At 60.4% G+C, this 52,206-nt stretch carries 46 protein-coding genes, 3 tRNA genes and 2 pseudogenes; 17 read left to right on the forward strand and 34 right to left on the reverse strand.

Translation table 11 applies throughout. From position 1 onward, the window contains the following. Positions 1 to 141 precede the first annotated feature (141 nt). The 6 genes from HY696_04505 to HY696_04530 form a co-directional block, all read right to left on the reverse strand. Positions 142 to 1,095: a hypothetical protein gene (locus HY696_04505; protein ID MBI4237667.1), complete on the reverse strand. Its 954-nt coding sequence runs from the start codon at positions 1,093 to 1,095 to the stop codon at positions 142 to 144. A 94-nt stretch (positions 1,096 to 1,189) separates the two neighbouring features. After that, positions 1,190 to 1,696 (reverse strand): hypothetical protein, encoded by a 507-nt coding sequence (locus HY696_04510; GenBank protein MBI4237668.1) that lies wholly within the window; start codon positions 1,694 to 1,696, stop codon positions 1,190 to 1,192. Positions 1,697 to 1,959: 263 nt separating this feature from the next. Next, entirely contained in the window at positions 1,960 to 2,343 is a 384-nt protein-coding gene (locus HY696_04515) for a type II toxin-antitoxin system death-on-curing family toxin (protein MBI4237669.1), read from the reverse strand. Next, positions 2,340 to 2,549, reverse strand: coding sequence for a hypothetical protein (locus HY696_04520; GenBank protein ID MBI4237670.1), 210 nt, complete (start codon positions 2,547 to 2,549; stop codon positions 2,340 to 2,342). Before HY696_04520 ends, HY696_04515 begins: the two co-directional genes overlap by 4 nt. 86 nt (positions 2,550 to 2,635) lie before the next feature. Further along, on the reverse strand, positions 2,636 to 4,186 hold the full coding sequence (gene lnt / locus HY696_04525) for an apolipoprotein N-acyltransferase (protein MBI4237671.1): 1,551 nt from the start codon (positions 4,184 to 4,186) through the stop codon (positions 2,636 to 2,638). Continuing rightward, on the reverse strand, positions 4,135 to 4,695 hold the full coding sequence (locus HY696_04530) for a metal-dependent transcriptional regulator (protein MBI4237672.1): 561 nt from the start codon (positions 4,693 to 4,695) through the stop codon (positions 4,135 to 4,137). The genes lnt and HY696_04530 overlap by 52 nt, the downstream gene beginning before the upstream one ends. Positions 4,696 to 4,918: 223 nt before the next feature. On the opposite strand from HY696_04530, the gene HY696_04535 reads away from it, so the two are divergent. Then, entirely contained in the window at positions 4,919 to 5,245 is a 327-nt protein-coding gene (locus HY696_04535) for a nucleotidyltransferase domain-containing protein (GenBank protein ID MBI4237673.1), read from the forward strand. 232 nt (positions 5,246 to 5,477) lie between these two features. Beyond that, positions 5,478 to 7,142 (forward strand): glycosyltransferase family 4 protein, encoded by a 1,665-nt coding sequence (locus HY696_04540; GenBank protein MBI4237674.1) that lies wholly within the window; start codon positions 5,478 to 5,480, stop codon positions 7,140 to 7,142. Here the strand turns inward: HY696_04540 and HY696_04545 are convergent. Then, complete coding sequence (locus tag HY696_04545; protein ID MBI4237675.1) at positions 7,137 to 8,180, reverse strand: hypothetical protein; 1,044 nt, start codon at positions 8,178 to 8,180, stop codon at positions 7,137 to 7,139. The two genes, HY696_04540 and HY696_04545, sit on opposite strands and share 6 nt — an antisense overlap. A gap of 112 nt (positions 8,181 to 8,292) precedes the next feature. Between HY696_04545 and HY696_04550 the strand changes: the two genes are divergently transcribed. Beyond that, a complete protein-coding gene (locus HY696_04550; protein MBI4237676.1) occupies positions 8,293 to 8,910 on the forward strand; it encodes a hypothetical protein in 618 nt (205 codons plus the stop codon). Positions 8,911 to 8,965: 55 nt separating this feature from the next. On the opposite strand, the gene HY696_04555 is transcribed toward HY696_04550, so the two are convergent. The 3 genes from HY696_04555 to HY696_04565 all read right to left on the reverse strand — a co-directional run bounded on the left by HY696_04555 (position 8,966) and on the right by HY696_04565 (position 10,895). After that, positions 8,966 to 9,253, reverse strand: a complete 288-nt coding sequence (locus HY696_04555; protein MBI4237677.1) for a type II toxin-antitoxin system RelE/ParE family toxin — start codon at positions 9,251 to 9,253, stop codon at positions 8,966 to 8,968. Next, positions 9,250 to 9,477, reverse strand: a complete 228-nt coding sequence (locus tag HY696_04560) for a toxin-antitoxin system, antitoxin component (protein MBI4237678.1) — start codon at positions 9,475 to 9,477, stop codon at positions 9,250 to 9,252. Before HY696_04560 ends, HY696_04555 begins: the two co-directional genes overlap by 4 nt. A 311-nt stretch (positions 9,478 to 9,788) precedes the next feature. Further along, a complete protein-coding gene (locus HY696_04565) occupies positions 9,789 to 10,895 on the reverse strand; it encodes a glycosyltransferase (GenBank protein MBI4237679.1) in 1,107 nt (368 codons plus the stop codon). A 27-nt stretch (positions 10,896 to 10,922) separates the two neighbouring features. Between HY696_04565 and HY696_04570 the strand changes: the two genes are divergently transcribed. From HY696_04570 to HY696_04585, 4 genes are all read left to right on the forward strand, one after another. Continuing rightward, on the forward strand, positions 10,923 to 12,110 hold the full coding sequence (locus HY696_04570; protein MBI4237680.1) for a tRNA-dihydrouridine synthase: 1,188 nt from the start codon (positions 10,923 to 10,925) through the stop codon (positions 12,108 to 12,110). A 26-nt stretch (positions 12,111 to 12,136) separates the two neighbouring features. Continuing rightward, positions 12,137 to 12,757 carry a septum formation inhibitor Maf gene (maf, locus tag HY696_04575; GenBank protein MBI4237681.1) on the forward strand — a complete coding sequence of 207 codons (621 nt, stop codon included), beginning with the start codon at positions 12,137 to 12,139 and terminating at the stop codon, positions 12,755 to 12,757. 34 nt (positions 12,758 to 12,791) lie between these two features. After that, positions 12,792 to 13,856: an adenosyl-hopene transferase HpnH gene (gene hpnH, locus HY696_04580; GenBank protein MBI4237682.1), complete on the forward strand. Its 1,065-nt coding sequence runs from the start codon at positions 12,792 to 12,794 to the stop codon at positions 13,854 to 13,856. Between the two features lie 530 nt (positions 13,857 to 14,386). Continuing rightward, positions 14,387 to 15,058 (forward strand): hypothetical protein, encoded by a 672-nt coding sequence (locus HY696_04585; GenBank protein MBI4237683.1) that lies wholly within the window; start codon positions 14,387 to 14,389, stop codon positions 15,056 to 15,058. 77 nt (positions 15,059 to 15,135) lie between these two features. Here HY696_04585 and HY696_04590 read toward each other — a convergent pair whose 3' ends face one another. The 5 genes from HY696_04590 to HY696_04610 all read right to left on the reverse strand — a co-directional run bounded on the left by HY696_04590 (position 15,136) and on the right by HY696_04610 (position 20,217). After that, the gene (locus tag HY696_04590; protein MBI4237684.1) at positions 15,136 to 16,305 is read right to left on the reverse strand and encodes a pyridoxal phosphate-dependent aminotransferase; all 1,170 of its coding nucleotides are present in this window, start codon (positions 16,303 to 16,305) and stop codon (positions 15,136 to 15,138) included. Continuing rightward, positions 16,284 to 17,285, reverse strand: a complete 1,002-nt coding sequence (locus tag HY696_04595; GenBank protein ID MBI4237685.1) for a dipeptide ABC transporter ATP-binding protein — start codon at positions 17,283 to 17,285, stop codon at positions 16,284 to 16,286. The genes HY696_04590 and HY696_04595 overlap by 22 nt, the downstream gene beginning before the upstream one ends. Beyond that, positions 17,282 to 18,274 carry an ABC transporter ATP-binding protein gene (locus HY696_04600; protein MBI4237686.1) on the reverse strand — a complete coding sequence of 331 codons (993 nt, stop codon included), beginning with the start codon at positions 18,272 to 18,274 and terminating at the stop codon, positions 17,282 to 17,284. The genes HY696_04595 and HY696_04600 overlap by 4 nt, the downstream gene beginning before the upstream one ends. Positions 18,275 to 18,388: 114 nt before the next feature. Continuing rightward, entirely contained in the window at positions 18,389 to 19,303 is a 915-nt protein-coding gene (locus HY696_04605) for an ABC transporter permease (protein ID MBI4237687.1), read from the reverse strand. After that, positions 19,300 to 20,217 (reverse strand): ABC transporter permease subunit, encoded by a 918-nt coding sequence (locus HY696_04610; GenBank protein ID MBI4237688.1) that lies wholly within the window; start codon positions 20,215 to 20,217, stop codon positions 19,300 to 19,302. Before HY696_04610 ends, HY696_04605 begins: the two co-directional genes overlap by 4 nt. Before the next feature lie 80 nt (positions 20,218 to 20,297). Here HY696_04610 and HY696_04615 point away from each other — a divergent pair, with 80 nt between their 5' ends. The 3 genes from HY696_04615 to HY696_04625 all read left to right on the forward strand — a co-directional run bounded on the left by HY696_04615 (position 20,298) and on the right by HY696_04625 (position 24,821). After that, complete coding sequence (locus HY696_04615; protein MBI4237689.1) at positions 20,298 to 21,971, forward strand: peptide ABC transporter substrate-binding protein; 1,674 nt, start codon at positions 20,298 to 20,300, stop codon at positions 21,969 to 21,971. A gap of 50 nt (positions 21,972 to 22,021) precedes the next feature. Next, positions 22,022 to 23,665, forward strand: a complete 1,644-nt coding sequence (locus tag HY696_04620; protein MBI4237690.1) for a peptide ABC transporter substrate-binding protein — start codon at positions 22,022 to 22,024, stop codon at positions 23,663 to 23,665. Between the two features lie 241 nt (positions 23,666 to 23,906). Continuing rightward, positions 23,907 to 24,821, forward strand: coding sequence for a hypothetical protein (locus tag HY696_04625; protein MBI4237691.1), 915 nt, complete (start codon positions 23,907 to 23,909; stop codon positions 24,819 to 24,821). 14 nt (positions 24,822 to 24,835) lie between these two features. Here the strand turns inward: HY696_04625 and HY696_04630 are convergent, their stop codons facing one another. The 4 genes from HY696_04630 to HY696_04645 all read right to left on the reverse strand — a co-directional run bounded on the left by HY696_04630 (position 24,836) and on the right by HY696_04645 (position 27,628). After that, positions 24,836 to 25,648, reverse strand: coding sequence for a hypothetical protein (locus tag HY696_04630; GenBank protein MBI4237692.1), 813 nt, complete (start codon positions 25,646 to 25,648; stop codon positions 24,836 to 24,838). A 221-nt stretch (positions 25,649 to 25,869) separates the two neighbouring features. Beyond that, positions 25,870 to 25,942, reverse strand: a tRNA-Ala gene (locus tag HY696_04635). 67 nt (positions 25,943 to 26,009) lie between these two features. Beyond that, positions 26,010 to 26,552 (reverse strand): hypothetical protein, encoded by a 543-nt coding sequence (locus HY696_04640; GenBank protein ID MBI4237693.1) that lies wholly within the window; start codon positions 26,550 to 26,552, stop codon positions 26,010 to 26,012. 17 nt (positions 26,553 to 26,569) lie between these two features. Continuing rightward, the gene (locus HY696_04645; GenBank protein ID MBI4237694.1) at positions 26,570 to 27,628 is read right to left on the reverse strand and encodes an NAD(P)-dependent oxidoreductase; all 1,059 of its coding nucleotides are present in this window, start codon (positions 27,626 to 27,628) and stop codon (positions 26,570 to 26,572) included. Positions 27,629 to 27,769: 141 nt separating this feature from the next. Between HY696_04645 and HY696_04650 the strand changes: the two genes are divergently transcribed. After that, on the forward strand, positions 27,770 to 28,792 hold the full coding sequence (locus HY696_04650; GenBank protein MBI4237695.1) for a redoxin domain-containing protein: 1,023 nt from the start codon (positions 27,770 to 27,772) through the stop codon (positions 28,790 to 28,792). Here the strand turns inward: HY696_04650 and queG are convergent. The 5 genes from queG to HY696_04675 form a co-directional block, all read right to left on the reverse strand. After that, a complete protein-coding gene (gene queG / locus HY696_04655; GenBank protein MBI4237696.1) occupies positions 28,761 to 29,924 on the reverse strand; it encodes a tRNA epoxyqueuosine(34) reductase QueG in 1,164 nt (387 codons plus the stop codon). The genes HY696_04650 and queG overlap by 32 nt on opposite strands. Positions 29,925 to 29,995: 71 nt before the next feature. Next, the gene (locus HY696_04660; GenBank protein ID MBI4237697.1) at positions 29,996 to 31,072 is read right to left on the reverse strand and encodes an FAD-binding oxidoreductase; all 1,077 of its coding nucleotides are present in this window, start codon (positions 31,070 to 31,072) and stop codon (positions 29,996 to 29,998) included. 145 nt (positions 31,073 to 31,217) lie between these two features. Next, entirely contained in the window at positions 31,218 to 33,803 is a 2,586-nt protein-coding gene (locus HY696_04665; GenBank protein ID MBI4237698.1) for a thrombospondin type 3 repeat-containing protein, read from the reverse strand. After that, a complete protein-coding gene (locus HY696_04670) occupies positions 33,800 to 35,209 on the reverse strand; it encodes a hypothetical protein (GenBank protein ID MBI4237699.1) in 1,410 nt (469 codons plus the stop codon). Before HY696_04670 ends, HY696_04665 begins: the two co-directional genes overlap by 4 nt. Before the next feature lie 12 nt (positions 35,210 to 35,221). Next, entirely contained in the window at positions 35,222 to 35,875 is a 654-nt protein-coding gene (locus HY696_04675) for a hypothetical protein (protein MBI4237700.1), read from the reverse strand. A 203-nt stretch (positions 35,876 to 36,078) separates the two neighbouring features. Between HY696_04675 and HY696_04680 the strand changes: the two genes are divergently transcribed. Continuing rightward, a complete protein-coding gene (locus HY696_04680) occupies positions 36,079 to 38,655 on the forward strand; it encodes a hypothetical protein (GenBank protein ID MBI4237701.1) in 2,577 nt (858 codons plus the stop codon). Positions 38,656 to 38,673: 18 nt separating this feature from the next. Here HY696_04680 and HY696_04685 read toward each other — a convergent pair whose 3' ends face one another. The 5 genes from HY696_04685 to HY696_04705 are packed head-to-tail and all read right to left on the reverse strand — an operon-like array spanning position 38,674 to position 44,963. Beyond that, a complete protein-coding gene (locus HY696_04685; GenBank protein ID MBI4237702.1) occupies positions 38,674 to 39,396 on the reverse strand; it encodes a hypothetical protein in 723 nt (240 codons plus the stop codon). Positions 39,397 to 39,399: 3 nt separating this feature from the next. After that, entirely contained in the window at positions 39,400 to 40,746 is a 1,347-nt protein-coding gene (locus HY696_04690) for a hypothetical protein (GenBank protein ID MBI4237703.1), read from the reverse strand. Positions 40,747 to 40,775: 29 nt separating this feature from the next. Continuing rightward, positions 40,776 to 42,800: a hypothetical protein gene (locus HY696_04695; GenBank protein ID MBI4237704.1), complete on the reverse strand. Its 2,025-nt coding sequence runs from the start codon at positions 42,798 to 42,800 to the stop codon at positions 40,776 to 40,778. A gap of 7 nt (positions 42,801 to 42,807) precedes the next feature. Continuing rightward, positions 42,808 to 43,317 carry a hypothetical protein gene (locus HY696_04700; GenBank protein ID MBI4237705.1) on the reverse strand — a complete coding sequence of 170 codons (510 nt, stop codon included), beginning with the start codon at positions 43,315 to 43,317 and terminating at the stop codon, positions 42,808 to 42,810. Next, positions 43,314 to 44,963 carry a DUF885 domain-containing protein gene (locus HY696_04705; protein ID MBI4237706.1) on the reverse strand — a complete coding sequence of 550 codons (1,650 nt, stop codon included), beginning with the start codon at positions 44,961 to 44,963 and terminating at the stop codon, positions 43,314 to 43,316. The genes HY696_04700 and HY696_04705 overlap by 4 nt, the downstream gene beginning before the upstream one ends. A 167-nt stretch (positions 44,964 to 45,130) precedes the next feature. On the opposite strand from HY696_04705, the gene HY696_04710 reads away from it, so the two are divergent. From HY696_04710 to HY696_04730, 5 genes are all read left to right on the forward strand, one after another. After that, positions 45,131 to 46,258 (forward strand): hypothetical protein, encoded by a 1,128-nt coding sequence (locus HY696_04710; protein MBI4237707.1) that lies wholly within the window; start codon positions 45,131 to 45,133, stop codon positions 46,256 to 46,258. A gap of 265 nt (positions 46,259 to 46,523) precedes the next feature. Beyond that, positions 46,524 to 46,814 carry a hypothetical protein gene (locus HY696_04715; GenBank protein MBI4237708.1) on the forward strand — a complete coding sequence of 97 codons (291 nt, stop codon included), beginning with the start codon at positions 46,524 to 46,526 and terminating at the stop codon, positions 46,812 to 46,814. A 119-nt stretch (positions 46,815 to 46,933) separates the two neighbouring features. Further along, positions 46,934 to 47,006: transfer RNA gene (locus tag HY696_04720), tRNA-Arg, on the forward strand. A gap of 121 nt (positions 47,007 to 47,127) precedes the next feature. Further along, positions 47,128 to 48,033 carry an SDR family oxidoreductase gene (locus HY696_04725; GenBank protein ID MBI4237709.1) on the forward strand — a complete coding sequence of 302 codons (906 nt, stop codon included), beginning with the start codon at positions 47,128 to 47,130 and terminating at the stop codon, positions 48,031 to 48,033. A gap of 69 nt (positions 48,034 to 48,102) precedes the next feature. Beyond that, positions 48,103 to 48,175: transfer RNA gene (locus HY696_04730), tRNA-Arg, on the forward strand. Between the two features lie 468 nt (positions 48,176 to 48,643). Here HY696_04730 and HY696_04735 read toward each other — a convergent pair. The 5 genes and pseudogenes from HY696_04735 to HY696_04755 all read right to left on the reverse strand — a co-directional run bounded on the left by HY696_04735 (position 48,644) and on the right by HY696_04755 (position 52,111). Continuing rightward, positions 48,644 to 48,931, reverse strand: a pseudogene (locus HY696_04735) (recombinase zinc beta ribbon domain-containing protein). A 246-nt stretch (positions 48,932 to 49,177) separates the two neighbouring features. Beyond that, positions 49,178 to 49,636, reverse strand: a pseudogene (locus HY696_04740) (recombinase family protein). Between the two features lie 126 nt (positions 49,637 to 49,762). Next, complete coding sequence (locus HY696_04745; protein MBI4237710.1) at positions 49,763 to 51,232, reverse strand: putative DNA binding domain-containing protein; 1,470 nt, start codon at positions 51,230 to 51,232, stop codon at positions 49,763 to 49,765. Positions 51,233 to 51,373: 141 nt separating this feature from the next. After that, complete coding sequence (locus HY696_04750) at positions 51,374 to 51,691, reverse strand: hypothetical protein (protein ID MBI4237711.1); 318 nt, start codon at positions 51,689 to 51,691, stop codon at positions 51,374 to 51,376. A 39-nt stretch (positions 51,692 to 51,730) separates the two neighbouring features. Further along, positions 51,731 to 52,111, reverse strand: coding sequence for a hypothetical protein (locus HY696_04755; protein ID MBI4237712.1), 381 nt, complete (start codon positions 52,109 to 52,111; stop codon positions 51,731 to 51,733). Between the last annotated feature and the right edge of the window lie 95 nt (positions 52,112 to 52,206).

A 52,206-nucleotide genomic window follows, 5' to 3' on the forward strand; every position in this document is an offset into this window, starting at 1 on the left:
CCTTTGGGGAGAGGGCTAGGGTGAGGGGGAGGATTACAAGATAGTGAGAGTCCTGGTGGTCTCCCCCTCACCCAACCCTCTCCCCAAAGGGAGAGGGAGGTGGATACCCCGCCCCTTGGGGCGGGGTGCATTCATTGCCGCCTACAATGCAGGAATGCGATGGAAACGGTCGTAGGCGTTCGAGCGAGGGCCGAGTCCTGCCTCCGGCGCGCTGCGCACGGCGGCCGTGGTGCGGCGCAACGAGGGCTCCACACTCTCGGGTGTGACGCCGAGTGGGGCAGCGGCGATCGCTGTTGCGGCGATGTCGTCGTAGCGGACCGGTTGCGGTGGTGGCGCGTCGAACGGGATACGGCTTGCGATTTCTTCACGCAGACTGCGGCGCGGCGTCGTCGACGGTTCCGGTGGAACGGCGCGCGTCGGACGATAGTCGATCGGACGTTCATCGTCTTTCGGCGTGCTCCTCACGCTCCCCGTTTTTAAATAGCGGTGTGAAGGCACTTCGTCGCTCCGATCGGTCTCGCGACGCGCTTGGCGCGTCTCGCGGGCGGTACGGCTTTCGTCGTCTGCGCCTTGAGTTTCCCACGTGTCGTCACCCTCACCGATCACATCGAGGCCCATCGCCTCGGGGCGAACGGTGAAGTCGGCACGGCGGTCGACACCAAACGGAGTCGCCACCAGGCGATCAATCATCTTCAAGGGACCGGCATAGGGCCCGTATGCAATTTCCGCGTCGGGCCGGACGAGAATGACGTCTCCGTTGCGATCGCGGTCGATTTTTTTCGCCGTGTCACGGGGCGCGGTGGCGGGCTTACTGGGTGCGGGGTGCGGGGCCTTGGCGGAGAAACGGCCGGCGCGCGGTCGTTTGCGGGCTGGGCGGTCGATCAGTTTCGATGCCGTCGCGGCATTGCGGGCGGACTCGGCGGCGAGCAAGTGATCTGTCACGACCGTCGAGTTGGGTTGACCGCTCAGTTGCTGGGCGGTGTCGAAATCGATCTTGCCCTCTTGATAGAGCGACGCGAGCGCCTCCAACTGCGCCTGCCCTGGCGGTCGCCCATAACCAACAGGAATATGTGAGGGAATAAGCGGTTTATTCATAATCGGGTGCTCCTGTCCGAAGGTTTATACCTTATCTTCGGCGGAGCGCCAAAAAAGTTGCTAAGAATTTTCGGCCCTATTGGAGCGACCGCAGTTACGGGCAGGATGGGCCTTTAGCGTTTGTGTCGACCTTCGGGTCCGGTTTGGCGGTGATTTTTTCGAACAGCGCCAATGCAGATTCAATGGCGGCGGGGTCTTCAATCTCGCTGAGCGCTTGCTGTGGCAACGCGTCGAAGCCGAACAGCGCGCCGACCAACAATGCGGCCTTCTCGGTATCGATTTCGGCGTAGGTAATTTGACGTTCGCTCTTACAGCGTACCCAGTCGTTGGCACAGAAATATCCGTCGATTTCTGCATACGTGCCGCTCCACGCGCTGCGTCTAAACTGCAAGATCTTTTCGTATCCAGTCCCCGCGCCCTCATACGCGATGCCGATGATGCCATCCCCCTTTGCGGCGAGCCGCGAGGTGGCCGGTGTCTGTTTCGTGCCGTTGACTTTGTCGACCAGGGTTTTTCCAATGTCGGTTTGGCTGAGGAACGTCACCCCGAGAAATTCGTTTACTGTTTTGGCCAACTCGGCCGTAACCTTGATCCCGCCCATAGTTGCTCTCCTGGTCGTGGTGCTCCCCCGTCTAGCTATTATCGGGCGTCTGCTGGAAAAGTTGCGTCGGATAATTTCTGATCATGGCCATTCCGAACGCGCCAGGATCAAAATCTACAGGCCATCTGAAGGGGGGTGCTCCCAGAGCCTGTCCCGTCCTGCGGAAAAACATCAATGAAATCAATGTGCCGATCGACAGTGCCTGCTATGTCGAAATAATGTTGAGTGGTTTTAATGGGATAACAGTCGTTGACCCGCGTTGTTTAGGGTGCAGTTGCTGAAACGATGCGCGTGCGGAGCCACTGCTCTATAACGGGAAACCGATGTTGTGGTCGAGAAAGGAGCTTCATGATGAATCGATATCCCGCCTGCGGTTGGATTCGGATCTTCCACCCATTCATGCGGAGAAAAATATCGGTCAGAAAATATGCCGTCCGCTTATTGCCATCGACGAAGGCGTGATTGATCAGGAGTGATTCCATGAGGGCCGCAGCCATTTCTATGACATCCTCGTAATGACCGGTCTGTGGTCGATAGAGAGCGCTCTCCAGCAGACCAAGATCTCGAATTCCAGCTGCGCCGCCGAACCGTTCGAGCAACGTATGGTGCAGTTCCAACGACTCATCAACGGTCGGGAAGGCTATCATTTGGCGAGCAATCGCCCAAGTTGTTCATTTTCTTGTAGTGACGCTTCCATATGTTTAAGAAACGTGGGGCGTACACGTTTCCGTTGCAGAAAATCCGCTAAGGCTTCGGTGAGGAGCCCAGAGAGGTTCTGATGGGAATCTTCCGCGAGGCGTTTGAATTCCCTCCAGATCTTGGCATCGACGATGGTGCTGACCTTGAGTCCCATATCTGTACTCCATAGTGCGGACATTTCTTGAAATGTCAAGAAATGTTTGGCGACTCGTGGTCCGCTCCTCAGTCACCAGCCACTAGTCACCGCTTGCGGCGGATCGTCGCCCACCCAATCAAAAACAGCAGCCCGACTGTGGTCACGGGTTTCAGCAGATAGCCCCCGGCACGGTACGGCGAGAACGGGCGGGCGAGCGGGACGTCGGCGAGTAGCAGGTCTTGTTGCTCCAGTGGGAGCGGTGGTGGTTCGCGGCCGAGCGGATCGATGAACGTAGTGATGCCGGTGTTGGTGTCGCGCGCGATCCCGATCCGATTTTCAACGGCGCGGAGTACGGTCAAGTCTTTGTGATAATCGAGCGCGGCCGTTTGGCCGTACCAGCCGTCGTTCGTGATCTCGACAATGAACTGCGCGTCGGGCGTGGCCACGCGGCGGATATAGTCACCGACGATGCTTTCATAACAAATGACCGGTGCCAATGCGAAGTGGCGCGTGCGGAAGGTCTGGGGTCCGGGACCGCGACCGTAGGCCCCGACGCGTTCGGGGAACCAGTCGCGCAAGATCGGAAACGTGTCTTCAAACGGAAGATATTCGCCGAACGCAAGCAGGACATGTTTTTGATACGTCTGCGCGCGTGTTTGTTCGGGCTGTACGAGGAACGCCGCATTGAAGCTGGTCCATCCGCCATGCGCGCGGCGCGTGAACTGGTTGCCGCCGAACAGGAGTGGGACGCGCCACGTGGCGATCCGTTCGGTCAGCAGTTGTTGCAGTCTGCGGTCTTGATCGTAATCGAGCGGGAAGACCGATTCGGGCCAGACGAGGAGTTCCGCGCCGCGCGCCATGGCGGCGTCGGAGAGGAGCGAGAGCTGTTGCAACGATTGATGAATGAAACGCGTCTCTTGCTTCTTCCCGGAATCGAGATTCGGCTGTAGCAGCGCGACCCGCAACTGCGGCGCCGCGGCCAACGTGCGTGTCAGGAATCGTGTCCGGAGCGCGCCATAGCCGAGCAGCGCGATCAGCAGTGCTAATGCTACGCGCAGCGCGATTGTCAGCCGACGCATCCGCCACGCTTCATAAACGGCGTAATTCGTGAACGTGATCAGCAAGTCGATGCCGAACGTGCCGGCCAAATCGATGCCTTGCAACAGAAACCGCCACGGACGGATGATCAGCGCGAAGTCCCAGAAAAACAGCGCCGGAATCGCGTGCCAGCAGACGGTGACCGAAAGAGCGAAGAGGACGGCGCGCGGGAGAGGGAGTCGCTTGCTGAGCCAACGGAATAGGCCGAATCCCGCCAGGCCTTGCCAGATATTGAGTAATCCAAATGCGAGCACGGCCAAGATCGCCAATGGCGCGGAGAGTTCGCCGAAGCGGTGCGTGACGTGGAAGACCCAATAGTAGGCACCGAGCGCGACGAGGTACCAGAGCAGCGTGCTCCCGCCGATCCACGCACGCACGGGGCGGCCTTCCAACGCGACGAGGGCTGGAATGAACATCACGAAGGCGCACGGGGACAGTGCTGGGACACGGGAGCTGACGACAATGGCGATGGCGGAACAGAGTAGCAGCGGGATCTGATGCCGTTTCATGACGTCTTGCGCACGCCGAGCGGGACCGGCATCGATTCGCGCAAGCATGTGTCGTGGCAGACCGGGCAGCGCCCCGGACCTTCGCAATCGGAGCGGCTGGACCAAAACGCCGCGAGCACCGTCTTGGCGCGCGGATCGTCGGAGGTCATGAACTTCAGAAAGTCGAGCAGCTTTGCGCCCGTTTCCGAGCTGATCAAGTGTTCGATCTTGCAGGTGTCGACCTCGGCTTGGTGCGGCTTCACGAGCAGAATTTCTTCGAGGAAGCGACGCAGCACGACTTTCTTGCTGACAATTTCGGCAGCGACCTGTTCGCCTTTGTCGGTGAGCCGCACGAATTTGTTCGCGTCTTCTTTGACGAAGCCTTTATCGAGCAACGTGCGCAGACCGATCGAGGCGCTGGAGCGGGCGATGTTGAGACGCTTCGCGACGTCGGTGATCCGCGCGTAGCCGTGCTCCATGATCAAATCGCGCACCGCGATTAAGTAATGCGCTGCACTGTGCGTGAGTTCGTTGGCCTCGAATTCCTTCCAGACTTCCGTGTGCTCCATATGTGACATGCCCGCTCTTTAGCCCGCGTGGCGGGCCACGTCAATATCGTGGGCGAAGGCGACCGCATCGCTGTTGGCCGGCGGCGCTAGTGGCGCGATATGGACCTGTCCTAAAATTGGTTGCGCTAAATCGATAACTCCATAATACGTACCATGCTATGGAGTCGCTTGCAAAAATTTGTACGGCAACGCGTGCCACGGATTTTCTGCAACGCACTGAGGAGTTTGTGGCATGGTTAAAAGCCGAGATCAAATAATACAAGTCGTGCGGTGCTATCTGGCCTCGCTTGCAAACGATTTCCGCATTACGCAGGCCTACTTGTTTGGTTCCTATGCGCAGGGAACTGCGCGGGAAGAGAGCGATATTGACGTGGCCCTTGTTTCCGAAGATTTTCGGGACAAATCGGAGATGGAGCTGCTTGGATATCTCTCTCAGAAAACCATCCCGGTGCACACGGGGCTCGAGGTGCTGGCATTCACCCCGGAAGAATTGGAGCAGCCGGATCCGCGGACGTTATCCTATCAAGTCAAAACATTCGGTGTCCCGCTCGTTCCTTAAATTCCCCACGGCCCAGGCGAAGAAATCGGGGCGTGTGCCCGACATGTGGAGCGATCGCTGCATCATCCGCCGCGCGGCCCCAACGGTATCAAAACGCGGCCGGGCAACGGAGATATCCAATTTGGCTAATGGGACTTTCATTCACCACCTCTGCCTATCTATCGGCCCGTCCCCAAATAAGTTGCGTGGGTTTTTTTGAACAATTTTATGAGCGGCTTTCTGCCAGTTCGCCGTGGACAGCGCTGGGCCGACTTCGTACAGTGAGGTCATGCATCTCGGCGTGCTCTTTTATTCCGATACGATCGTCTTCGCGCAGCAGCCGCGCGACCTCAAAGGGCGCGCAGTGGCGAATCACGGCCTAGTGCGGGCATTGTTGCGGCCAGGGCGCGGGCATTACGTGACGTTGATTGTCTCGGGTCCGACGGAGCGTCAGTTAGTCCAGGATTTTTTCGGCGAGGTCGTGCGCAGCCCGAACGTCGAGCTTGTGACACTGCGGGAATTGGCCGCAGCGGTGCGCGCGCGGCCGTTGGATGTGCTCCATGTGCTGGGACCCGACTTGTACCGCGGGCTGGCGTTGCGGGCCGCATTCCCAGCGCAGCGTTGTGTGGTCACTGGGATGACCCACACGATTGCGCATGATCCGTTCTTGGGGTGGCTGTGGCTGTCGTTGTTGGCGGGGCCGAGCGCGGCGGATTGCCTGGTCTGCACCGCGCCTACGGCCGAGCAGGCGATTCAGGCGATGCTCGCGACGTGTCGCGCGCGACTGCCCGACGCGGCGCTGGCCACGCGTGTGATTCCGCTTGGGGTCGAGGTTGGCGACTTTGCTCGTGCGGCGCCGCTCTCCCGGGCGACACTGCAACTCGGCGCGGACGATATCGTGTTACTCTCGTGCGCGCGCTTTTCCTATTACACGAAGACCGATCTTATTCCGGTGTTGTTGGCATTGCGCGAACTGACGCGGCAGACGGCTAAGCCGGTGGCGTTGGTATTGGCCGGGGCGACGGGTGAGGAGCGGTATCCCGAATTGCTGCAACTCGTGGCGCAAGAGTATGGCGTTGCCGCGCACGTGCGATTCGTGCCGAATCCGAGCGAGACGACGAAACGAGGCCTGCTGAAGATGGCGGATGTCTTTGTGGCTCCGAGCGATAATTTACAAGAGACGTTCGGCCTCTCGGTGATCGAGGCGCTTGCTGCTGGATTGCCGGTCGTCGCGGCGGACTGGGACGGCTATCGCACGTTAGTCCGCGATGGCGTGGACGGCTTTCTCATCCCAACGTGTGCGCCGCGGCGCTGCGATACGTTGGAACAAACGGCGCCGCTGCAACTCGATTCGCTGGCACAGCTATTCCGCGCGCAGGCCGTCGCGATGGACTTGACCCTGTTGGTGGAGCGGCTGCGGACACTCGTAGAACAAGACGACGTGCGATGTGCGATGGCCGCGCAGGCGGGCGCGCGCGGCCGGACGTTCGATTGGTCGCGGATCGTTCCGCAATATGGCGCGTTATGGCAGGAGTTGGTTGCACAGGCCGCGAATGCTGTGGTGTCTCCGCCGCTCGCTGTAACGCTCGACGCCTACGCCGCGTTTCACCACTATCCCACGACGCGGCTGCAGCCGACGACGCGTGTGCTGGTCACGCCGCGCGGCCAGGAATTTCTCTGCGGAACGCTTCCGGTGCGCATGTACGAAGCGATGGAAGAAATCCTCTCGGTCCCGTTACTCACTGCGCTGCTCCAACGTGCGGCGACGGAAACGACCGTCGATGCGTTGACTGCCGCGTGTGCTCCGCTCGTCACGTCTGCCGATCTCATCCCCTACCACGTTGCCTGGCTCGCCAAATACGGCTGCGTGCGGTTGGGTGGGAGCGACTCAATCCCAAACAACGCGGTGCCGTCATAACGTATTCGGCAAGATGGCTTGGACGTCCGGGCTCAGCTGCTGAATGCTCGTGCGGAGTGCCTTGCCCCATTTGGGGCCGCGATTGATGGCCTCGCGGTACACGGTGCGCAATTCGGTCGGCTGTTCCCGTTGGCACGCGACGAGGAGTTGTGCGGCCTGGAGGAGATCTTTTTCGCGTTTCGGGAGTTCGTGGGTGCCGCGGCGGGAGGCGACAATGAGTTTGTGAATGCTGTAGCGCGTCGGTTGTGGGACGCTGACCGGGATTCCCCCGCGAGGACCGATGAGCACGGTGCGGAGCGGATCGATCAACAAGAAATCGAGGAACGGCAACGGCGCCAGACCTGCGTTGTTGAGTCGGGGCATGCGAAAAAACGGACGCGGGCGACCGCGTTGAGGGGTGAGCAGGTCGATCCGGAGCCCGTGGGGTCCGATGAAGGAGACAGTGGGGTATTTGGGATTGAGGTTGGGGACGGCCCGCAGTGGCGTGCCCTGTTTGCCGAGGAGGTGGACCATGTCGATGGGTGCTGCCGCGCTGCGGTGTTGCTGCGGATCAGGCGCGACGTCGATATCGAGCGTGCGCAGACTCTGGTGTCGGAACGTGGTGCCCAAGAGCCCGGCGTAGGCGGAGAAGGCATGGGAGCCGATCAAGACCCCTTGTTCGTAGATCAGCTGTGCCGCGCTGAGTGCCGCGATGACCGTTGCGACGCTGTCTTCGACGTGGGGAATCCCGCCACGCCGCAACATGGCAGCACGGCGCTGCTCCGTGCGCCGCAGGTTAAGCAATTCTTGGCGACGCCGGCGGCGGACACGGCGATCGGATTCAATGCGCGTCGTAGTCTCTTCCGTCACGGAAGCAACATAGTGTTGGCATGCGATGCCGTCGCGATACGTCTGGCTGTACCAATACGGCTTTCCTTTAACGCGCTTCTGGACATACGTGGCTTCGTTGCGGAGTTGTTGTTCGAGCGCCGCGCGCGCCAGAACAGCCTCTTGAAATTCCAAGAACAGCGTGCGAATCGCGATGTCGAGACGCTCCATCAGTTATACGTTATAGATCGTGAATATTGAAATTTCAACGTATAACTTATTGGGAGACGATTGGTAGCAACTTCCGGAGTGGCCGGCCGATATAACGGCAAAGGAGAATCAGATGGCACATATCGATGGATCGGGGCGGGGGTGTCGGCGGCCGGCGGCGGCAGAGATTGCGCGGGCTCGGCGGCAAGTCGCAGTGGCGCGGGCGGAGATTGGCCTCGGTCGGGCGTTGCATGGCGGGGCGCTCGCATCGCGTCCGCAGGCTGGGTCGGCGCGGCTGCTGGGTGATGTGTTGACCGGCCTGACTGCGAGGGCGGCCACGCGAGTCGGCGCGGCGGTCGCTGTGGGGTTATTTGCGCTCGTCGCGAAACCCGCAGAGCTGTTGGCCGAGGTGCCGGATTATCCGCATGCTGGCGGTCCGGTCACACCGGAGGACGACCGACTGCTCAACCAGGTGTTGTTTGGTGGGGGAGCGATTCTGCATTTCTATTGTCTGGGCACGGGGATCAAGAGCGACAGTACGACGGTGGCACGTGGCATCGGGACGATGACGCCGATGCTGGGACTCATGTTCACGTTTCTCTGGAATATCTGCGCAGTGCACCAAGACATGGGACTCGATCCAGAGACCGTGCTCTGGGGCAATATGGGCGCATTGGGCGCGGGATGCTTCTCGCTCGGTGCATTGGCGCTCGATATGCAGCGCAACAGTACCGCGCAACGGGGCGTGTAGGGACTGTCCAGCAGTGAGGCGAAGCCGGCAGTGAAGGCCGCACGCTGTCAATGCGCTATTTCGGCAATCGTGTGGCAACGCCGGTATAGACCTCGCGGCGGTGGCCGATTGTGTAGATCATGATGTCGCGGCCTCGGACTTCATAAATGATCCGGTAGTCGCCAACCCGCAATTTGCGATAACCATACAGTCCGCGCCGCAGCGGGGCGCCGAAACGGATCGGGTCTTGAACAATGCGCTCTTCGATGGCGCGTTGGATCGTGCGGCGTTGGCGTCGGTCCAGTTGGGGGACGTCTTCGCTCAGGACGGCTGCGTGGTACAACAATCGATACGCCACGCTCATTTCCAGATCTCGTCGTGGGTCAGGGCGGTGCGGCGATTGAAGGTTGCGCGGCGCCGCGTGGCCTTCCGCTGCCAATAGTCGTCTTCCGTGAGCTCAATGGCGTCGCGGATCAGATCGCGCACTTTCATGGAAACGGAGACGTCGTCGCGGTGCGCGAGGCGCTGCACGACCGTCAGCAGTGGACGTTCGAGGGTGACATTGATTCGCGGCAATTGTGTTGGCATCGTACCTCCTCCTGATTTCAGGTGTATCATATGTGATGGACGCTGACAAGGAGGATGTCTTCCTGTGCACAACGGAATGGTGGTGCCGGGAGTCACGTCTGTCGATCTGATTCCCTACCACCTCGCCTGGCTCGCCAAATACGGCTGCGTGCAGTTGGGGGGGACGTATCTACCCCAGGCAATACGTCGCAATCACAATCTCTTTAGACCGTATTTTCATTTTTGTCGTGACCCGCTCTGTGCAACACGGCCAGCGCACGTCAGCGCGCGAAATAAAACGCTAGGAAGAAAATAGAAATGATGTCTGGTGGTTAGGTTGGGGTGATACGTCCCCGAGCAATTTGCGCAGCGTGGTCCCAGGTCCAGCGCGTGTGCATGTCGTGGGCGGCGGCGGCGCCGCGGGCGCGGGCCTCGGTTGGGTGGGTGGCGACGTGGCGGAGTAGTGCCGCGAGGCGATCGGGATCGATGACCGCCCAACGGCCGTGGGTGCCGCGTTGGGGGAAGAACGTGGGGCAGTATGCGTCTTCCAGCGCGTCGACGGCCAGGGGATAGCTATTCGTGGCCGTCAGGTATGCGGTCGGGCCGCTGTAGAACGGCGCGATCACCGGAAGTCCGCAGGCCATCGCTTCGCAGATCGGGAGTCCCCAGCCTTCCGCCTTCGATGCGCTGACGAATGCGTGGGCGGAGTTGTAGAGTCGGGCCATCTCGGTGTCAGTGTGGAGTGGCGACTGGATCAACACGATGTGGCGGCGATTGCGCAATGCCAGCCGATCGATCTCCGCCGCGACGTTGATGCGTTGCAGCGCTGCGACGTGGCTCGTGAAGTGGCAGAGCAGCCAGACTGGGTTGTCGGGCGGGAACGCGCGATCGAACGCGCGGAGTAATTCCACCATCCCTTTGCGCGCCTCCCATTTGCCGACGGCGAGGAAACGGAAGCCTTCCAACGTCGCGAGTTCAGGGAGGGGTTCAAGGCCGGGACGAAAGATCGTTGGATCGACGCCTTCCGGAACGACGTGCACGCGTGCGGCATCGAGTCCGTGTTGTAACAATACGCTGCGGCCCCATGTGGTTGGGACCCAGACTTGGTCGAGTTGCGCCAGTTGATGGATGCCGGCTGCGGAGACGCGATCGGTCTCGAACACGGTGTAGCCAATGCGTGGGTGTCCGCCGAAGCGGTACATCTCTTCGGGGTAATCGAGGTTGATGGTCGGGGCCTGTAGATCGATCGTCTCCAGCCGCGCCAACATGGTGCCCCATGGCCCGGCCAGCAGTTCGTCGGAGAGCGGGCCGTATTTGGGGGCGAGGCAGACGGGGATCAGCCGGTCGAGTGCGGCCGAGAAGCGGCGCGCGTGCAGCGCATAGCCGGTGTGGCCGACAACATTGGCGAAGCAGTTGACGGTGCGCTCAGCTCCCGGCATAGGTGCCGCAAGCTATACGGTGGATTGATGACGTGCACAAACGACAAAAACGATTCGTGTTGGTCCCGCAGCGCTCGTCCCATCCTTGGGCTTTCGCCGATGGATGGGATCACGAATGCGCCGTATCGATTTATTGCGGCAAAGTATGGTCGGCCGGACGTCGTCTTTACGGAATTCGTCCCCGTCGCGGGCCTGATGCATGCGGCGACCCGTTTGCTGCTCGACTTCGAATATGCCGAAATCGAACGACCGGTGGTGGCGCAAGTCTATGGGAGCGATCCACAGGCCTTTTATGCCGTTGTGCACTTAGTGTGCGAACTTGGGTTCGACGGGATCGACATTAATATGGGCTGTCCGGCCAAGAACGTGGCCGGCCGTGGAGCGGGCGCGGGACTTATTCGTACGCCGAAGTTGGCGCAGGCGGTCGTGCGGGCAGTGCAGCGCGGGATCGCCGATTGGTGCGACGGGCAGGACGCTGTGCATGCGGGTGTGCCGGCGGAAGTCATGGCTGCGGCCGAGTCGGCGATCGCACGGCATCGCGCGGTGTGCGGTGGGGCGCGGCGGGCGATCCCCGTCTCGGTGAAGACGCGGATCGGATACGATTCGGTGGTGATTGCCGATTGGGTGCGGACGCTGCTGGAGGTAGAGCCGGCCGCAATCAGCGTTCATGGTCGGACGTTGAAACAATTGTACCGTGGCGCGGCGGATTGGGAGGCGATCGCGCTGGCTGCGACCCTCGTGCGGGGGACGACCACGCAGGTCCTCGGCAATGGCGATTTGACCGACGCCGCAGCGATTGTGGAGCGGTTGCAAACGACGGACGTGGCTGGCGTGTTGATCGGCCGCGCGTCGATGGGCAACCCATGGATTTTTGCGGCGGCGCGGGTGGGCATGGGGCGGGGCGATGCGCATGCGGTCGTCGAACCCACGCTGCCGCAACGATTCGCCGCATTGTTGGAGCACGCGGCGCAGTTGGAAACGTTCAATGCGGGCAATTCGTTTCCACACGTGTATCGCCTCGTGAAGCCGTATACGCACGGCGTGCCGGATGCCGCAGCGCTCCGAGCTGCGCTGATGGCCGCGCGCAGTGTGCGTGAAATGACTGTCGCCGTTCAACAATTCCTCGACGCGTGCGCGCTGACGCACGATCACTTGCGGGAGCAGCCGTCACTCGGGCACTGTGCGTCACCAGGAGAACCCGACGTACGCACGTAAGCACGTACGCACTTGCGCACGCATTTATGCACATCATCCTCGCATCCACTTCGCCGCGGCGCCGGGAACTCCTGGCGCGACTCGATATCGTCTTCGACGTTGTCGCTCCGGACGTCAATGAGGCGTTGCTCGTTGGGGAGTCGCCGCAACAAATGGCGGAGCGCTTGGCGCAATTGAAGGCCAATGCGGTGGCTGCGGAGCGTCCCGGGGCGATCGTGGTGGGCAGCGACACGATCGTGGTGTTGAACGAGGTCGTGTTGGGGAAGCCCGAGTCGCCGGCGGATGCGGAGCGGATGTTGACGACGCTGGCCGGGCGGACGCATGAAGTGATCACGGCCGTCGCGGTGTACGATCCGCGGACGCGGCATACCCATGTCATTGCCGAAGTGGCGTGGGTGCGAATGACGCGGCTCGACGCCGCTACGATTGCCGCGTATGTCGCCTCCGGAGAGCCGATGGACAAAGCCGGGGCTTACGCGGTGCAAGGCTTAGGTGGGCGCTTAATCGAGTCGATCGACGGCGACTACTTCGCCGTCGTCGGACTGCCGCTCCAGGCCACGGCGATGCTGTTGCAGCGCGTCGGACTGGTGATCACAACCGATTTGCATGCGCTGTATAAGGACGTTCGTACGCACGTTAAGAATTGACGTGCCGCAGGAAATATGGTGGATGACCGCGATCATGCCGGTTCCGATCTCACAACAGTGGCGCGTCGCCTCGTATGTCCTCAAGCAAAAGCTGACGGGACGGAAGCGCTATCCGCTCGTGCTGATGCTCGAACCGCTGTTCCGCTGCAATTTGGAATGCGCGGGTTGCGGCAAGATCCAATTCCCGGAAGAGACGTTGAAGAAGCGGCTGACCGTGGCGCAATGTCTCCAAGCCGCTGAAGAATGCGGCGCCCCGATCGTCAGTATTCCCGGCGGGGAACCGTTGATCCATCCCGAAATGCCGCAGATCGTTGAAGGCCTCATTCACCAGAAGCGGTATATCTATCTCTGCACCAACGCGATCTTGTTACAACGGAAGCTAGAACTCTTTACGCCGTCGAAGTTCCTCACCTTCAGCGTGCATCTCGATGGACTGCGCGAAGAACATGATCGCTCGGTCTGTCGCGCCGGGGTGTTCGACCAAGCCGTCGCGGCGATCCAGGCGGCGTTGGCCAAGGGCTTCCGCGTGACGACCAACACCACGTTGTTCGATGGCGCGGAGCCGGAACGGGTGCGGGAATTTTTCGACTTCCTGATGGATCTCAACGTCGAAGGCATGATGGTCTCGCCCGGCTATAGCTACGAAAAAGCACCCGACCAACAACACTTCCTGAAACGCGCGCGCACTAAGGAACTGTTCGCGCGCATCTTGCGAGGACGGCAGCAGAAAAAGTGGCGCTTCAACCAGTCGCCGCTGTTTCTGGAGTTTCTCCAAGGCACGCAAGAATACCAATGCACGCCGTGGGGCAACCCGACGTACAACGTCTTCGGATGGCAGCGGCCGTGTTATCTGCTCGGTGAAGGCTATGTGAACAGCTTCCGCGAGTTAATGGAAACGACCGAGTGGGATCGCTACGGCACCGGCCGCCACGAAAAGTGCGCCGATTGCATGGTCCATTGTGGCTACGAAGCCAGCGCGGTCGACGACACCTTTTCCTCGTGGCGCGGCTTCGCGAAGACCGTGCAACTGACGCTGGGCAGCGGCAAGGCCGCCCCGGATGTCCCGCCGCCGCCGTCAATCTATCAAAAGTCGGCTTGATAGCCTTCCTACGCCCTGTAGACGCAACTTTTCTATCGGGGCGCCGATAACACCGATACCCAGGAGGTCCTATGGCCGTGAGCGGAGTTCGTCATTCGGGATTTGTCCAGCGTGTCACGCAGTTGTTGGCGCCGGGGAAGAGTCCGACGCTGTTGGCCAAATTGCTGCAATCCCCGCGCGGGAGTCGTTACTTTAGTGAGCGGGTCCGGCAAGCACAGCCGCTGTACTGGGAAATACGCACAGATAATACGTGGAACATTAAAAAACGATACCCGAAACGATACCCGAAACGATACTCGGATGAGTTGCCTTTGGTACTAGCGGCTTCGGATGAATTGCCTTTGGTACTAGCGGCTCTAGTGCGGCGTCCCTCCTTCTACCAGCAGTTGATAAGGTTCCATGGTCAAGTCATGCGAGGAGAGTTCCGTGCCTCTGCCGGCGATGCGACGTCGCTCGCTGCCATATTCTTTGGGCACCCGAAGGATGTGCGCAGAGTGCTCCCAAAATATCTCAGAGCGCTTGGCGCGCGGATGTTGGTGGATATTCAGTTGGCGGAGCGGCGGGAGTTTGCGTCGCGGGAGAGAGCATTCGAGAACGCGGCGTCATCGCTCGATCAAACATTATTTCAAGTGGTGACGCGGGCCGAGGCCCTCCGTTGGTCGCAAGCCAATACCGATGTGCTGGCGGACGTCACAGCGATTGAGCGCTCTGCGGGCTTACGCGCTGGCCATCACATACTGGCGCTGCCACCCACTATCCGCACGTTGCGTGCTCGGGGCATGTGCGACATCCCCGATTTCTACCGGCGATTTTTGCAAGCCTATACCGACACAGTGCATGGGTTCGCGATCGTGGCAGGGCTTGTCGAGGCCCTCAAGGATTCCCCATCGTTGCTTGTGGCCTTAGAATTGGCTATGGACATGGCGTGGGAGTCGGGGTTGTCGCCCCAGGACAATTATTTCGATGACCTGGTGGACGCCGTGCGACGGATGGAGCTGGCCGGCGGCGATGGCACGGAACTGCGGGCGATCAAGGCCATGCCGGATATTGCATGGTCGAAAATAGGGATGATACGTCAGCTGCATGCGGATCAAGCATTGGAAGGTCATTCCTCCCGTGCCACTGGCCTATTTGTCGATTGGGGGATGGCTGTTTGGGATCATGTCCACTGGGGTGTGCCGTTGCCGGTCGTCACGGTGTGATTGATACGGAATCCCGTTTTCCGGCGCCAGCCGTTGGAAAAACGCCAACACCTCTTTTCTTTGTCCAGTCGCAGGGTTTACAACACGCTTCGCAATGCAGCGATCCCTCGCAACAGGATTTCCGGAGGTGTGAGGAATGCGCAGACGATGCGCAGGCCGTCGTCCATGTCATAGAAATAACCCGGATGAAAAAAGACGCCGTGGTCGCGCATCAGCGCGCAGAGCAGCGCGTCTTCGTCGGACCAACGTGTCGTTTCGAGACGGGCGGTGAGGTAAAAACCGCCGACGGGTTCTTGGCAGTGCACGTTCGGAATGGCGCGAAGGGCGGCGTATGCCGTGTCGCGGCGACGACGGACTTCCGCGACGAAATCGCACCGGAACGCGGCACTCTGTTCCAGTAAAGCGGGCAACGCGCGTTGGATCGGTTGGTGGACGGAGAGGAACGCGTCTGCAATCCGTGCGAGGTCGTCGAGCAGTCGGGGGAGTGTCGGGTCGATGCCTGTGGCGGCGATCCAGGAGAGCTTGAGTTGCGGCAGCGCGAGCAACTTGGAGATGCCGTTGAGCGTGAAGCAGCGCCATGGTGTGCCGACCGTGATGGTGCGCGGAAATGGGTCGGGGCCGAAATAGCATTCGCTGAAGACTTCATCGCAAATCAGCGCCACGCGATGTTTCGCGGCCAGCGCGATCAGGGCTTGTAACTCGTCAAGCGTGGCAACGCTGCCGGTCGGATTGTGCGGCGAGACGATCGCGATCGCGCGCGTCCGCTCGGTGATGCCGTCTGCGACGGAATCGAGATCGATTCGCCAGCCGCGAGTTTCGTCGAGGTGGTACGGGCACAGTTCGACATGCGCAACGCGGGCGATTTCGTCGAACAGCGGATAGCTGGGGCACGGCACGAGAATCTGGTCGCCCGGTTGGGTCAGCAGATCGCACACATAGCGAAACGATTCGCTGCTGCCGGATGTGAGCGTGATTTGCTCCGGCGGGACCATCGCGCCATGCGCGGCGTAATATCCGCTGATCGCCGCGCGCGCGTCCGGCGCCCCTTGCGGGTCGGGGGTGTAGTCGGTCGCGCGGCCGTGCGGGAGATAGCACGTGTCCAACAGCTCGGTCGGAAACGCGAGCCCATGCTCGGCCGGATTGCCGGAAAACAGCCGCTGCGGCGCCCGTCCCGCGGTGCACAGTGCGCGATAACATTGTTCGATGGGGTTGATGGTGGGGGGCGTCACTTTTCCATCAAATGGCACGCGACGGCGTGTTTGGGGGCGTATTCTTTGAGGGGCGGTTCGATGGTTTTGCAGTGCGGCATCACGTGGGGGCAGCGGGTGTGGAACGGGCAGCCGGACGGAGGATGCAGCGGGCTCGGGACGTCGCCGCCCAGTACTTGGCGTTGGCGTTTTACTTCGGCGGCCGGGTCGGGGATCGGGACCGCGGAGAGGAGCGCCTGCGTGTACGGGTGTTGGGCGCGGAGGTAAATGTCGTCGTATGATGCGAGTTCGACGATATGGCCCAAGTACATGACCGCGATAAAGTCGCTGATGTGGCGGACCACGGCTAAGTCGTGGGAGATGAATAAATACGTCAGATGGAACTGTTGTTTCAGATCGACCAACAAGTTCAGAATTTGCGCTTGAATGGAGACGTCGAGCGCGCTGACCGGTTCGTCGGCGACGATCAGTTTCGGATGCAGCGCCAGTGCGCGCGCAATGCCGACGCGTTGCCGTTGGCCGCCGCTGAATTCGTGCGGATAGCGCCGCACATAGCGCGGATTCATCCCGACGCGATGCAATAGGTCTTGCACGCGTTCTTGCAGTCGCCGGCCATGCGCGGCACGAAACGCGCGGAGCGGTTCGGAGACGATGTCGCCGACGGTCATGCGCGGATTTAACGAGGCGTAGGGATCTTGGAAGATCATTTGGAAGTCGCGCCGTTTCTGCCGCAGTTGCGTGGCGGAGAGGCGGCGGAGATCGACGCCGTCAAAGAGGATTTCGCCGCTGGTTGGCTTGATCAGATTCAAAATCGCGCGGGCCGTGGTGGATTTGCCGCAACCGCTTTCACCGACTAAACCGAGCGTGTGTCCGCGATGTAACGTGAAGCTGACGCCGTCGACGGCGCGGGCCAGCCCAAGCTGTTTGCGGAACACGACGCCTTGGCTGACCGGGAAGTGGACGCGGAGGTCGCGGACTTCAAGGAGTGTGGTTTTTTCCGATGGCGGTGTGGTGGTCATGCGTCGCTCGCTGCTGGGGTTGGGCGGGCCGTCACAGGACACGCGGCGCAATGATCGTGCCCCACTGCCACCAACGGTGGATTGTCGATCCGACACGCTGCCTCGACCAAGTCACAGCGCGGATGGAAGCGGCAGCCGGAGGGGAGGCGCAGCAGATCGGGAGGCTGTTCGCGGATTGGATGGAGTCGCCGATGCCGGGCTTCGTCCAGACGCGGCACCGAAGCGAGCAGCGCTCGCGTGTACGGATGCATCGGACGGTGGAAGAGTTGTGCGGTGGGGCTAAGCTCCACGATTTGGCCGGCGTACATCACGGCGACTCGCTGCGCACAGCCGGCCACCACGCCTAAGTTGTGTGAGATGAAAATGATCGCCATCCCGAATTCGCGTTGCAGTCGTTGCAGCAGTTCGAGGATCTGCGCTTGAATGGTGACGTCGAGCGCGGTGGTCGGTTCATCGGCAATCAGTAGCGCCGGTCGACAGAGCAGCGCCATCGCGATCATGACCCGCTGCCGCATCCCGCCGCTGAATTGGTGCGGGTAGTTGTGGATGCGGCGCGCCGGATCGGGGATGCCGACCAACTCCAACATTTCTAACGCTTGGCGCAGCGCTTGCCGTGACGTGGCGTTGCGATGCACTTCCAAGACTTCGGTCAGTTGTCGCGCCACGCTGAGGAACGGATTGAGTGAGGTCATCGGGTCTTGGAAGATCATCGCGATTTGGTTGCCGCGCAAGCGGCGCAACTCCGCCAACGGGAGGCGCAGCAGATCGCGGCCTTGAAAGCGCGCGGCGGTGCCGCTCACATGTCCCGGCGGTTGCGGGATGAGGCGCAGCAACGAGAGATTCAGCACGCTCTTCCCGCTGCCGCTTTCGCCGACGATCCCGAGCGTCTCGCCCGCTTCGACCGTGAGCGAGACGCCGTCCACCGCGCGAATCACCCCTTCGCGGGTCCGGAATTCAGTCCGTAAGTTGTCGACTTCAAGCAAGGGCATAGGTTTAACGGATACGGCAAAGTGCAAAATGCAAAATATCCAATGCAAAATGGCGGAACCGGGTCCACCCATTTTGCTTTTTGATATTTGCATTTTGCATTTTGCATTTCCCTTTCAGTCTTTCCTCATCCGCGGATCCAACGCATCTCGTAATCCATCGCCTAAAAAGTTCAGCGCCAACAACAGCAGGAACATGACCAAGCTTGGGCAAATGATCATCCACGGATACAGATCCATCGCTTGCGCGCCGTCGGCGGTGAGCGAACCTAAGCTGGCCATCGGGGCCTGGACGCCGAGGCCGAGGAAACTCAGGAACGCCTCTTCCAAGATGATGCGCGGGATCGTCAGCGTCATGTAAATGGCCACCGGCCCCAACGTGTTCGGAATGATGTGCCGCCAAATGATGGTCCGCTTCCGCAAGCCGATTGAAAACGCCGCTTCGATGAATTCCTTGTGCCGCAGGCTGAGGACTTGTCCGCGCACGATTCGCGACATGGTCAACCACTGCACGGCGCCGAGCGCCAAAAAGAGATTGATGATATTGCGACCGAAAATGGTCATCAGGATGATCACGAAAAACATGTACGGCAGGCTGTACATGATGTCGACGAAACGCATCATGGCGTAATCGAGCGTGCCGCCGACGAATCCTGCGGTGGCGCCCCACAACACGCCGATCATCAGGCTGACCACCGTGGCCACGCATCCGACCGCCATGGAGATGCGCAGTCCGAACAGGCAGCGCGTGAACAGGTCGCGGCCCAAGTCGTCGGTGCCGAACCAATGTTGCCAGCTCGGGCCTTGGCCGATTTGGGTGAAGTCGATTTGGTCGAATGCGTACGGCGCGATCCACGGCGTGATGATCGCCAGCGTTGCGAAGAGCGCGACCAAGAAGAGGCTGATCACGGCCATCCGATTGCGCCGCAGTCGGTACCATGCGTCTTTCCAAAGACTCGAGCCGTGCTCCAGCGCCTCGGGATTGGTGGCGATCTCGGCCTCGGCAATGCTCTCTGCAGCGTGTTCCGTCATGCCTTCCGCATCCTGGGGTCTATGACGTGGTACAAAATATCGACGGCGAGGTTGCACAGCAAAATCAACGCACTGAAAAAAACCACCATCCCGAGTGCGACGGTGTAATCGCGATTGATGGCGCTTTGAATGAAGTGGCGGCCGAGTCCGGGGATGTTGAACAATTTTTCCACGACCAGTGAGCCGGACAACAGGAACGCAGTTGCGGGGCCCAAATACGACACGACCGGCAGCAAGCCGCCGCGCACGACATGGCGCAAGACGATCACGCGTTCGCGCAATCCCTTGGCGCGCGCGGTGCGAATGTAGTCTTGGTTGAGCACTTCGAGCATCCCGCCGCGCGTCAGGCGCGCGATCGACGCGGCGTAATAGGAACCGAGCGTGAACGCGGGCATTAAATAATAACTCCAGCCTTCCCAGCCGGCGACTGGGAGGAGGCGGACTTTGAGGCCGAATATGAGTTGCAGCAACGGTCCGAGCACGAAGTCGGGGATCGAGACGCCGACAATGGCGAAGGCCATCGCGCCGTAATCCCAACGCGTGTTGTGATGGAGTGACGCGACGACGCCCATCGTCAGGCCGATGCCGACGGCGACCAGCAGCGCGAAACCGCCCAGTTGCAACGTGACCGGGAGGCCGTCGCGGATCAGTTCGTTCACCGAACGGTCGGCGTAGCGATACGACGGGCCTAAATCGCCGCGCAGGACACCCGACGTGTAGCGGAGGTATTGCCGGAACAACGGTTCGTCCAAATGGTACTTGCGCTCGATATTGCGCATGATTTCCGGCGGGATCGGGCGTTCCTTGTCGAACGGGCCACCAGGCGCGAGCCGCATCAGGAAGAACGCGAGGGTCATGATCACCCAGAGGACGCCGACAGCACCAAGTAGTCGTTGCAGGATAAAAGTCAGCATGTTAGGGACCCAAGCTTCAATCGTGCCTGTTCATTAATGTCAAGGGCAGAACATTGTTTCTCGCTCATAAGGAGGTCTGAATGTTGCGTCGTTGCGCTCCCGTGTTCCGTAGTTTCCTCATCGTCGCCGTGTTGCTCGTCGTTTGCGCGGCGTGCTCCAAAAAACCCGCAGCCCCTACATCTGCACCGAGCGGCGCGACTGCGACGGCGCCGGCCCAGAAGGTCGAGCCGACCGGCGAACGGATCTTGAATTTTCACAACCTCTACGAACCGGAATATCTCGATCCGGGGATGATGAGCGGGCATTACGAACACAACATCGGGGCTTCGTTATTTGAAGGCCTGCTGGAACTCGATCCGAAGGACTCGGCGAAGACGGTGCCAGGCGTGGCTGAACGGTATGACGTCTCGCCCGACGGCACCGTTTACACCTTTCATCTCCGCAAAGACGCGCAATGGTCCGATGGCAAGCCGGTCACGGCGTACGACTTCGTCTATTCCTGGGAACGCGTCTTAAACCCGAAGACCGCATCCAGTTACGCCTTCATTCTGTACTACATAAAAAATGGGAAGGCGTTTAACACCGGCGTCCTGACCGATCCGGCGCAGCTGGGGTTGAAGGCGGTCGATGACGCCACCTTCCAAGTGACGTTGGAACACCCGACGACGTATTTCCCCTCGCTCACGGCGTTCCATAGTTATCGCCCGGTCCCGAAGGCCGTGGTGGAACAATTCGGCAGCGAATGGACCAAGCCGGAACATATGGTCTCCAACGGCGCGTTCATGTTGAAGACCTGGGTTCCGAACAAAGAAATCCTGACGATCAAGAACCCGCGCTATTGGGATGCGGCCAACGTGAAGCTCGCGGGCGTACGATTCCTGCCGATCGAAGACCGCGAGACGGCCTTCAAGATGTACGAAGCCGGCCAACTCGACGTGGCGTGGGAATTGCCGCCGGTCAAGGTGCCTTCGCTGCTGGGACGCCCCGACATGGTCGCGGCGCCGCACTTGGCCACCTACTACTATCGGGTCAATGTCACGAAGCCGCCCTTCGACAATCCGAAGGTCCGGCAGGCCTTCGCGCTCGGCATCGACCGCAAGACGTTGTGTGAACAATATCTGAAGAACATCGAGATCCCGTCGTCGAGCTTTACGCCCGCCGGACTAGGCAACTACGTTCCGCCGCAGGGTTGGGATTTTAATCCAGCCGCCGCGAAACAATTGCTCACCGAAGCCGGTTACGCGGATCCGAGCACCTTCCCCGCAGTCACGTTGCTCTACAACACCGATGAAAAACATAAACTGATCGCCCAAGTCGTCCAACAGATGTGGAAGGAACATTTGGGCATCAGCGTGACGCTGCAGAACGAAGAGTGGAAATCGTATCTGAAGACGATGGAACAATTGAATTACCAAGTCGTTCGCTCGGCGTGGGTCGGCGATTACTCCGATCCGTCCACGTTCCTCGAACTCTACACCAGCACCTCGGGGCAAAATCAGACCGGGTGGAAGAACGCCGAGTTCGACAACTTAGTCATGCAGGTTTCGAAGACGGCCGATCCGAATCAGCGGAATGTCCTGATGCAACAGGCCGAGTCGCTGTTGCTCAAAGAGGCGCCGGTGTTGCCGGTCTACACCTACAAGAAGCATATGTTGGTGCGGCCGTACGTGAAGGGGTTTTACCCCACGGTGCAAGATCTCCACCCGATGAAGTTCGTCTCGCTGGAAGGTCCCACCGCGACGGCACAGCAGTAAACGCTTCCCTCTCCCTTTGGGGAGAGGGCCAGGGTGAGGGGGAGATGAGGATGTCGCGTCGATCGATTTGTGCGCCGCTCTTTCTAGCCGTGTTGAGTTTGGCGGCCTGCGCGAAGAAACCCGCACCACCGGCAGTCGCCACAGCGCCGGTGTCGACTGCAGCTGCGTCACCAACGAGTGACCGGTATCTGGAATTCTTCAATCTCGCTGAACCGGAATATATCGATCCCGGCATGGTGAGCGGTCAACCGGACGGCAATGTCGTGCGGGCGTTGTTCGAAGGTCTGCTCGAATACGATCCGAAAGATTCCGGCAAGCACGTCCCTGGTGTCGCGGAAACGTACGATCTCTCTCCGGACGGACTCGTCTATACGTTCCACTTGCGGAGTACGGCCAAATGGTCGGACGGGAGTCCGCTTACCGCGCAAGACTTTCTCTATTCGTGGGAACGGGTGTTGAATCCGAAGACCGGGGCCCCCTACGCATACATTTTTTACTACATCAAGAACGGGCGCGCCTATAACACCGGCGCCCTGACCGATCCGGCGCAACTCGGCTTCAAGGCGCCGGATGCGCACACCATCCAAGTCACGCTGGAACACCCGACGCCATTTTTTCCGCAATTAGTCCGCTTTGAGGCCTATCGCCCGGTGCCGCAGCGGGTCGTCGAACAATTCGGCACCGAATGGACCAAGCCGGAGCACATCCTCTCCAACGGCGCCTTCACGATGCAGACGTGGGTCCCGAACAAAGAGATCACGGTCGTCAAGAATCCCCACTACTGGGACGCGGCCAACGTGAAACTGCCCGGTGTGCGCCTCCACCCGATCGAAGACAAAGAAACGGCCTTCAAGATGTACGAATCGGGACAGCTCGACGTGGCGTGGGAACTGCCGGCGGTGAAGCGGGCCTCGCTGCTCGAGCGGCCGGATATGGTCACCGGGCCGTATTTGGCGAGTTACTTTTATCGGATGAACGTCACGCAGCCGCCGCTCGACAATCCGAAAGTGCGCCAGGCGTTGGCGATGGCGATCGATCGCCAGGCCTTGGCGGAGCAATATCTGCAAAAAACCGAAATCCCGTCTACGAGCCTGACGCCGCGCGGCTTAGGCGACTATGTCCCGCCGCCGGGCTGGGACTTCAATCCGGCGGAGGCGAAGAAGTTGCTCACCGAAGCGGGATATCCCGACCCGAGTGCGTTTCCGCCGCTGACGTTTACCTACAACACCGACGACAAACACAAACTCGTGGCGCAAGTGGTGCAACAGATGTGGAAGCAACATCTCGGGATTCAGGTCACGCTACAGAACGAAGAGTGGAAAACGTATCTGAAGACGATGGATCAGCTCCATTACCAGATCATCCGCGCCGGCTGGATCGGCGACTATGTGGATCCGACGACGTTTCTTGAACTCTTCACTAGTACTTCCGGCAATAACCGCACTGGATGGAAAAACGCCGAATTCGACGGCTTGATCGCGCAAGTGACGAAAGAGCCCAATGTCGCGCACCGCAATGAATTGATGCAACAGGCCGAGGCGTTATTATTGCGCGAGGCGCCGATCATCCAAATGTTCACGTATAAGAAAATGATGCTGATCCGCCCCTATGTAAAAGGGTTCTATCCCACGCTGCTCGACATCCATCCGCTGAAGTTCGTCTCGCTGGAGGGGACGGCGACCGCGCGGCAGTAGCATCTGACCCTCACCCTCCGCCTCCGGCGGATCCCTCTCCCCGTCGGGGCGAGGGGAATGTCTCCCTCTCCCTTTGGGGAGAGGGCTGGGTGAGGGGGAGCGCAGCAAGTGAAGTCAAACCTACTCGGACCCTCACCCCCCGCCTGCGGCGGGACCCTCTCCCCGTCGGGGCGAGGGGATAATAAGGAAGTCAAACCTACTCAGGCAACATTTCCAACAATCTGCCGATACTGTATGGGCAATGGCCGACCGAATCGAAACCTTGCGGGCAGTGTTGGTGGGTGTCGGGATGCCCGCCGAGGCGTTGGCGAATTCGACTGCCGTCTATCAGGCCGCGCTGGATGTCGCGCTCGATGAGATGCAGCAACAATATCATGCCGTGATCGACGGCCGTCGCTGTGCGGCCCCGCTGCCAGCGCCGATTACCGAACAGCTGCAGTCTTTGGCCATTCCGTTGCCGATGATCGTGACCGCACCGGTTGTTCCTCAATCCGACGCGATTCGCTGGGCATTGGCGCTGGCGGAGCGACAGCCGCACGATGTCGTCGGCATGCATCAAGTCGTGACCGAGGTGTGGGACGTCGCGTTCTATGGCGGCCGAACGAACGTTCCGCCGTCCGAGGCCGTTTCGGGGGCCGCTGCGTTGCGTAACGGCGTCGGCGACTGCTTCGCGTTCGGCAGTTTGTATTTCGCGGCCGGACGGCTCGCGGGCATCCCGATCCGCAACGTGGACCTGCTGCACGATATGCACGGTCCGCGCGATCATCTGCTGTTGGAAGTCCAGCGGGAATTTTTCGATCCCGCCGGATTTCCTTGGGGGAAGACACCGCTGAATATCGCGATCGTGCAGGGCGCTGCCGGCCTGGTCGCGTACGCCCTCTATAATGAAGTCCAGCACGGCCGCTGTGTCACGGCGGAGCAGCCGGAAACATGCGCCCATGATCGTTTACAACTGGCACTCGAGTTCGATCCCGAGAATTACCGCGTCCACCACGCGCTCTCCCAGCTCTACGCGACCGAGGCGCTCCGAGACGGTGACTTGCGGCTGGCCCATCTGCAGCAGAGTTTTTGTCGCCAACCCGATTACGAGCCGGCCCGCGCGGATGTGGAGGCGATTCGCGCGCTGGCCGGCGTCAATCCATTTGTCTGTGAATAAGCGACGTTCTGGTATTATTTGTCGGTCCCGACTGCCTTGGTTGGCTGTTGTTTGGCGCGCGCGGCGGCCCAGGCGGAACGGATCAGCGTGAAACCCATGCTTTTGCCCCCACTGCCGCCAGCATAAGTTCTGTTAACCAAATCGTCTCGTTCCGCGCCCCTCGCCAGATCACGCGCCTTCGTGATCAATTTTGAGACCTGGCCCCAATCCGCTCCGGCCTTGGCCTGTTCCATCGCCTGGTTCATCAAGAGATTGTAGCGACATTCGGCGCGAAGGCTGCCCATCGTGTCAGCGTAATCGTTAAAACTGCCATCATCCTTTTCCGTCTGGATCCCGAACTCTTTTCTGAAGGCCGCATCTTCCTTGTCAAACGCGGCCAAATCGCCTTTTTGCATGGCCGCCGTGGCTCGTGCGCGATACGAATCAAAGAGGACCCTGTTGAGGTCACCCGCCAGCGGCGTGGCGCCATTTTTTCCCTGTGCCACGCCATGAGCCCTCTTCGCGGCGTCTAGCGCGGCACGTGGGTCCTCGCCACGGTCTGCCTGGAATTGCCCATTCACCAACTGTCGCATTGCCTCCGCGCCCGCTTTGAGATCAGGTTTTTTCTCGCCGAGATACCGTTCTTTGGCCGCCGTCCCCAGGCCATCCTCGACTGAGACCGTTTTGGAACTTTGTACATCGCCCTGACCATCCAGCTCCTGCACGGTCGCAGTATCTTTGTCGTCGAGTTTCCCATTCCCATTCGCGTCTTTGAAACAGATGTTCAAGTTGCGATGGTGCGACGGCGTGTTGATGCAAGCTTCACTGCGACTGATCGGCGGGGCCATAGTTTTCTCCTCGTTAATGGTTCGTATAATGTATCGGAACCGCCGCGAGGCAGAGTTGTGTGCTGGGTTAAGCGATGGATCTGCAAGGCTGAATTGGTGACTGGTGGCTGGGGACAAAACGCGCGGTGCGGTTTGATCATCACCCGAATTAGAAGTCAGCAATGCGCCATTTGGATAAAAAAACGGCACCCAACCACTGCTGGATGCCGCTTTCCCTTCGGTGGAGCAGAGCGGGATCGAACCGCCGACCTCCACGTTGCGAACGTGGCGCTCTCCCAACTGAGCTACTGCCCCTCTATCCTGAAGCTTTGGCGTTGCTATTATGCCGGGCGGGCCTTGTCAAATACTCGTGCCAAGCAGCTCACCGTTCCCTGCCGGCCCAGCGGTAGAGCAGCGCGCCGACGATCAGCATGACCGGGAGCGCGATGTTGTAGACCAGGCCGAGCGGCGATTGCGGGAGCGGCGGCGCGACCTTCAGCAGGTACTCGCGATACGTCCCAACGTGGTAATACTGGTCGAAGACCGGCGCGATGATGACGAGGCTGAGCAGTCCGCACATGAAGACATAGCCCCACGGTTTGCGCCCCTCGCTGCGCACTTTGACGCCGCCGGCGAAGCCGAGGCGGAAAAAGAGATAGTACGCCAACAGTCCGCCCGCCAACATAATGACCCGGGCCGGCGGCGACCATTCCGACGGACGCAGCATGTACATCCACATCCAATCGGGGAACCACCAGTAGCTGATCCCGACGGCGATGTTGAAGATCGTGACCACGACCATCCCCGCCCAAAACGCGCGCGATTTGAACGCCGCGCGGGTGTCAGTGACGATCGGTAGCGCGCACGCGAAGAGATAGCCGAGAAAGAGCAAGAACGGTGGGTCGACGATGAACGTGAGCAGCATAGTGCCTCCGCATGGGGTTAAATCCAGCCATTCGTTTCATACCAACGGACGGTTTCGATCAGTCCAGTCTTTGCATCCGGATACCGGCATTGGAAGCCGAGGGCCTTGAGTTTTTCGTTCGAATACCAATGATCCACGCCGAGCAATTTCACGGCCTGGGTCTCGATGACCGGTGGTTGTCTGGTGATCCGGGAAAGTTGACGCATGCAGAAACCCGCGATGTATGCGAGTTGGCGAACCAGCCAGATCGGGATCGGCATCACCCAATACGCGCGATAGCCACGGGCCCCGGCCACGATGCGGATCACTTCGGCCAAGCTGTACGCCGAGTCGTCGACGATGTTGTACGCCTCGCCGATGGTGTCGTCGCGCTGCGCCAGAAAAATGGCAGCGTTGCAAAGGTCATGTACGTGGGTAAAGGGGACTCGCGCCGTGAAATTGCGGGGAATGCGCGGACGCCGCGTCTTGGCGAACGTGGTGATCATTTGGCCGCCGCCGTAGACGCCGCGCGGCCCGTAGACGGTGAACGGTCGGACGATGCTGGCGCGCAAGCCTAAGAACCGATGCATGTCGAAGACGAGTTGTTCCTGTTGCCACTTCGAACGGAGATACCGATTGACCGGCGCCGCCTTGCCGCGCTCGTCGATCGGATATTGCAACCGTTCTCCAGGCGCCTTGGTTTCGTAAATGCCGCCCGCTCCCCAGACAACGATCCGCGCGTGGCGCCGATGGGCGATGATCGCTTCGGCCAGATTCCGCGTCGCCTCGACGTTCACGAGATGGAGCAGTTCCCACGGCGCGGTGTAATTAAACACGCCGGCGATGTGAAATACGTAGTCGACGTCGCGGACTAACGCGGGGATCTGCTCCAATTGCGTGAGATCGGCCGGCACGACTTCAACACCGGATTGGCGCAAAATGCTGGGGAAACGGCCCCGGACGCGATCGTCCGTTTGGAGCGATTGCGGCAGATCGGTGGCGCGGACGCGGTGTCCGACTCGGAGCAAGGCCTCGACCATATGGCTGCCGATAAATCCGGACGCCCCGGTCACGAGACTCAAGAGTTGCTCGGCCATGGGAGCGACTGTATAGCGCTGCATGGACGCACTGTCAAAATAATGGAGTAAGGGCAGCTTCGCTTGAGCGGAGCTGTGGCCCGCGGTAGTAATGACCGCGACGCGACCGAGTAGGGAGCGTTGCGCACGAAAGGATGTTGGATGAGTGTCTTGTTGCCGCCGGAAGTGCTGGCTCCGGAGATTGCAAGTGTCGGGGCCTTGGCGTTGCCGTGGTTTAATGCCGCGCCGACGTCGTTGCAGGCGCTGCGAGGAAGTGTCGTCTGCGTCGATTTCTGGGATTATACCTGCGTGAATTGTATCCGCACGTTGCCGTATTTGCGCTTGTGGCACGATCGCTACGCTGCGCATGGATTGACGATCCTCGGCGTGCATGCCCCAGAATTTCCATTCGCCCACGAACAGCGCAACGTGGAGCGCGGCATTGCGGAGTTTGACCTCCGGTACCCGATCGTGCTCGACAACGACTACGCGATTTGGCGCGCGTTCGAGAATCAATATTGGCCGGCGAAGTACTTAATCGATGCCCACGGCTATCTGCGCTACGCCCATTTCGGCGAAGGCGCGTATCAAGCGACCGAGGTCGCGATCCAGACGTTGCTGCAGCAGCGCGATCCGGCATTCACGCCGCCGTCCGTGTTATCGCCGCTGCGCGAAACGGATGGGAGCGGCGCCGTTTGCTACCGCGTCACACCAGAATTGTATTGCGGGTATCGGCGCGGACGCTTGGGCAATACGGAAGGGTTTCGCGCGGACGCGGAGCAGCGATTTGTCGCCACGGCGGCACGAGAAGAGGGAAGGTTATATGTGGACGGTATTTGGCAATGCGGACCGGAATCGCTGACGTTTCGGTCCCCGCAGGGCGACTCGGTTGCCGGGTCGCTGCGCGTATCGTATCGGGCCGTTGAAGTGAATCTGGTGCTCCATCCAGGAACAAACGGTGGTGCGCTGGAAGTGTGGCAGGACGACGCGCCGCTGGCGGCAGATGTGGCCGGCGCGGATGTGGCGATCACTGCCGGTCAGGCGCGTGTCGCGGTCACGACCCCTCGCATGTATGCATTGATCAAGAATCCCACGTACGGCGAGCACACGTTGGAACTCCGCACCACCACGCCGGGTCTAGCGGCGTATGCGTTCACGTTTGTGAGTTGTTGTGTGCAGAGTTAATCTGTGGCTCGCCGGTGATTGTGGTAATCGCCCATGTGGCGTGTTCACGGATCAGCGGTTCCGGGTCGTGGAGCGCGCGTTCCAAGGCCGGGAGGGCTTGCGGATCGCGGCTGTTGCCGAGCGCCACAGCGACGTTGCGCAACAAGCGGCGGCGTTTGATGCGTTTGATCGGCGAGTCGCGGAAGCTTTCACGAAACGTCTCGTCGGTGAGAGCCAGCAACTCGAGCAGCGTCGGATTGAGGTTTGCGGCGCGCGGCTGAAACGCAGGCTCCGGAGTCGGCGTCGCGAAGCGATTCCAGGGACAAACCGCTTGGCAGAGGTCGCACCCATAAATGTGGTTGCCGAGTAATGGGCGCAATTCGACGGGGATCGAGCCCGGATGTTCGATCGTGAGATATGAGATGCAGCGCCGCGCATCGAGTTGATACGGCGCAATGATCGCGCGCGTCGGACAGATATCGAGGCAGCGGGTGCAGGTACCGCAGTGCCCGAGGGACGTAGGACGTAGGACGTGGGACGAAACTGCTTCCGCTGTTTCGTCCTTCGTCCCAGTGACCGAAGGGAGCGGACGTCCGTCGTTCTTCGGAGGTGGGAAGGTGGGCGCACATTCTATGTCAGTCACCGTTGTTAAGATCTCCCCGACAAACAGCCACGAGCCGCGTTGCGGGTCGATCAAGTTGGTGTGTTTGCCTTGCCAACCGAGTCCGGCGTGCGCGGCCCACGGTTTTTCCATGACTGGGCCGGTGTCGACGTAGGCCACGCCTTCGGCTTCCGGGTCTTGCGTCTGGATCCACGCCAGCAGTTGTCGCAGTCGTGGGAGCATCACGTCATGATAGTCGTCGCCCCACGCGTAGCGGGAGATGCGGCCGCGCAGCGGATCGTCGGTTTGCGGATGTGGCGTGTAGTAATTCAGCGTGACGGAAATGATCGAGTGCGCGTTTGCGAGGATGCGGCGTGGATCGGCGCGTCGGTCCGCGTTGCGGGCCATCCAGGCCATTTCGCCGTGGCAGCCGTCGCGGAGCCAGGTGTCGAGTTGTGCGGCCCAAGAGGGGGATGCGGAGATCGGGGCAACGCCGCAGGTGGTGAAACCAAGTTGTTGGGCGGCAGAGCGGAGCTCGTCGACGGTCGGCATAAGGGCATTTCAAAATGCAAAGTGCAAAATGCAAAGTGCAAGATGGCGGAGCCATGTAGCACCACATCTGCTCATGATCCGGCTCCTTGCAGCAATGCTTCCGCCGCGCGGCGACCCACGGCTGCGGCACAGGTGACGCCGTGCCCGCCGAGGCCGGCGATCCAATAGAAGCGGGGGAACTGCGCGTCCCAGCCGAGCAAGAAATGCCGATCCGGTGTGAAGGTGCGGAGTCCCGTCCAACCGCGGGCGAATGGCAATCGCGCGAGTGCGGGCATGCGATGCGCGAGTTTTTCTTGCAATGCGCCGCGCTGGTACGGATCAACGGCGTCGTCGCTGTCGGCTGCGGCTTCAGTTTCGTCGCAGGGACTCATCAGCGCGCCGCCACCTTCGGGGCGAAAATAGCAGTGATGTTGGTCGTCCCAAACGAACGGCCAATCGGGGCGGATGAGCGGGGTCGGTTCCGTGATAAACAAGTGGCGGCGATACGCCGTGAGTCCGTGATTCGGCAGGCCCGCCAGCCCTGCGACGTGACCGGCCCACGCGCCGGCGGCGTTGACGACGACCCGGGCCGTGAGCGCTTCCTCGCCGGCCTTGAGGAGAAACCCTTCCGCCGTCTCGACGATCAGCCGGACCGGCGCGTTGGTGATCAGTTGGGCGCCGCGTTGGGTGGCCGCGCGGAGGAAGCCGTGCAACAGCGCGTCGCTGTCGACGATCCCGTCGGTCGGTGTCCAGACGACCCGTTCGTCGTCGCGCAACTGCAGCACCGGCACGCGGGCCATCGCTTCGGCGCCGCGAATGAGCGTGGCCTGCATGCCAGTGTGGTGTGCGGCTGCGACGGCGCGTTCGGTGTCCGCGATGCGCGCCGGATCGAGCAAGATCATCGAGCCGACGGCGCGGATCAGCGGATGGGGGGCAATCTCCGCCGGCGGGGCATAGAGGAAATGCGTGCCTTCGACGGCGAATGGATGGAACGCGGGATCGAGCGTGAATTGGCGCGCCATTTGCGCGTTGCGGCCAGATGCGGCCATCCCGGCGGATGGTGCTTGTTCCACGACGACGACATCATGGCAGCCTTGGGCGGCGAGGAAATACGCGCATGCCGCCCCCGCAAACCCGGCCCCGATGATGACAATGTCGGCGTGTTGCATGGAATCGCGTCGTATGCCGAATCCCGACCCAGGTCAATGCAGTCGGCACCTAAATCATCGCAGCGGGGACAGGTACCTTGCGATGCCCGAAAATAGCGGATCGCAAGGTACCTGTCCCCGCTGCGATGTACTTGCGGAGGTGGGGTTATGGGGCAATCAAACTGCAGCCGCCTTCGGTGGGGGCGGCGGGGGATTCGGTGCTGGCCGGGGGTGCCGCAGGGGTTTCCCCGGTTGTGCTGGTTGCGATCGCCGTTTGATCATCCGACACGTCGCACGCGTCGCCGAAGCCGTCTTGATCGGCGTCGGCCTGCGTTGGATTGTCGCGCAGCGCGCAGTTATCCTCTTCATTGGCCAGTCCGTCGCCGTCGCGATCGGCGTCGCAGTCGTCGCCGTTTCCATCGTCGTCGGTGTCTTCTTGCGCGGTGTTGCCGATGAACGGGCAGTTGTCTGCGCCGTTGCCGACGCCGTCGGCATCGGTGTCATCCGCGTGACCGATGCCGTCCGCGCACGCGTCGCCGATTTTGTCGCCGTCGCTGTCGAGTTGATCGGCGTTCTGATCCCACGGGCAGTTGTCGAGCGCATCCGCGCGGCCATCGTTGTCGTCGTCTGCGTCGCACGCGTCGCCGAAGATGTCGCCGTCGGTGTTCAGCTGTTCTAAGTTGGGCATGAGCGGACAATTGTCGACTCCGTTCGGCACGGTGTCCGCGTCGCTGTCGTTCACGGCGTCACAGGCGTCGCCGGCTCCGTCGAGGTCGGCGTCGGCTTGGCTGATATTGGCCACGTTCGTGCAATTATCGTGGTCATCCGGCACGCCGTCGCCGTCGTCGTCCGTGTCGCAGGCGTCGCCGAACAGATCGGTGTCGCTGTCGAGTTGGTCGGCGTTGGCGGTTGACGGGCAGTTGTCGTCCTCGTCGTCCGTGGCGTCACCGTCGTCGTCCGCGTCGCAGACGTCGCCGGAGGCGTCGTCGTCGGCGTCGAGTTGATCGGCGTTGGCCGCGGTGACGCAGTTGTCGGTTGTATCCGCCACGCCGTCGCTGTCGGTGTCCACGCCTGCGTTATCGCACATATCGCCGATGCCGTTGCCGTCGCCGTCCGTTTGGTCCGGATTCGAGACGTCCACGCAGTTGTCGGTGTCATCGGCCACGCCGTCGTCGTCGACATCGTTGTCGTTGACGGCATCGCAGACGTCGCCCAGTCCGTCGGCGTCGCTGTCGAGTTGATCGGGATTGCTGGCCAGCGGGCAATTGTCGGCTACGTCGGCATCTCCGTCGTTGTCGTCGTCGGGATCGCACGGATCACCGAGTGTGTCTGCGTCGGTGTTCAGTTGGGCGGCGTTGCCGGTGAGCGGACAATTGTCGGACGCGTCGGCGATGCCGTCCGCGTCGTCGTCGCTGTCGCAGACGTCGCCGAGTTTGTCGCCGTCGGTATCGAGTTGGTTCGCGTTAGCCGTGAAGGGGCAATTGTCGGCCGCGTCGAGCGCGCCGTCGTTGTCGTCGTCGCTGTCGCAGGCGTTGCCGGTTTTATCGCCATCGGTGTCGTCCTGTTTGACGTTCGGGCTCAGCGGACAATTGTCGGATGTATCCGCGACCGTGTCGCCGTCGTCGTCGCTGTCGCAGACGTCACCGAGTTTGTCGCCGTCGGTGTCGAGTTGGTTCGCATTTTTCGTGGTCGGGCAATTGTCGGTCGCGTCGCTGATGCCGTCCTGGTCCGTGTCGGCGGGGAGCGCGTCGTCGGACAAATTCGCGGGATCGGTTTCGCCGGCGTCTTTCACGCAGTTGTGATTCGCGTCTTCGGCGCCATTCGCTTTGCCTCCGGCATCGTAGTCCTTGGCCCAGCCGCCCGCCGTCAGGTCGGTCCACCACGTGGCGGTCGCACAGGCCGGCACGGCGGCAAAGAAATTCGGCTGACTCGTCGGCTGGAAATTCGCGGCAAACTTGGAAGTGTTCTTATTCGCGTCGTAGGCGAGCGCGGTGTAATTGTATCCGGGATGAAAATTGTCGACGCTAATGCCGCTGAGCGTGAATGTGCCGCCGGCCACATTGGCGGTCGTGACGAGCGCCGCCCCTTGCGGCACCGCGGGAAACGCGGTGTCGGCGCGGAACAGCGCGACTTTCGTGACGGTCGCCCCGGTCGTGCCTGAAATGCTCCACGTTTGGTTCGCCGCCAGAGTCGCGCTGGTTAGCACCGGCGCCGCTAAGCTCTTATTCCCCGAGTTGGCCAACAGGATAGGGAATTGGCTGATGCCCGCAAACGTCGTGGCGTCGAGCCAATTGCCGGTTCCGGTGATGATAGTAACGCCGGTTTTGCTGGTGCTGAAATGGTCGTTTTGCAGTGTCGTATTGGAACTGCCGGCGATTTGGAGAATGGTCGAATCCGGGTGGCTCAGCTGCACATGGCGCAGTGTGGTGCCCGACTTCGTCAATTTGAAGAGCGGAATATTCGCGCCGAGATTTCCGGTGATCCGGACTTTGCCGCTCCCATCCGCGCCGAATTGCCCGTCGAGAATGACGCCGCTCGCGAGGTCGAGTGTCGCGGACAGCGTGACTGTGGAAGTTTTCATCGCGGTCGTGTCGAACTTGATGGTCGTACATGTGGGGTCGGCAACCCGCGCCGGCAGCGATCCGGCGCCGGTGCCGGTCGCCACAGTCACGAGGCACTCGGCAGCAAAGAGTGGTGGTGTACTCAGCATGAGGCCGCAGCCGAGGGCGAGAGCGATGCCATTGCGGTTCATGGTGCCACCTCCGCAGAGACACACTGTTTGAGGTCCGTGCCCAGCGCGCTCATCGCGCTATCCCAAAAACAGGGCCAATAGTAGGTCTCCTGCAGCAGCGAGACTCCCTGTAGTTGGTAGGTCGTGACGCGAATGATGCCGGCGGCTTCGTCGACCGTGAGTCGGACCGTCGGTTCCAACGCGAGTTTAACGTCCGGTGGCAGCAAGTCGTAGTTCGGGACATCATAGTGACCCCAGAGGTAGATGCCGCCGAGGATGACTGGATCTTTTTCGAAGACATAGGTGGGGTCGGATTCGTCGGTCACCGGTGGATAGACTGTGATGGTCTTCCCCACCAGGTTTGTGGGGTGGTTCTTTCCCGGAGTCTCCGGATCACCGGCGAATGTGATTTGAATGGCGCCTTGATCGGTGACGGTGAACGTCTCGACCGCGAGCGGGGCGGGGGCTTCCAGCGCCGTGCCCGGGTGGGTGAGCAGTGCGGTCATGTAAAGGCACTGGGTGGCGAAGAACGATTCTGCGGCGTCGCCGAGCCCTTCATTCTCGTCCGCGTTGGTGCAGAGGGCGATGCCGGGGACAGGTGGCGGCAGTGGTTCAGCATCGGGTTCGTTGGTGTCTTCCGTATTGATATCGGGGGACTCCGCGTCTTCTGGGGCCTCGGCGTCGGCCGCGCCGTCAGGTTCCGCGGTTTCTGCCCCGTCGCCATCCACTGGTGTCATGCCGGGATCATCGGGTGTAAAGGCCTCCGGCTCCGCAGTGTCTTCCGGAGCCGGGCCGGGATCGATCGGAGACGCAACGTCTTCAATGATTTCCGGCCCAACATCCGGTTCGACATCCAAGCCTGCATCCGGCTCTTCTCCATCCGGGCCGGTGACATCCGGTGCGGCGGCATCAAGGGGTGGCGGCGTATCGTCGGTCGCGCCATCGTCGGCCTGATCCGGGCCTACGTCCCATTGCGCCGGCGTGTCGTGTCCCGTGGTTCCGTCGATCGCTACATCGAACCCGCCCACTTCCTGCACTAATGGGTCTTCTGGGGGCCGGTCTAGTGTACCTCCGCCGCAACCGGCGTACCCGGCCGTCATCAGGCGGATCTGCGGCCGTGGGACTTCGGTAAAGAGCCGGCATTGAAGTTTTGCTTGGCCCGCATTGATGGTCGCTGTGCACTCCATTTGCAGCTTCTTGCCGAAACCGTTCACGGCGGTGGCGACAATCGCCTCTTTGTAGCCATCGACCGCCGGCGTGTTGGTGATCGAAGCCGCATCTTGACAATGCCGCTGCAGTCGCGAGCCGAACCATTGATCAACCGTTGGGAGTGGCGCGCAAGTCGCGACCATTGCGGCTGTGAGTCGGGCGCTCAGTGGTGCCGTGACGCGACTGAGCAGTTGGTAGAGATTGATTGGGTCGCTCATAGAGCATGTCTCCTAAAAAATGAGGTGTACGCCGAGTTCCACCGGCCACCAGCTATCGCGGGTCGTCGTGACGCCGCCGTCGTCGTAATAGTTCATGATCCCCTTGCCGGCGAGGTCGATCGCCAAATCCGCCGTCTCGCCGACGGCGAAGCGGACGCCGATGTGGTAGCCCAGTTCCACTTGGAAGATGAAGTGATTCCGTTCTTGCTTGTAGGGATGGTCCGCGTCTCCGGCATCTACTTCCGCCTCGGGGCTCATCGAAAGTCCGCCGATTAATGCCGCGATCGATGGGCCGGTGTAGACCTCCGTGCGTCCCCATTTTCCCACCGTGCCTTGGAGCGCGCAGCTCGGCCCCACGGTGACGATTGAAAACGGATCGGCGTTGCGTGGACGCTGGCCGGCGCGTGGCGAGGGTTCAGCGTAGGTGTAGGCGGAATAATTTTGGATTAGCAGCGTCAGCGCGGTGTTGATGACGACATCGGGGTTGCGGAAGCGGAGCTGCGCGCCGATTTGCGGCGCGATCGAGCGGCCGCCGTAACTGACGGCATACCCGTCGTCGTTTGGTGCGTGCAGTTGGATGTCGCCCAACTGCAACGAACCGGTGACGCCGATAAGAAAGCGTGCGGTGACTGCGGGGTCGGCCGCACCGACAGTGAGATCACCCATGACGTAGCCTCCCAGAGATAAAAGACCTGCGCCTAATGGTTCGGCTGCCGGCGGAAAAAGTTGCGTGGGCTGTGTTTTTCTTCGCCAGCGGATAGCATGATTTCCATCATCTGCAACCCGGATGTGGACGCGGCTCGGATCCGATGTTATGCTCTCACCCCGGCGTTCGGATTCATGTGCGGATCGGCGGAACAGGGGGAAACATGCGGGTTTCCAGGTGGGTCGTGGTGGGCAGTGCGTTGCTCGGGCTCTCCGGATGCAGCGATCAACAGGCCACAGAAAGCGGGGGCGATCCGGACGGGAGTGCGACTCCGCCTCCCGTCACACCGGCAATTCAGTTGCTGCCGCCCACGCCGAAGGCCCTCTACCTCGAAACCGATAAAGGCAATTTGTACGCCGCCGTGCTGATCAACGACCAACATCCCGCGCTTGATGCTGCTGCAACGCTGCCATCGTCGCAGTCCACAACGAAGCTCTCCGTGAATCTCCCGCCGCCACAACGGCCCAAAGAGGCCGCCCCGGCCGTCGCCGGGATCGGTGCGCGGACCGCGCCTGGGGTCTATCGGGCCGAGCAACCACTGGTGGTGCGGGCGCAGCGGACCTTGTTGGGGGATCTGCAATTGCAAGGACTGACGACGTATGGCGAGTGGCTCTTTCGGCGCGCGGGTGGGGTGGCTGGGAGCGCTGTCGTCGATGCGCCGCTGCCGTCGCCGATGGGCGCTTCTGCATCCTCCGCCGAAGGCGGACCCGCCTCTGGCGGGGGCGGGCACGCGGTCGTCTGGTGGTCCCCCGGCGCGAGCCTGGCCGACATGGTCACGGTCTGGCGCCCTCGCGGGGCCGGAGTGCCGCGCTTCGACGCCGCGACCGATCAACTCATCTTCGTGGCGCAACATGCCGGGGCGTGGCACTTGGTGCGCCGTGGGCTGAACGGCGTGGAGACGGCGACATCATTACAACCGCTCGTGGCGGCGTTGCCGGGGAGTCCGCATCTGGTGCTCGAAGACCTACGCGATGGGGTCGCGTTGCTGAGTGTGAATAGTCATCTTTGGTATGCGGTCACCGTGGCCGACGGCGCCGCGCAAGCGCTCGATGAAATATGTGCGCACGCCCGACTGTTCACGGATCCCGAGGGTGGCGTCTGGGTGGCGGGGCAGAGTTGCGGCGGTAAACTGCTCCTCCAATCGACGGATGTCGCACGCCGGCTGACGCTGGCCGCGCCACCGGAATCGGTCGGAGGTGCGAGTTCGGGATTCAAGTTGCCGAACAGCAGCTACGACGTCGGCGGTTTCCTGCCGACCGGTGAATTTGCATTTCGCCACACGGCCATCGAGGCGGTAAGTCCGAGCGCACCGCTGCCCGACGATACGGCCGAGGGCGTGCCACCGTCCGCATCGCGACGGCACACCATGTTGAAGGTGGTTGATCCGATCGTGAGTGAAAAACCGACGTTGTTGGTCGATTACGATCTCCCGTTGACGGCCGGCTCAGATCCCGGTCCGCGCGTGGTCGTGCGGTGGCGCGATGTGGTCGGTCGGGTCGGCGTGAGGTTCCTCGTGCGGGGCGTGGATTGTCGCGTGCAGGGGATGCCCACCGATTATTATTACACTGCGGCGGGATACACGATCGACATGCCGTGCGCCTTTTTGTCGATCGGGGAGGGCGGGACGGCGATCGGTTGGCACTATGGTTTGGTCGAACTCGATGGCGCGATCACGCCGCTCGCGCGTTATGAATGGCCCACGCGCTTGGCCGCGTTCTGGCCGGAGTCGGACCTGCTGCTGTTGGAAGTGCAGCGCGACACCCCGTCGCTGGTGGCGATCCGACTCTCGACCGGGAAAGAGATTGCCACGTTGGCACGTAGCGCGGTGTGGACCACGGCGCGCACGGTGGACGACGAGCCGCATGGTGGGGGCGGCGGCCTGATCGAAGCGCTGGATCAACAAACGCGATGGCCCGGGCTGTTGATCCAGACGGAGACGAACATCCCCGGCGATTATGAAATCGGCGTCGTAGGCCCGGAGCAGATCGCCGAGCAGGGGATCGGCGTGACCAAGTTGGCCACGGTGCGCGGGGCAGTCCGGCGCGTTGGCTTGGCAGATTGGAAAGCGACGGCGCGGACCGACGTCGTAATGGCGGACAATACCGGCGTAGAGGATCCTGCGTCTGAGTTGGTTGAAGCGGTCGCTGCGCCGCTCGCAAATGACAGCGAGCCGACGGGATTGCCGCCGTTGCCTGCGATCCCCGCGACGTCGGTCTATGAAACCGGCGGCGGCATGGCGACGGATGCGGTACCGAGCGTTTCCCCCAGCGAACCCTCCAGTGGCGCGGCGGTGGATGATCTCGCGGCGGAGAATCCCGTAACAGCTGATGCGGCCGCCGACACCGCACCACCTGCGGATGGCGGGACTGCGCCGTCCGAACCGCAGCCCGCGCTGCCACCCGCACCAGACGCGAGCGCTGCAGCGGTTGCGCCGGCACCATACAGTGTCGCCAACCTGCTCGACCAGTACACGGCCGCCCCGAACTCGGTGCTGACGATCGTGGGCGTGCAGTTAAACAGTGTCGCCCCGATCCAAAATTTAGGGATTCGTTGCCTGCCGCAAAAACCAGCCGGCGCCTTCGAAGGCCAACTGGCGCCCGGCAAGACCACCAGCGTCACGTTTACCATTAAGATCCCCGTCGTCGCTGTGCCGCGCGATTGCACGTTAATCGCCAGCGATGCTGCGAATCACTGGACCAATGTCCAGACGTTCCATATCGATTTGGCGATTGGGGAGTAGTCGGTGATGGGTGACTTCTTAATGGGTTGTCCGCTTTCCCCGCACGCGGCCGAAGTCGGCGAGTCGGCCTGAAGTCTTATAAATCGTCTGTGCGCGCTGGTAGGCACGGTTGCTCGCGGCCTGGAGGCGCGTGCGTTCGTTGATCGCCAACGGTGCGGCCCAGCGGGCGAGGGTGTCGCCAGCGGCTTCATACATGGTGGCGCGCGAGAGGCGAATGTCATTCGCCGACAATCGTTCCGCATCTCGCGTGCCGGTTTGCCAGTAGTTCCATTCGCGCCACGCGGCCGCCTCGTCCACGGAATGCTGCAACTCCGCGTACGCGAGTCCGGCCAGTGCGAAACAGTCGATGGCCCCTCGCACCAGTGGTGACATCCGTGGATCGATTCGATCCATTGTCGGGTGGCGTGTGGTCCGCGTCGCCTCGACGGCGAATAGCGCTCCGGCCTCTGCCCAGCGCGGCGCCGCCTCGTGCCAGGCTTGGCGCATCGTGTGTTGCATCGCCTCCTGTTGCAGCCGTTCTCGCGCATCCACGGCCCGCAGCCGTCCGCGGACGTAGAAGAATCCTGCCACGCACAGGCCGACGAGCGCGACCGGCCAGAGTTCTATCGCACCGGCGTGCACTTCAGGGATTGCGAGCGGTGCGGCCCCGCTGAGCATGGTCCCTAGACGTGTGGCATGCCGTTGCTGTGACCGAGCGCCTGGTGTGACGTGTTGCAATCGCTGCCAGTTGAGACGGAGCATCGCTTACCAAAAGATGCGCGGACCGCCGGTCCGTGCCGTCGTGCTTGTGGTGCTGCTCGGCGCCGCTGTCGGCAACGTAAACGGGCAATTGAATCCGACGTTCAATAGTTGCTGTGCGGCCGCATAGCTGAGCGAGCGGATGAGCAGCGTGCTGAGTGGTAGGCCGGCCTCCAAGTCCGACAACTCCGACGGCGCAAGACAATAATGCACTACCTCATCGAGTGACTTGTCTTCAGAGGCATTCCCTGGCCCTATGCAGATATTGGCCATCTGTTCGGCGCGAACGCCGTAGCAGGCAAAGAGATCCGCCATCATCAACCGCGTGGCCTCTTCCAGCCCTGCGAGGTGCAGACGAATCGGCTCCGTATCCGGCGACAAGCGGATCGTGGGACGCAAATCATAGCGTCGTCCGTCGCGGCCAATGAATCGTTCCAGGAATCCCAACTCGCTGCCCCAACGATCCATGATTTCGCAGATACTCGGTGACTTGAATTCCTGTCCCGACTTCGTCTTGATTGTGGTCGTCATCGCAGCGTCCTGCCAAATCGCATCGAACGGCACGTGGAGAGCCAATTTGCGCCCCCAGACGTAGGCCTCGGTGCTGCGATCGTGGTCGTCAGTGGCCACTATATCGAGCCCTCGCGCGCGGAAGAACGCGGCGGTGTGGCGGATCGTGTCAAAGTGCCACCGTGTTTGGGGGTGAATGTGCGAGCGAATATCCCACATCAGGAAAAATTCCCCGCCGACTCGGAGCCGTTCGACGACTCGCCGGATGATCGCGAGTTGATCGCCTGCATCGTGGAGATTGCCATAGATGGACCAAATCAGATCGAACGGCCGGAGGTCGCCGGCCGACGCGAGCGCGTCTGCCAGCGAGTAGGGGGACGCCGCGCCGGTGTCGGGGATCGGCAGCGTGGCGTCGAAGACCTCCGCCATATGCGGGGCCGTGCTATATTCCGGCCCGATTTGCGTCAGATGCACGGCCACGCCGAATCGGCGGCGCAGTCCCAATTCCGCGATCCCGTGTCCCGCGCCGATCGCCAAGGCGCGCACTGGCGGTGCGGCCTGCGCGGCATGTCGCGCGACGGCCGCATGCAAGGCCCCAAACGGCGTGCGCATCAGGTAATAATTCGACGGCCATTCCCCGCGGCGATCGTTATAGGGTGTGCCGCGCAGTGTGGGTGGCGGCAACGCCACTTGGACGGGAACGATGGGATGTGCTTTGAGATACGTCGCCTCGCGGCGAAGGGCGACGCGCGCACGGGCGATCGTAGTGCGCTGTGCGTCGCTCAGCACGGATCGCTGCGGCGCAGTCCCGGCGGCTGTAGCGGCTGGTTTTCGTAAGGCCATATGCCGTAGCGCTCCAGATAGATTATCGGTCACGAGCGGGAAAAGTTGCGTGAGTCGGCCTGATTGCCATGTTGTGTATTCTCATCCGCTCGGTCCTGCACCCGCAGATATTGCGCGAACAAGGCCGCTTTGGGCGTTGTCAGGCCGCGGGCGGGCCGAAATCCAGGGCCGGGGGGAAGGATCGGGAGGGTGCCGAGCAGCGCCGCGGCCTCGGCGGGGCCGGGCGTGGTGGCGGGGAGACGGTGGCGGAGCGCGCGGAAGAATTCCTCCAGACGATTGAGAAAATACGGTTTCGTGGTGGCCAACTCTGCGGCGCTGGCGAAATGGACCAGCGCGTCTGCCGTGTGTTCCGCCGCAGCCATCACGCCGGCGGTGGTGCAGAGGACGCTGGCGAGGACGTCGCCGCGGCTGGTGCCGGCGACGATCGGCGTGGTCACGGAGGTGCCGGCGCCGCGTTTGCCGACCAAATAGAGGAGGACTTCATTGCGTAAATAATGTTTTGCCCGTTCCAATGTGGTGGCACTGCCCGGAAGCGTGGACTCCAGTCGAGTAAAGAGCCCTTGCAATGCGTCGAGATAGCGATCGAAGCCGCCGATGCCTTGCTGTGCTAATGCGCGGACCGCAGCGCGGAATTGTCCGGCCTCGGGGGATTCGGCGAGTGTGAGAAAGTCGCGTCGCGAAAAGCGGGTCGCGGGTGCAACTTGATCGGCCAGAAAATGGAATGCGACTTGGAGCGGCGCGGCGATCGTTCGATCGTGCTGATACGGCGTTGTGAGGATGAACGGCGTGTTCAGCCGCACGGCGATCGTGCCGAGCAGGGGCGTAGGTGTAGGTGGGGCCAATGCGTGTTGCTGGTACGGGTTGCCGTGCGGCTGTTGTTGTGGTGGCGGATGCTGTTGCGACGGCGGTTTTTCCTCCGCGCCATATTCGCGAACGACGTAGAGGAGAAATTCCGCCAATCCTTCCGTGTCGGCCTCGTCATCGTGGACGCGAAAGTGGAGCCGGTGCAGACCGATCGGGAAATGGGTTGTGTAGAAGAGCGCGCCTTGCAACGCCGCGTCACGGGCCGAGACCGTGGCTGGGGCGCCGGATTCGGGATGGACTTCGCCCGCCTCGAGTTGCCACGCCGTGTCCGGCAATACGCCGTGTTTGATGCTCAGTGCCTGCAACCAGAGCGCGGCCTCGTCGTGTTCCGACACGACCGTGGCGCCTTCCGCTAACGTATGCACGGTCGCCAGCTTGCTCGGATCGAAGTTTTTCAATTGCGTCGGATGGAGTTGCGCCTCCCACGATTCAACGACGAGCAGTGCGGACTGTTCTTGTTGGATGGCTTGGCGCAGTCCGGCCGTGAGTGACCGTGTCGTGTCGGGATCGTGCGGACGATCCGCGCGGCGCGCTGCAATCAAGAGGAGTGCGAGACGCATCGGTTCGACGTGATGACTCAGCGTTTGCAACTCGGTCGGCGTGAGTCCGGCTTGCTGCGCGACCGGCAACGCGAAGAGTTCCTGTTCAAACGTCAGCGGCGATTCGTGCAAACTCGTGGCCAGGAAGCGGAGTACTTCGCCGGTCGTGGCGCGAGCCTGCGGCGGGACGGAAGCTTGGCTGGTGAGGAGGGCCGTGGCCTTGCCCAACCATTGCGTTGCGCGTTGCGCGGCGCCGAAGTGCGGGGCCGGGCCCTCCGCGTGTTCGGGGGTGTCGACGAACTGCGCTAACGCCTCCAGCCAATCGGTCGCGGCGCGCATTTCTTGATCGTTAGCGTGCAAATCCCGCAGTGCGGTCGCCAATGCCAGCAACGGATGGCCTAATTCGGGCGCACGTTGCAGCAGCTGCATCAGCGGCCGGAGGCTTTCTTGGCGAAACAGCGTCATCCATTGTTGCAACAATTGTGAGGTCTGTTCGGCCGCCTCGGTAAAACTGACGTCGCTCGTGGCTTCGATAGCGGCCGTTGTCTGCGCAGCGGTCGTCGGCGTGCTCTTCGCCGCGCTGGGACGGCGCGTCATGTCGCGCAGTGACTCGAGGAGTTGCGATTTGGCGAGTTCAAATTCCAGCTTCATGAAATAACTACTCTTCAATGACCGGATGGCCCGTGAGTGTTTCGAGTTGGAGTTTCAAGCCGGCCGTTTCCGCCGCGGGGATCTGAATTAAAATGCCCTGACGATTGCCTTGTGCATCGAGATAGGTCACGCCGAACTGTCGTACTGGATCGGCCGGCGGCGTGGTCGGAACGTAGACCGTGCCGGCATTCGCGTTCGGATTGCTACTCGGTGCTGGGACTTGTGCCGAGGTCTCCGGGAGTCGAACATTCGGTACACTGACCACGCTTGGCGACGCGGTCGCGGCCGCCGGTGCCAGCGTGACCCGCACTACTTTACTGCGATCAATTGCCAACGGCTCCGCAAACGCGTCGTGCCGAATTTCTAAACGCCCGTTCTGAAACTGCATCCGACAGATGTGCGCGTGTCCATCGCCTCCCTGACAGCGTCCCCGAAACCCGGCCGCTCCGGCGACCGTGCTGATGCTCACGATGAGCAGCCACAGTGCCAGGCAGCTCTGCACGACCCGGTTCGTCATGCCGCTACTCCAAAAATATCCCGGCGAATCACCGAAACCGGAATCGATCCGGCATGCAGCAATCGGTTGTGGAACGACGCTTCGTCGAAGGTGGCGCCTTCTTTTTGCTGCACCGCCCGCTTCAGGTCGAGAATCAGATGTTTGCCGAGCAAGTAGCTCAATTGATACGTCGGCGAATGGGTGTAGCGATTCAATTCCGCCTGCGCGGCCTCCAACGGGATGTGGGTTTTTTTCATCAGGAGTTGCGTTGCCGCCTCGACGCTCATTTCGCCTTGCGACAGCTTGACGTCGATGATTACCCGCGTCGCGCGCCAGACAAGATCATTTACCATGCTAAAGCGCCCTTGCAGCGTGTCGTGGAAGCCGTGCTGTTTCATGAGCTCTTCGCAATAGTGGGCCCAGCCTTCGACCAGTTCCGCCGACTTGCCGCCGATGAAGGTCGCGCTGCGGAGGAACGAGCAGGTCAAGTTGGCGGTGGAGAGTTGGAGGTGGTGGCCTGGATACGCCTCGTGCACGGCCGTGTTGTAAATGGCCGTGTAATTCAAGTGGCGCGCCAGCTGTTTCATATCCGCCGGCGGCGTGACCATGTAGGTCCCTTGTTGTACCGGCGCGAACCGGGCCGGCGGAAAGATCGCGGCGAACGGGATCAGCGGGCGCAAGAAGGCCGGCGTTTCGATGATGTCGAGTCGTTCGTTGCCGGGAAGATCGACGATGCGATGTTGTTGTAAGAAGGTCTTTGCGGCCTCGCAGGTCTCGCGTGTTACTCGCAACGCGGTTTCGAAGTCGGGCGGGGCATCGGCCTGAATCGCAAGCTGGGCCGCTTCGATGTCGTCGCTGCCGATCAATTCCTTGGCGAGGCGGCGTCGTTCGGCTTCATACCGGGCGAGCGCGTCTTCGCCCAGCGCCAAGATTTCCTGCGCGTCCATGCCGAGTTTGCGCAGCCGCAGGAGTTCCTGAAACCGGTCTTTGCCGAGTACCCACAATTCGCGATCGTCGACCGGGGATTGTTGCAGCCAGGTGACGTAACGGTGGGCCTCGGCCTTGGCTTGCTCCGCGCCGCGCGCCACACGGGCCGCGGTTTGCGGTGAGGCCTTCGCCCGCGCGGCGTCGGTGATGGCGTCGAAGAACGAGAGCATGCCGGTCGTGGTCTGCAGCGCAATGTCGCGCCAGCGACGCGGCGGTGGCAGCATCCGCGACTGATGCTCGCGCACATATTCCGGAGCACTTTCTAAGCGCGAGGCGATGTTATGAAATCGCGTTTCGTCGTCCGCCACTTGACCGAGCAACGTCATGAAGAGGATCTGGCCGATTTCGGTGATCGCTTCGGGGCCGCGCTGCCACAAGTCGAGGTCGCGAAAATAGAAGTGGTGCAACGCATGACAGTGCTCGAACAGCGCGAGGTCGAGTCGTTGGTCTTGGCTCAGTTGTTCGCGTGGAATCCGGCGCAATTCTTGGAGCCATGTATTGATGAACGCGAATTCGGTCTCGAAGGCCTCGCGGTGGACATGCGGCATCTGGTCGTCGAACGCGTGATATCCGGTGACCGTGGCGAATTCGGGCGAGAGTCGGAAAAATTCGAGGAGTTTCTCTTTCTTGATGATATCGTGTCGGTCGTCAAAGGGGAGGTCGGGGAGCGGGTGTGTCATGCGAGTCCCTTCGGTTAACGCGTGAATACGCCAGGCGAATTAGGTCGCCCCGTTGCAGTCCAAGGGCAAGTCCGGCAAGCGCCCCCTGCGCCATCGTGTGAAAAACTCTAACAGATTCATTGCTTCGCACGCAACTTTTTGTTCTGAGAGCCGATAATGGGAGCAACATGATCCGTTTCTCGTTGCAGCAGCGTTTCCCGAATCGGCAGCGGCCTTCCGTGGTCGCGCGTCGTGAAGCGGCGGCTCTGCGGCGACTGCTGTGTGGACAAGGTCTCCCATTGTCGCGCGCTATCGAATTGCCGCCGGCTCCGGTCGGCATGCAGGTGGTACGGTTTCAAGAGACGGCGCCGGCGTGGGCAGGCGCGAGCGCGAGTAGTGCCGGATGCTCCGCTCCTGTACGCGTGCGCGAGCATGCCATGTCGTCTGCGGCCGCGTTGGACATGTCGGCGCGTGCGGTTGCTTTGCCGCATGACGTGCCTTGGGCGGACGTGCCGGACTGGTTGCAAACCGCTCTGCACGGCGCTTGGGATTACTTGCGCCGCACTCCCCGTTACGCCATGCCGGTGCAGCGCGCCGCCGCTGCCGTGGCCATGCGTGTCGATTCCCCGCAGGCCTGGATTGAGGCCATTGGCTTGCGGCACGCCGTGCTCGTGAATCTGCCGCATATCCTGAACAATGCCGCGTCGGCAGTGGCCTATTGGCTGGAAACCGTCGAGGACGGTTGGATAGATGGCGAGGAACCGGAACCGGCAGTGAGCCAAGAGGCCGTCCAGTCCTCGGTCGATAAATTGCGGGCTCTGTTCGACCTCTTTCAGCATGACCGTGTGTTGTATGCCGAAGCGCTCCCCGTCGTGCTGCAGCGACGCAGTGCCTTCTTTCTGCAGATCCTGGGCCTGATTGACGTCGCCTGTGCCACAGACGGTGTGTATGCCGCGCAGTGGCACGCAGCGATTGAATCCGCGTTTGCCCATCATACGGCGCGGCAGTTGCTGTGGGGTTGGGCGGACGCGGAGTTTGCGCCGATGGGAGCCCGCGGCGATGAAGACTTGCGCCGCGCCGCCGCTCTGCTAATGGCATGCTACGCGGCCGCGATTCCGGAAGAGGGGCGGTTGCAAGACTGGTTCGAGGCGGCTCGGATCGGACCGCAAAAAATAGAAACCTTATGTGCCGCGATCGAACAGTGTGGCGGCGCGGGAGAGCGGGCATCGGTATTGCCGGCCATGCGTCGTGTCGCGGTCACGTTGCGCGCGAAATACGCTACAGCGGGAAACGGAGCCGACGATGAGGACGAGTAACCGAGGTTTTGGACGAGGAGCGCTTGGCGGAACCGCAGCGCCGGCGATTGTTGCATCCCAACCATCGGTCAGACGACGGGTGCCACCAGCGCGCGCGGCGGTTGTGGGCGTGGACGGCGCTGTCGTCGCGGGCCTCCCGCGTGCTCCTCTGGGCCGTTCATCAGTTGTCGGGCGCATACGGCCGTCAACCGCTGGTCCGCGGACCTTTAGCGCCTGGTGGCACTCCCGTTCCAGGCTGTCGTTTCAAGAGGCAGTGCAGTCCGTGATGGGGAACCAAGGGGCGATTCTGTTGGCGTGGGACCCATCGCTGCCTTCCTCTGGTCTTGAAAATAAAGAACCCACATTACTTGCCGCGGCGGGGATTCTGCAAACACTGCTCGACCGATGTCAGCGATCTGCAGCAGATGCCGCTGTGCTGCTCGCGGCGCTCCCCGCACGCGATCGCGATTCCACCACGGCGATTCCTTGGCTCGCCGTCATCGAACGCCTCGACGCCTATCTCGCTGCGTTGCATCCGGACTCCACTTCCGCCTATGCCGCCCATTGGGGACCATAGATCGCATCCGAATACGCCCGGCGTGCATCTCACGTGCCCGCCTGATTGTATTTGCGTCCCAACGGTGTTGCTTCCAGTCGTCCGAATCGGGTATGACCTCGCACAATGTCGTGCATTTCGCGCCCGTAGCTCAGGGGATAGAGCACCTGCCTTCTAAGCAGGACGCCGCAGGTTCGAATCCTGCCGGGCGCGCAAATTTTGCTTCAGCAAAATTTGCCCCGATACACGAAGGCTTCGGGGCTTTTTGGTAACATTGCTGGCGCATAATTTCGTATATCGTGTATCGAATATCGTGTGTCGGGTACAGGAACGCATGATGGAAAAAATAAACATCCTCCTCACTGGCGCGTCCGGATTGCTCGGGCGGGTGGTGTGGCGTCACTTTAGCGCGCTGGATGCCTTCCATGTCGTCGGCACCGCGTTTCGGCGAACCAACAGCGCGCTCGTTCCGCTCAATCTGCTCGATCCGACTTCAATTCGCGAGGTCGTGCAGGCCACCCGGCCGGAGATCATCATCCACTGCGCGGCAGAGCGCCGTCCCGACGTCAGCGAAAGTCAGCACGATGCGACATTGGCGCTGAACGCGCAGGCGACAGGCACTTTAGCCGAGTGTGCCAAGCCGTATGACAGCAAGTTCATCTACATCTCGACCGATTACGTGTTCGAGGGCACGCAGCCGCCGTATGCCGAAATGGCCATGCCGCGCCCGTTGAACTTTTACGGCCAAACCAAGCTGGCGGGCGAACAGGCCGTGGCCGCAATGCTACCGACCAGACATTATATCCTCCGTCTGCCGATCCTGTACGGACCAGTGACGCGGCTCGACGAATGTCCGGCAATGGCGTTGGCGCAGGCATTGTTGGCAACAGATCCGGTGGCGCTTGACCATTGGGCCGTTCGTTTCCCCACACTGACGGACGATGTCGCGTTGGTACTCGAACAGATGGTCGCACGCATCGCGCGCGATGGACTCGCGGCGGGCGTGTATCATTGGCAATCTGATGAGGCCTTTACCAAATACGAACTGACGAAGGCCATGGAAGAAATATTGGGTGTTGCGACAGACCATTTAGTGCCAGTGACCACGCCCTCATCGGAAGCGCCGCGTCCGCAGAATTGTCAGATGGTCTGTGCTGGACTTGAAAAGCTGGGCATCGGCCATCGCACCCCATTGCGCTCCGTAATCGGGAGTCTGTTGCAGCCATTCATGCGCGCGTAGGAAAAAACACCCCCTTTACAGCTGCCCATTTTTCTGGAACACGACATCAATTCAAGGATCGCTCCACCAGCGCCCGTAGCTCAACGGATAGAGCATCAGGCTTCGAACCTGAGGGTTGGGAGTTCGAGTCTCTCCGGGCGCGCATTTGTGAATGAGAGGCCGTTTTTCCGAAATGAGAGAAGGGCTTTCTTATTTGATATTCGAGGGTTGAGCCTTTCAAAGCCAGGTTCGAAAGCGTGAAGTTGATGAGTTGCCGCTTTTGGTCCACTTTCGAACTCTCAAAAAGCTCATAGGCCCGTGAAGCCAGGTCCAGCAAGGTGGAAAAGGTCATGTTGAAGCTCTCGTCGGCTTCGGTGTGGGCCGATAATTCGCCGTTCAATTCGTACTGTCGTTCCTTCAATTCGGTGCATTTTTTGTCATACTCATCCCGTGTAATACTCCCTTCGAGTCTCATGTCGAGCAAGGCATCGAGTTTTCTTTGGATGAGATCGTAATTTTTGCGTACCCGGCTGATGGCCTCGTCGTGAAAGACCTTCTTGGCTTTGACTGATTCAGCCAAATGGTTTTTGAGCGCTGCCAGGACATTCTCGGGGATGTGAAAACTTCGGAAAACATCTTTGATCTGCTCCAACAATTCCTCTTCTCGGATCCGCAAACCTTCGCAGGGGCCTCTGGATTTGGTGCAGTACATGTAAACGTATTTTCCCTTTTTGAGGTCGCTGGTGATGGTGCAGCCACAATAGGCGCATTTGATAAGACCCCGAAAGATGAAGGGCTTGTCGGAATATTTGAACGGCTTCTTGTTCCAGCTCAGGCGAACCGACTGGGCTTGGTCGTAAAGCTCTCTGGAAATGATGGGTGTGTGCTTGGCTGGATAGATCTTTCCTTTGACCCGCATGTCGCCATAGTAAAAAGGGTTCTGCAGAATTTGGTAAACGTTTCCCGTGCCGTAGGGTTTTCCGTTCAATGAAACGAGCCCCCATTTTTTGGCAAGCTTGGCCATCTCGCTGAGAGACCGCCCACCCTGGGCGTATTCCTGAAAGAGCCGCTTCACCAGAAATGCTTTTTCAGCATCGGGCACGGGTTTCTTTCTGCAGGTTTCAGGATCAACTATTGAAACGTACCCAATCGGCGCCTTGCCGATCCACTGGCCGTTCTTGACCTTGTGATTGATGCTCCGTTTGACGTTCTCGCTCAGTTGCAACACGTAGGACTTGGCGTTCATCACGCTAAAATCCCAGCGCATGATATCGATGCTGGTGGCGTTGTCGTTGAGAACCATGCTCTCGCGATTGAAATGAAGTTCGATTTTTCCTTCGTGAATCAGCTTGTCCAGAAGAACCGATTCGCTGAAGCCCCTCTGAATCCGGTCCACCGCATCGGCCACAATCGCCACCTTTTCTTTTTGGGACGTGGCAAAGGCGATCATCTGGTGAAATTCTTTGCGCTCGCCCTGGGTGGATGACTCAATGATCCGGAAAACCTTGAGGACGTTCAGATTCCTGCGCTGGCAGTACTCCTGCATCCGAGCAATCTGGGCGTCGATGGAGTAGCCGTCTTCCTGTTCTTTCGTCGAAACGCGGGCGAGAATGATGGCGTTCATAGGGTCACCTGACGATCAAATTGCCATACCGTTTAGGGGTATGGAAGTTGTTATCCCTTCTAGATTGGATAAGAGCGATTTTATAACCATTTGAAACGTTTAGCATTTTTAGCCTTCTTGGGTTTGTTATCCTAGCAGCTTGGATAACAACCCCTGATCGGGGGTTGCTCCCGGAAGCCGGTAACGACGATTCTGCTTGGCCGCTGTCGGGTTACTCACAACCAAAAGACCCAGCTTGACCCAATTACTGATGGTCTTGTAAGCCTTAATCGTATCGTCGGTCCGAAGTATTTTTCTTACCTCGGCATTCCCTATGTCATTTTGCTTCAGCAAATATTGATAAACCTGATCCCAAACTCCCAGCCTGAGTTCATTGAAGAGAAATACGATGACGGCTTCTTTAGAGATGGCCGGCTGAGTTAAAAAAATCGGCGGATAAAGCTCCGCCTGTCCCATCGTTTCAAACATCATCCTGACCCCTTCCCCTGCATCCAGATTCGGAGGCTGGGGAAATTCTCTCAAATGATCCACCAAAGCCCGGTTGCGCGGATGAGAACCCCGTATGCCGATATTGTAAGCCGTTACTCCCCCGGGCAAAACGCCGGGGCTTTCAATTTCAATCCGATTGGCAAAGATTCGGATGTGGATGTCGGCAGAGATCCGATAGTCACGGTGAATGACCGCGTTGGTGATGGCTTCAGTGATAACCCTTACCGGATAGCGTTGAGCGATTTCAAAACCAAGAGGCCCCACCTGGACACCGGTGGCCAAAGAATCAATCACGATGTCCCTGGCCGAAGTGATTTGTACCTTCAATGGCCCCATCACTGATTTGGGTGTGCGCAGAAGATTCGTTTCCACCTTATGCTCAATTGATTCGCCTTTGTAATGAAAGATTCTGATGGAACATTTTGTATCCAAGAGACCCGCTGGCTCCTCGGCAAAAAGCAAAACGGCGGCTCGGGTCGGCAGTAATTTCCCCTTTTCGTCTTTCCTGGCCAGCCCCAGATGAAACAGGGCTTGATCGATATCGCGGGTCAGTTTTCGGTAATCCCGGTATTCCTTCCAGTAAATCGTATTGAGCAATTCAAAGGGAACATCGGCCAAGATATTGACCGCGCTGGTGGCGCCCCGCTGCATGGAGAGCTCGGTGATCTGGCTTGCGCTCAGGTGCCTGTTGGTATTGTCCTCGCGGACAAAAGTACCGCCATCAACAATGGAATGAACGGTGTAGCTCTTGCTGACTTTGACGACCAGGATGGAGCCCGCAGATCCATCCCTCAGCGTACAACCGATTTCGATGAATGAGAGCGGTTCACTATGAGGCAAATCGATAACCGGCGTGATCCGGTGGCCCAGGAGCCGCTTGAGTTCCGCAACGGACTCCAAATTTTCCTGAATGCCATAAACCCGATCCCGCCCCGTGGCCTTTTTTGAGTCCTCAACACCCAAAACAAGAACACCACCGTCCGTGTTGGCAAAGGCGGTAATGGTCTTGATCTTGCCGGAATTATCGCCCACCCGTTTAACATCAAAGGTTCGCCCCTCGGGTAAGGTCAAGATTTGTTCGACCAATTCGTCGTCAAGAGGTGGCATGGATTGTGACAGATCTCTCAGCATTCTTTCCTTTCAATTGTGCAGACGGTGTCTGCACTTTTTCAATTCCTTATCAATTCGTCAGACGGCGTCTGGCTTTTCCTGCGGCCACAATTTCCGAGACACCGTCTGGTAAATCACCTACTTCAAAAGCTTCAACTGCGGCATTTCTGTCTCCGCCTCCGGACCCTTTGGCTCCGCCAATTCAATCAACGTCGGTGCCACATTCCAATGCCCGCCGTTGTCAGTGATGACCGTGACTGATTTTCTGTTGAAGCGGGTCAACGTGCCCGCCTGCGGTTCATGGCCTGATGGATGAAAACTCACTCGGTCACCGATCTTGAATTTGAACATTTCCTTGTGGGAACGAATCTGACGCATGAGGCGAAGTCGTTCCACAATCTTGTGGTTGAGTTCGATGAGTTCGGATTCGGTTAGGTGGTCGATGTTGAGTTTCATTTTTAATCCTTTCCAAATAGTACAGAAAAATGGCCCTTCTTATGGCCCTGTCGTAAAATTTTTCAGTGACGTTATCGTCTTTTCAGCCAATGTGATTAAATCACCAAATCTGCTGATAACCGCACCGATAACAAGCCAAAGTAAGGTCTCTCTGATTTTTATTCTCTTGGAGATACTCCGCTTTGTGAGCGCGGAACTGAATTCGCTTTCAAAATATGTCCATAACGCTGGTTTGGTTGTTTCAGTCCACAGATTCATATGTCTTTGAGATTTTTCAGCCTTAGGTGGCCCCCACACGGCCGGTTTTTTCAGTAGATCCTCTGCCAGGATAATATATTGATCAAACAAGCTCTTTAGAATTGGACCCAATTTATTTTTGTTGAGGTCGACTTCCGATAATTCAACCGCGACGTCTTTCATTCGTTCTCTAATCGCTTTTGATAACTCATGCTCAACGAATGCTGCACCTACTCCGGGTCCAAGGACACCTCTTCGATTCGTGTCATTCACGGCCC

This window comes from Deltaproteobacteria bacterium (genome assembly GCA_016210045.1).
GTDB lineage: Bacteria > UBA10199 > UBA10199.

Excerpts from the sequence above, each read along its gene's own strand:
- HY696_04505 (MBI4237667.1), bottom strand. The coding sequence starts at position 1,095 with ATGAATAAACCGCTTATTCCCTCACATATTCCTGTTGGTTATGGGCGA.
- HY696_04510 (MBI4237668.1), bottom strand. The coding sequence starts at position 1,696 with ATGGGCGGGATCAAGGTTACGGCCGAGTTGGCCAAAACAGTAAACGAA.
- HY696_04515 (MBI4237669.1), bottom strand. The coding sequence starts at position 2,343 with ATGATAGCCTTCCCGACCGTTGATGAGTCGTTGGAACTGCACCATACG.
- HY696_04520 (MBI4237670.1), bottom strand. The coding sequence starts at position 2,549 with ATGGGACTCAAGGTCAGCACCATCGTCGATGCCAAGATCTGGAGGGAA.
- lnt (MBI4237671.1), bottom strand. The coding sequence starts at position 4,186 with ATGCTTGCGCGAATCGATGCCGGTCCCGCTCGGCGTGCGCAAGACGTC.
- HY696_04530 (MBI4237672.1), bottom strand. The coding sequence starts at position 4,695 with ATGTCACATATGGAGCACACGGAAGTCTGGAAGGAATTCGAGGCCAAC.
- HY696_04535 (MBI4237673.1), top strand. The coding sequence starts at position 4,919 with ATGGTTAAAAGCCGAGATCAAATAATACAAGTCGTGCGGTGCTATCTG.
- HY696_04545 (MBI4237675.1), bottom strand. The coding sequence starts at position 8,180 with ATGGAGCGTCTCGACATCGCGATTCGCACGCTGTTCTTGGAATTTCAA.
- HY696_04550 (MBI4237676.1), top strand. The coding sequence starts at position 8,293 with ATGGCACATATCGATGGATCGGGGCGGGGGTGTCGGCGGCCGGCGGCG.
- HY696_04555 (MBI4237677.1), bottom strand. The coding sequence starts at position 9,253 with ATGAGCGTGGCGTATCGATTGTTGTACCACGCAGCCGTCCTGAGCGAA.
- HY696_04560 (MBI4237678.1), bottom strand. The coding sequence starts at position 9,477 with ATGCCAACACAATTGCCGCGAATCAATGTCACCCTCGAACGTCCACTG.
- HY696_04565 (MBI4237679.1), bottom strand. The coding sequence starts at position 10,895 with ATGCCGGGAGCTGAGCGCACCGTCAACTGCTTCGCCAATGTTGTCGGC.
- HY696_04570 (MBI4237680.1), top strand. The coding sequence starts at position 10,923 with ATGACGTGCACAAACGACAAAAACGATTCGTGTTGGTCCCGCAGCGCT.
- maf (MBI4237681.1), top strand. The coding sequence starts at position 12,137 with ATGCACATCATCCTCGCATCCACTTCGCCGCGGCGCCGGGAACTCCTG.
- hpnH (MBI4237682.1), top strand. The coding sequence starts at position 12,792 with ATGCCGGTTCCGATCTCACAACAGTGGCGCGTCGCCTCGTATGTCCTC.
- HY696_04585 (MBI4237683.1), top strand. The coding sequence starts at position 14,387 with ATGTTGGTGGATATTCAGTTGGCGGAGCGGCGGGAGTTTGCGTCGCGG.
- HY696_04595 (MBI4237685.1), bottom strand. The coding sequence starts at position 17,285 with ATGACCACCACACCGCCATCGGAAAAAACCACACTCCTTGAAGTCCGC.
- HY696_04600 (MBI4237686.1), bottom strand. The coding sequence starts at position 18,274 with ATGCCCTTGCTTGAAGTCGACAACTTACGGACTGAATTCCGGACCCGC.
- HY696_04605 (MBI4237687.1), bottom strand. The coding sequence starts at position 19,303 with ATGACGGAACACGCTGCAGAGAGCATTGCCGAGGCCGAGATCGCCACC.
- HY696_04610 (MBI4237688.1), bottom strand. The coding sequence starts at position 20,217 with ATGCTGACTTTTATCCTGCAACGACTACTTGGTGCTGTCGGCGTCCTC.
- HY696_04615 (MBI4237689.1), top strand. The coding sequence starts at position 20,298 with ATGTTGCGTCGTTGCGCTCCCGTGTTCCGTAGTTTCCTCATCGTCGCC.
- HY696_04620 (MBI4237690.1), top strand. The coding sequence starts at position 22,022 with ATGTCGCGTCGATCGATTTGTGCGCCGCTCTTTCTAGCCGTGTTGAGT.
- HY696_04625 (MBI4237691.1), top strand. The coding sequence starts at position 23,907 with ATGGCCGACCGAATCGAAACCTTGCGGGCAGTGTTGGTGGGTGTCGGG.
- HY696_04630 (MBI4237692.1), bottom strand. The coding sequence starts at position 25,648 with ATGGCCCCGCCGATCAGTCGCAGTGAAGCTTGCATCAACACGCCGTCG.
- HY696_04640 (MBI4237693.1), bottom strand. The coding sequence starts at position 26,552 with ATGCTGCTCACGTTCATCGTCGACCCACCGTTCTTGCTCTTTCTCGGC.
- HY696_04645 (MBI4237694.1), bottom strand. The coding sequence starts at position 27,628 with ATGGCCGAGCAACTCTTGAGTCTCGTGACCGGGGCGTCCGGATTTATC.
- HY696_04650 (MBI4237695.1), top strand. The coding sequence starts at position 27,770 with ATGAGTGTCTTGTTGCCGCCGGAAGTGCTGGCTCCGGAGATTGCAAGT.
- queG (MBI4237696.1), bottom strand. The coding sequence starts at position 29,924 with ATGCCGACCGTCGACGAGCTCCGCTCTGCCGCCCAACAACTTGGTTTC.
- HY696_04660 (MBI4237697.1), bottom strand. The coding sequence starts at position 31,072 with ATGCAACACGCCGACATTGTCATCATCGGGGCCGGGTTTGCGGGGGCG.
- HY696_04665 (MBI4237698.1), bottom strand. The coding sequence starts at position 33,803 with ATGAACCGCAATGGCATCGCTCTCGCCCTCGGCTGCGGCCTCATGCTG.
- HY696_04670 (MBI4237699.1), bottom strand. The coding sequence starts at position 35,209 with ATGAGCGACCCAATCAATCTCTACCAACTGCTCAGTCGCGTCACGGCA.
- HY696_04675 (MBI4237700.1), bottom strand. The coding sequence starts at position 35,875 with ATGGGTGATCTCACTGTCGGTGCGGCCGACCCCGCAGTCACCGCACGC.
- HY696_04680 (MBI4237701.1), top strand. The coding sequence starts at position 36,079 with ATGCGGGTTTCCAGGTGGGTCGTGGTGGGCAGTGCGTTGCTCGGGCTC.
- HY696_04685 (MBI4237702.1), bottom strand. The coding sequence starts at position 39,396 with ATGCTCCGTCTCAACTGGCAGCGATTGCAACACGTCACACCAGGCGCT.
- HY696_04690 (MBI4237703.1), bottom strand. The coding sequence starts at position 40,746 with ATGGCCTTACGAAAACCAGCCGCTACAGCCGCCGGGACTGCGCCGCAG.
- HY696_04695 (MBI4237704.1), bottom strand. The coding sequence starts at position 42,800 with ATGAAGCTGGAATTTGAACTCGCCAAATCGCAACTCCTCGAGTCACTG.
- HY696_04700 (MBI4237705.1), bottom strand. The coding sequence starts at position 43,317 with ATGACGAACCGGGTCGTGCAGAGCTGCCTGGCACTGTGGCTGCTCATC.
- HY696_04705 (MBI4237706.1), bottom strand. The coding sequence starts at position 44,963 with ATGACACACCCGCTCCCCGACCTCCCCTTTGACGACCGACACGATATC.
- HY696_04710 (MBI4237707.1), top strand. The coding sequence starts at position 45,131 with ATGATCCGTTTCTCGTTGCAGCAGCGTTTCCCGAATCGGCAGCGGCCT.
- HY696_04715 (MBI4237708.1), top strand. The coding sequence starts at position 46,524 with ATGGGGAACCAAGGGGCGATTCTGTTGGCGTGGGACCCATCGCTGCCT.
- HY696_04725 (MBI4237709.1), top strand. The coding sequence starts at position 47,128 with ATGATGGAAAAAATAAACATCCTCCTCACTGGCGCGTCCGGATTGCTC.
- HY696_04745 (MBI4237710.1), bottom strand. The coding sequence starts at position 51,232 with ATGCCACCTCTTGACGACGAATTGGTCGAACAAATCTTGACCTTACCC.
- HY696_04750 (MBI4237711.1), bottom strand. The coding sequence starts at position 51,691 with ATGAAACTCAACATCGACCACCTAACCGAATCCGAACTCATCGAACTC.
- HY696_04755 (MBI4237712.1), bottom strand. The coding sequence starts at position 52,111 with ATGAAAGACGTCGCGGTTGAATTATCGGAAGTCGACCTCAACAAAAAT.